This window comes from Streptomyces sp. NPDC052701 (assembly GCF_040678355.1).
Lineage (GTDB): Bacteria > Actinomycetota > Actinomycetes > Streptomycetales > Streptomycetaceae > Streptomyces.
The window spans coordinates 1-45634 of record NZ_JBFATO010000049.1 but is presented as its reverse complement, the minus strand read 5'-3'; the positions used below and the strand labels follow the sequence as shown (position 1 = coordinate 45634).

Below are 45634 nucleotides of genomic sequence, written 5' to 3'. Positions count from 1 at the left end.
CGGCACAGCGGGTAGGAGGCCACGGGCTGGCACCAGGGCGACGACGACGCCGATGCCCGCGGCCGTGGCCAGTGTCATGGCCGGGCCCCAGCCGATGTCGATGGCCGCGGCGCCGGCAAGTGCGGCCAGGACACCGCCGACGGAGAACGTGGCGTGGAAGGCCGACATGACGGGCCGCCGGTATGCCTTTTCCACCTGTACGGCGTGTGCGTTCATGCTGACGTCCAGGGTGCCGTTTCCGAATCCGAGGGCCAGCAGGGCTGCTCCGAGGGCCCACGGCTCTCGGGCGAGACCGGGCAATACCAGGGTCGCGCTGCACAGTACGCCGGCCAGGGGAACGACGGTGCGTGTGCCCAGCCGGTCGGACAGACGGCCACCGACCTGCATGCCGGCAAAGGCTCCGGCGCCCAGCAGCACGAGAAAGCCCCCCAGGGTCGCGTGACTGATGCCCACGTGTTCCTCGATGGCCGGGATCTGCACCACCCACATGCCCAGCAACGTGCCGTTGAGGATGAAATAGACGAATGTCGCAGCACGAGCCACGCGTGGCTTTCTCTCCATGCCGGACACTATAACGAACAACCAGCCTGATCGACACAGCCTTTTTCGAACACTGTTGTTGTTTGGAAGGGGTGGTGCTGAGTGACGGTACGAGCACCGCGGAACGCCACTGTCTGATCGTCCAGGCCGTCCAGGAGGCGGGAACGGCCACGGTCGCCGAGCTCACCGACCTGACGGGCGCCTCGGAGATGACCATCCGCCGCGATTTCGATCACCTGGCCGCGCAAGGTGTCCTCGAACGGTTCCGCGGCGGCGCCCGCACCCTGCTGCTACGGGGAGACGCCCCCCTTCGCGCTGCGCGCCCATGAAGCCGTCGACGCAAACGCCCGATCGCGGCCGAGGTGGCCTCACTCATCGCCGACGGCGAGACCGTCCCGCTGGACAGCGGCACGGCCTGCCTGGAAGTCGCACGCCTGCCGCGCGGACGGCAGGTCACCGTGATGCCTCTGTCGCTGCAGGCCATCAGCGTCCTCAGCGACACTCCCAAACCGACCTCACTCCTGGCTCCCGGGGGTCGACCCCGCGCCGGCGAGGGATCCCTCACCGGCCCCCTCACCCTCGCCTCCTTGTCGGCGCTGCGCTTCGACACCGCCGTCCTGGGCTGCTGCGGCCTGACCGCCGCCGACGGCATGACCGCCTACGACCTCGACGAAGCAGCAGTGAAGAAAGCGGTGATCTCCTCGGCGCGCCCCATCATCGCCGCCACCGATGGCACCAAACTCGGCCGGACCGCGCACGCCTACGTCGGCCCCTCCAGCCTCGTATACATCCTTGTCACCGACACCACCGCACCCAACGACGAGACCACCGCACTCGAGAACAGCGGCACCACTGTCAAGACCGTCTGAGGCACCTGAGGCTTCGCACCATCGACCCTGCACCCTGTCCGGTTTCGGCAGCTGTCCGGACACTGCCCGAAACCCTGAACGATCGCCGTCCGCAGTGGTGAACAGAACAGGTGTCCCTCCTGCATCAGGCACTGGCGTGGACCGACCTGCGCAGCCGCCTCGAGCCTGACGGGCGACGGCTCGCACGGTCACGCCCAGCTGGTGATCCGTCTGGGTTACGGGACGGCGGTCCCGCGTCACAGTCCCGCCTCCTCAGTCGGACAGCTCTACCTGAATTTCGATCTCGACGGGAGCGTTGAGGGGGAGGATCGTGACGCCGACCGCGCTACGGGCGTGGAGGCCTCTGTCTCCGAGGACTTCGCCGAGCAGTTCGCTGGCCCCGTTGACGACGCCGGGTTGGCCAGTGAAGTCCGGTGCGGAGGCGACGTATCCGACGACCTTGACGACGCGGGCGATGCGATCGAGGTCGCCGACCAGCTGCTTGACAGCGGCCAAGGCGTTCAAAACACAGGCGCGAGCGAGGTGCTTGGCCTGTTCTGGGGTGACCTCCGCACCGACTTTTCCGGTCAGTGGCAGCGCGCCGTCGACGAGAGGGAGCTGACCGGAGGTGTGGATGTGGCGGCCGGACTGGACAGCGGGGACGTACACGGCCAGCGGGGTGGCCACCTGGGGCAGAGACAGGCCCAGGCTATGGAGGTTCTTCTCCACGGTGCTCATGTATACGCCTTTCGGGTGAGGATGCGGTAGCCGACGCTGAGTGCGGCGAACCAGACGGCCCAGACGTACAGTGCCGTGCGGGTGTCGGCGTCCATGGCGATGAGGATTACGACGAAGAGGAGCGCGGCGATGGCGATCCAGTTGGTGACGGGGGCGCCTGGCATCCGGAAGTCGGTGGCGGGCAGGAGCCCGGCGCGGACCTTGCTGCGGTAGCGCAGGTGGGCGGTGAGGATCATGCTCCAGGTCCACAGACCTGCACAGGTGCCGACGGCCGTGATGTAGATGAATGCCTTGTCCGGGGAGACCACATTGACAATGACGCCGATACCCATAACCGAGGTGGACAGCGCCAGGGCGGCAAGCGGGAGCTGGCGTCCGCTGAGCTTCTTTATGGCGGCTGGAGCTTCTCCGTTCACTGCCAGGCCACGGAGCATCCGGCCGGTGGAGTAGATGCCCGAGTTGCAGGAGGACAGGGCTGCGGTCAGAACGACAAAATTCATAATGCCGGCAGCGCCGGGGATGCCGACCTTGGCGAAGACCTGCACGAAAGGGCTGACGCCGGGGGCGTACTCGGTCCAGGACAGGACGGACAGGACGACGACCAGCGCGCCGACGTAAAAGATGGCGATGCGGAGGGGCAAGGTATTGATCGCCTTGCGCAGAGTCTGCTTGGGGTTTTCCGCCTCGCCTGCGGTGACGCCGACAAGTTCGACGCCGAGGTAGGCGAAGATCACTCCCTGCATGGCTAGCAGTGACTGCCAGACGCCGTGGGGTGCGAAGCCGCCGTCTGCCCACAGGTGGGTGATGGAGGCGGTGTCTCCAGCGGCGGAGAACCCGAAGGTGATTACGCCGAAGCCGATCACAAGCATCGCAATGATCGCCACCACCTTGATTGCGGCAAACCAGAATTCCAACTCGCCGAAGAGCTTGACGGAGACGAGGTTGGCGATGAAGAGAATGGCAAGGGCAGCGGCAGCCGTGGTCCATACAGGTATCGAGGGCCACCAATAGGCGATGTAGTGGCCCGCGGCGGTCACTTCAGCCATGCAGGCGGAGACCCACACCGCCCAGTACGACCATCCGGTGACGAAGCCTGCGAACGGGCTGAGGAACTCGCGTGCGTAGTCGGGAAGCTGCCGGAAGTGGGGCGGTAGGTGAGCAGTTCGCCCAGGGCCCGCATGATGAAGAAGACAACAATTCCGGCCCCGGTGTAGCAGGCGATCAGGCTCGGGCCGATGGAGGCAATGCCGGCGCCGGCCCCGTAGAAGAGGCCGACGCCGATGGCTCCGCCGATCGCCATCATCTGGACCTGGCGGGCGCTGAGGCCGCGCTGGTAGCCCTCGTCGGACGCGCTGTGGGCGGCTGGACTGCCGCCGGAGTGCTGGTCAACCTGAGTGGTCATGGTGAGGCACCTTTCATCCCTGCCGAGCTCCGGGCGGGTCCGGTCGAGGACTCAGGAACAGAAGTCGGCGATGGTGGCGGTGAGGATGTCGGTGAGGCGATCCAACGAGGCGAGGTCGACGTATTCCGTGGCCGCGTGTGCGCCCTCGCCGTCAACGCCAAAGAGCAGGCAAGGGATGCCAGCCTGGTCGAGGAGGGCGCAGTCGGTCCAGAAGGGCTCGGCGCGCACTGTGGGCGGGTGGCCAAGAGCGTGTTCGGCGTGCCGGGTGAGGGTACGCACGATCGGGGCTTCGGGATCGGCTTCGAAGGGGGCGCGGTGCAGGCCGCGGATCAGTCGGTAACGGAAGTCGGGGACCGTTGCGGCGAGATGGTCGAGGACCTCGGTCAGCTCCCGCTCGACGCTGCTGGCACTCTCTCCGGGGACGGTGCGGCGCTCCAGGGTGATGCTGCAGTTTGCTGGGTAGGTGGAAGGTTCCTGACCGCCGTGTATGACCGAGGCGTGCACGGTGCCGGTGCCCAGGAGGGGGTGTGCCGGGCCCTGCGCCAGGCGCTGTCCGAGTTCTTCCAAAGCAACCAGGAAGTGCCCGGCCTTGGTGACGGCGTCAATGCCAAGGTCGGGCCGTGAACCGTGAGCGGCACGGCCCTCGATCTCTACATCGAACCAGGCGAAACCCTTGTGGGCGAGGGTGACTTCGAGGTGGCTGGGCTCGATGACGATTGCCGCGTCGGCGGTGAAGGACTCCAGCACTTCCGCAGTGCCGAAGCTGCCGTACTCCTCGTCGGCGACACAGGCGAGGATGACATCGCCGCGCAGCGGGCCGCGGGCGGTGGCACGGGTTGCGGCGACCATCATGGCCGCGATGCCGCCCTTCATGTCGAAGGCGCCGCGGCCATACATCTTTCCGCCATGGATCTGCGGGTCGAGTGGGTTGCCGTCGTAGTCGGCGAGGCTGACGGTGTCGAGGTGCCCGTTGAGCATGAGGGATTGACCACCGCCGGTCCCGCGGGCGATCGCGACGAGCGAGGGCCGACCAGGGCGCTTCTCCAGTCGGTGCACCTCAAAGCCGCGGGCGGCCAGCCAATCCCCGCAGAAGTCGGCGATGGCGGCCTCGCCGGCGCCGCCGAGCACGAGATCGGGGTTGACCGAATCGATGGAGATCAACCTGGCCAGCAGGCGGCCGGAGTCCGGGTCAAGGGGATCGGCGGTGGCCCCTGAGGTCGCGGGAAGCTCGGGAAGCATAGGGAACCTTTCGAAATTCTAGATTCTGGCCGGAACGGGACGGTGTGGCGCTCACGGACGTGGCGGTGCTTGCTGAGCACCGTGCCCCAGCCGCCTCAGATCGGTCTAGCGAAGGTTTCCGAGCAATAGCCATCGGATTTTCCGACTGATTTTCCTTGCACTACGCAAGGACTGCCGGTGGCGGTACTTGCAGTCAAGACCACGGCCAACAGGAGACAGTGGACAAGCCACCACCGACGATCAATGCGGCGAGGTAAGGGTGCTTGGGGACAGGGTGCCTTGCCGGGCATACGATCTCGTCGCAGCAATGGCGGTGGTCTCGAAGCCGATGAATCAGAATGGAAGAGGCCAAAACCGTGGACGGCGTGGTTCACCGCCCCGCCACTGGAGAAGTCGCCCCGTCTCGCGACGGCTCCGGGCGGACACAGGCCCAGCCTCGGAGGGCTGGAGAGTGAGGGTCGGTTGCCAAGGGCTGCTGCAAGCATCAGGACTTGTGCCCGCCCGGGCAGCGGCTGCGGCATCGCAGTGCTGTCGCAGCGCCTGGACGCCGCAAGGCATCAAGTAGGCCAAGCCCGGTTCGCAGGGGGCACGGTTCAGTAAATCCTGGATGCCCAGCGCGACTGTAAAGTGCCCCTTTGGTCCAAACAGTCTGCCGGGTGTCGGGCAAGGGCGTTGTTCACCACTCGGCCCCTTCCAAACCCGAGCGTTCGTCCATGACGACGGATTGCGGATTGGCGTCCGCTCCCTCGGTGCTCAACAGCACGACCACCGACGTCGCATCGAGCCCCAGTGCCGTACGCCGCTCTTGAGCGTCCGTGCCGGTGAGCACGGCGCGCAGACCGGCGAGCGTGGCGGCTCCGCAGGGACCTGAGGAGATCCCGAGGGCGGCAAGATCGCCAATCGCGCGGGCACTGTCGGCGTCAGTGACAGCAACCGCGGCGTCCAGGCCGCCGTACAGGTACGGCCAGGCGATACTCGAAGGCGTGCCGCAGTTCAGTCCGGCCATGGCGGTCTTTCCCGTGGCAACGCTTACGGGCTCACCGAGAGTGAGGCTTTCAAGGACGCAGGCCGCGGCCTCGGGTTCCACCGATAGCAGCGCCGGCGCCCGCTCGGAGGATCGGCTGCGGTAATGGGTTACGACGGCCTGAGCCAGTGACCCCACGCCAACAGGCACGGCGACAAGATCAGGCCCTTCAAGGAGTCCTGCGGCTCTCAGTTGGTCGTCGATTTCGGCGCAGAGGGTGGAATAGCCCTCGACGATCCATCCCGGGATTTGCTCATACCCCTGCCAGGCGGTGTCCTGGACCAGCACCGAGTCCTGCCCCGTGGCAGCCTCCGCAGCCAGGCGTACGGCCTCGTCATACGGCCCCGGGACTTCGGTGACCTTCGCCTCTTCGGCGACGATGGCGGCCACGGCTTGCGGATGTACGCCCCGCGGGACGAAGACGTGGGCCTGCTCTCCGAGCAGGCGTGCCGTGCGGGCCACCGCCCGCCCGTGGTTACCGTCGGTTGCGGTCACTAGGGTTACCGGACCCGCCGCTGTACCGCTTGAGACCCGCTCGGCGAGAATGCGGTGGATCGCCCATGATGCACCCAGTGCTTTGAACGCGGGCAGGCCCAAGCGGGACGATTCGTCCTTGATGAAGACCCGGCCGACCCTCAGCTCGGCGGCGATCGATGGAGCTTCAGTCAGGGGAGTGAGTGTGTAGTTGGGCAGCGCGGCGTGGAACTTGCGCACCTCGGCGGGTGCGGGACGGCACCGCCAGGTGCGGGCGCCGGACCGGATGAACCACGGCAGCTCAGAGGGGAAAGAAGGGTTCTCAGACACGCGATCAGGGTCCGATGTCCTCCCTCGATCGGTCCAGCGAAACTTTATTACCTATACTCATCGGAAAAACCGACGAATCCAGCTAGGCCTCTGATGTTTGACCTTCACCGGCTACGCCTCCTGCGCGAACTCAAGCACCGCGGCACTCTCGCTGCCGTGGCCGCCGCCCTGTCCTATGCGCCCTCCTCCGTCTCCCAACAACTCTCCCAGCTGGAGGCCGAAGTCGGTCTCCAGCTGTTGGAACCCGTAGGACGGCGGGTGCGGCTGACCGCGCAGGCCGAAATCCTCGTCGCCCACACCGAAGCGGTCCTGGAACGCTTGGAGCGCGCCGAGGCTGACATCGCTTCCTCCTTGACCGAGCTGACCGGCACCCTACGCATCGCTTCGTTCCAGACAGCCGCCCTGACTCTGGTCCCGAGCGCGCTCGGACTGCTGCGCGACCGCCACCCGCATTTGCGTGTCCACGTCACACACATGGAACCGGAGGAGGCGCTGTCAGCTCTCCAAGCCCGCGACTTCGACCTGATCCTCGCCGAGGAATACCCCGGCACCCGTAACCCACGGCCTGCTGGACTCGAACAGCAGGACCTGCTGGACGATCCACTGCACCTCGCCCTGCCTCGCCTCGCCGGTCCAGAGACCGACAACCCCATGGCGGCACTTCGCTCACTTGCAGACCACCCCTGGGTGATGGAACCTAAAGGCACACCAGCCCGGAACTGGGCTATGTCCCTGTGCCGGGATGCCGGCTTTGAACCCGACGTACGGTTCGAGACCACCGATCTCCTGCTCCACCAGCGTCTCGTGGAGCAGCAACTTGCCGCAGCCTTCCTCCCCGGTCTTGTCTGGAGCGGGCAGCCCTCGACGATTGGCCTGCGGCAACTTCCTCGCGGCCAGCGCACGCGTCGCGTCTTCACCGTCGTACGATCCGGCAGCGGTCAACACCCGGCCATCCTCGCGTGCCGGGACGCTCTGCATCGAGCGGTCACCCTGTGCTCACGGCAGACATCGGCGGAGCACACAAACTGATAGCGCCGCTTGCGAAGGGAGCGGCCTGTGATCCGACGCGCTGCCCGATGCGTTTCATCACGCCTGCTGGTCGGATAGTGGAGTGAGTGATCTTGTCAGGGAGCCAGGACCGGCTGTCCGCCTGCGCTTGGACGAGAAAAGAATGTCTGGCTGTGCACCGTGCGTCCGGATGGCTTTACCCATGTCACGCCCGTCTGGTTCGTCTGCTTACTGACCTTCAAAGCGTGGTGTCGGAGGGCTGACGGCTCATGATCCCTGCGGTATCCCGAGTACGTAAGGTATGCCCAGGGCGGTGGCTTGGCCGAGGAACGTCGGTTCTTGCGTGGGAAGTTGCGGTTGGAGGCGGCCGAGCGGTTCCGGCACGGCGACGAGAACACGGTGATCGCGCACGACCTGCGTGTCAGCGTCCGGTCGGTGCAGCGCCGGGGCAAGGCCTGGTCCCGCGGTGGGCCGAGGAGCCTGGCCTCGAAGGGGCCGGCATCACTGGCGCTGCTGAGCGAGGACCTGTTCGCCGTGCTGGAGCGTGAGCTGCTCAAGGGCCCGGTGGCGCACGGCTGGCCGGAGCAGGCCTGGACCCTGTCGCGGATCAAGACGCTGATCGGGCGCCGGTTCCACAAGAGCTACACCGTGCAAGGGGTGGCAGCCCTGCTCAAGCGGCATGGCTGGAGCTGCCCGGTCCCCGCCCGCCGCGCGATCGAGCGGGACGAGAACGTGGTGGCCGGCTGGGTGAAGGAGACCTGGCCGAGCGTGGAAGAACCGTGGCGGCGCTCGACGCCTGGCTCGTCTTCGAGGACGAAGCCCGGTTTCTCGATGGGCTCTGTCAAGATTTCCGTGAAACGGTAACGGAGAGTCATGCTGGGCTGGCATGCACGGACTGTGCTGCGCTGCGCCGGTGACGCGCCGGTCGGGGCAGCGGGACGCTGCGATGGTGTGAGGGGATGTTGCAGCAGTTCCTTCCATACCTGGCCGCGGTGCTGGTGGAGCAGGTGCAGGTGTTGGAGGACGAGGTACTGATCGTCGCGCGGCCCCGGGACGGCACGGCCGTGCCCTGCCCCGGCTGCGGTACGCCGACCCGGCGAGTCCATAGCCGCTACCGGCGGCGTCTGGCCGATGCTGCCCTGGGCGGGCGTCCGGTCGTCATCGACCTGTGTGTCCGGCGCTTGTTCTGCGATACCGCTCGCTGCGCTCGCCGAACCTTCGTCGAGCAAGTAGCGGGGTTGACCGTGAGATACGGGCGCCGCACGGCCGCCCTCGCCGAGATCGTGCAGGTGCTCGCTCTGGCACTGGCGGGGCGGGCCGGCGCCCGGCTCGCGGTCGTTCTTCGCGCGTGTCCGGCGGAACCAATGACTCGGTGATGCGGCATGCCCTGGACCCGGTATTCCGGTGGCTCGGCCAGGCCGTGACCATATTCAGTCCGGTCGACGGTGCTCCGGCCTCATCGCTCGCCCACGACCTGCTCGAACTGCTGCTGGCCGATCGCACGACCATGAGCGACAGGGAACTCGGCGATCTCTACGACCGGGCGCTCCAGGGAACGCGGCTGCTGATGGACATGCGCCACCCCCACCTGGTGTCGGCCGTGCACGCCCTTCTCACGGCCTTCGGCCAGGACAGGGGACGAGTCCCCGGCGACGCACACGACGACGTCCTGCAGTTTCTGGCACAGCTCATCCAGCTCATGTTCGGTGACAGCGAGAGGGCACAACCATTGCCGGTGACCGTCTTCGATGCACTGTCCCATGCGCTGGCATCCCACCGACCCTTGGTGCACGCCCTCATATCGGCGGAAGACCGGGCCCTGATTGCGCGCCACCACGATCCGGCCACCGGCCCGCCGGAGTGAGCAGGCGGGCCGACGGCCAGCGAGGCAGTCGGTTGGCGACCCCGGTTACTTCGCCCGCCCGAAGCCTACATTTGTCCCGGCTGGTTTCGCTGAGGCGTATGCGCTCTACGCACTTCGAGCGACAGGTGCATCGAACCTCAGCCCGTTTCAGTCGATTTGCTTCTACCTCAAGGCGCCCCGGTCATCCGGCTCCGGCCCCGCATGTGCCGGACGAGATCACATCCAGCCCGGGAGCGCGGCACACGAAACCAGGAACGACCATGAATAGCGCAGCGTCGGAGTACTGCTACTTCACCAGTAGGTGCGGGTCACCACCGAGGCCATCACCAGAGCGGCCGCCGGCTCCCTCGCCACTCCCCGGACGGTGCTCCTGGGCCACTACGACGCCGCAGGCCGCCTGCAATACACCGGCCGCAGCACCCGCTGCCGTCCACTGCGGGGACGCGGCGGCCCTCCTGCGGCACGGTGATCCGGCGTGAGTGGCGGGCCAGGACCTTGTCGGCGATGGAGTCGTTCAGACCGGCTGCGAGGGCGCGGTCGCGTGGTCACCGTGCGGTCCGCCGGCAAAGGGTGGTTCCGGTTGCTGCCGCAGCGCTCCACCGCCGAAGCGGTCCCCCTGCCGCCGCGGCTGCCCTGGTTCCCGCAGCACCGGAGGCGCGTGCGGGGGCGGCGCTTACTCTTCGCCGGTACGCGCCGCCCTCGCACTTCACTCCCCAGTCAGGCGCCGTCTGCCCAGGGCCGGGGCGCTCACACGCCCCCGACCCGGGCCCGGACCTCGCGGATTGATGGGACTGGACCTTCCCCGGTGAATCTCCGACTCAGGCCACCAGGAAGCTTTGTTTAAATCAACGCTCCGGCGGCTGCAAGCCGACAAAAAATCGCAATCCATCTGACTGCCACTGCAGGAAGCAGCTTTCTGGCCATGACGTGGACCCGAATCTCGGTATCCGGATTGCCTGAAGCCCTCCGGGCTTCAGGCAAAGGTCGGGATCGAACTCCACGGACCGCTCTCTTTCCAGCCAGCTCATCGGTGCAGGTCGATAAGGACTGGTTTTTGAGCATGACCCCCGGTAAAATCGTCGCGCATTCGTCATCGGCACTCGCCGCTATTGCAACACTTTCAGCACTGCCAGGGAGAGTCGCTTTGCGGTGAGCTGGGGATCCGCGCCGGGAAGGAGAAGATGACTGATGGTCATCCGAACGGCGATGTCCGCCGCCATGTCGATGAGCTCCTCGTCCCGTTCGGGGAAACGCTCCGCGAGCCATGCGCGCAGCAGGCCCTGAGCCGCTTCGAAGATCGGGTCCGCACGTGCGGTGAGGTAGGGCAGCAGGCTGTCGGAGCCCTCCCTGGCAGCCATGACGACAGCCCGTATGAGCGGGTTGCGGTCGGCCTCGGTGAGGACGAAGAAAACAGCCGCCTCCAGAGAGGCACGGGTGTCCGGGAACCCGGGGTAAAGGGCTTGGGCCACGCTTTCCAGGAACTCGCGTGTCTCCCTGACCACCAGGGCACGGCCGAGGCCCGCCCGGTTGCCGAACTCCTTGTAAACCGAAGGGCGGGACACCTCGGCCGCCGCGGCGACGGCCGACAGACTCACCTGGTCCCAGCCCGCGGCACACGCCAGATCGCGTGCGGCGTCCAGTACACGCTGTCGCATGTGCTTACGCCATGCGACGCGTGGCGGATCGGGTACCACCGCACGAGCGTCACGGCCCGCAGTCTCCGTCTTGTTCGTGTGTGCCGCCATGCCGCAAGTCTGGCAGAACCACCCGGGCCGCGGTGACGTGGACGTCTCCACGCCCGGGGCGTGAAAGGCCCGCCACCCGGGGGAGGGGCACCCGGGTGGCGGGAGGGCCGCCACCCGGGCGGGGGGTGCCCGGGTGGCGACGACCCGTCATCCGGGCGGGGGGTGTGCCCAGGTGACGGAGGTCAGGGGTGGGATGCGGGTCGTCAGGAGCGCTTGCGGCGCACCAGGAAGAAGATCGCTCCACCGAGTACCAGCGCCGCGGCGCCAATTCCGAGGGGTACTGTCACGCTGGCTCCGGTTTCGGCCAGCGGTTCGCTGTCACCGTTGGCCCGGGCATCGTTTCCGGTGCCCTGCCCCGTCTCGTCCGAGGGGTTCGTGTTCTGCCCGTCGGCGTCTCCGCCGGTCCCGGTGCCGGGGTTCCGGGAAGAGGTGTCGTCCTTGGTCTCCGCTGTGGGGCCGGCCCCGGGCGCCGTCGCTGTGGGATTGGTGCCGGGAGCCTTTCCGTCCGTGGTAAAGGCGTACGCTCCGCGGTCGGGCGCGTCGGCGGACCGGCGGGCGCCGGTGATGTCCGTGGTGACCTGGGCCATCGGCTTCGCGGAGCCGATGGCCGGAGAGCCCTTGCGTAGCCGGAAGGCGGCTTCGGCGTTGTCGCCGGGCTCAACGATCTTGGGGTCGGCGATGATGTCGTGCGGGCCCTTCACCTCGGGCGCCCGCCCGCCGTAGTAGACGTTGTAGTCGTAGGTGACGTCGACGTTCTTGTGCCGGGAGTTCGTGGCCTGGCCCGGACGGCCGTAGGCGACGTTGTTGAGGATCTTGACGTCCGTGCTGTCGTGGGCGTAGACGTTGGCGTAGCTCTCCATACGGGTGCTGCGGCCGTTGCGGTACGTCGTGTTGTACAGGATGTCCACGTGCTGGCTCTTGAAGGAGTGGATGCCCGAGCCGCCGTTGTTGTAGGACACGTTGTTGGCGACCAGGACCCGTCCCTGGTAGTCGGGACCGCTTTCTCCCGCCTTCGCCTTGTCCTTGAGGGTGTCGATGATGATGCCGTTACCGTCCGAGTAGCACTTGCAGCGCTCCCACTTCACCTTCGTCTCGTTGTCGTGGACGATGTTGTTGGTGACTCGGATCTTGTATGTCCTGCCGTCGCCCCGGTCGATGTCCTGCGCGGCCAGGATCGAGATGCCGCTGGTGGCGAAGACGGTGTACCACGAGGTTGAGTGGACGTGGTTGCGGTCGATCGTCATGTAGTCGGCGCCGCGTGAGCCTATTCCCAGGCCGGGACAGTGGTGGACGGTGTTGCCGATGATGTCGATGTGGTGCGGCCTGGCGCCGGATGACTTGTTCGGCTCGGCCCAGATGCAGTTGCCGTTGTACTTCCCGTGCTTGGTACTGGCGCCCCGCTCGGCCTCGGACAGGGAGATGTCGGCGCTGTTGCCCTTGACCTCCAGTCCGCGGATGACGATGTGCGAGGCCCCGCTGACGCGGATGCCGTTCCACGCGGCGACGGGGTTGATGACGGGGCGGTGCCCCGGATGCGCCTGGAAGGTGATGGGTGCTCCGGCCCGGCCGGAGCGGGAGATCACCATCACGTCCGTACCTCCCGGTCGCTCCCGGTAGGTGCCGTTCATGATGGAGACGGTGTCTCCGGGCGCAGTGCTGTCAGCAGCCTTCTGCAGGGTACGGAAGGCGTCCGCCGGCGACGTCCCCCGATTGCTGTCGGAGCCGCTGGGGCTGACGTAGAACGTACGGGAAGCGGCCTGCGCCGTCTGCGAACCGGTGAGCCCGAAGGGTATCGCTGATCCGAACAGTACTGCTGACACTGCGTATACGCCTGTGCGTTTCATTGCTGCCTTTTCTTTGCGGATGCTCGCGCGAACGTCGCTCCGCCCGGTCTTGAGGGATCGGCGGGGACACCGTTGGTACGCGCAAGACCTCACGAGCGACCGAGGGGGAGGGACACCGCTTCGCACACCTGTAGCTTGAGGGAACAGCACCGGAGGCTTCGCATCCGGCATGGGCAGGCCCCGTCAGGCCCCGGCTCGCGGATCGCGGAGTGTCGGCAGCCCCACGCGTCAGCGGCTGCCCGCCCGCGGCGTCACCCGCCCAAGTTCGTTTTACGGGGAGCGAGTTGCAGGAGTGACGTTGGCAGACTCGCGCTTCAGATGCAAGGCGGTACGAGTTGTCAACGTTCTGACGATCCATCAACTCAGGACAGGATTTCACGAGAATGACACCAGGGGGTTGCGCGTCGGCATCGTGGTATACCAGCATGCCGCCATGCCAAGCATCGAGTACGAAACATCGGGTGCCGCCTCTCCTCCCCCCGTCACGCTGCCCCCCTTGAGGCAGCCGGCCTCCCGCACGGACCGGGTGCGTGACGCGCTGCGGCAGGCGATCCTCGACGGGGCGCTGCCTCCCGGGCGGGCACTGGTGGAGCGTGAACTCGCCGAGATGTACGGCGTTTCGAAGACCCCGGTGCGTGAGGCGCTCAAGCAGTTGCAGTCGACCGGTCTGGTGGAGATCAACGCCTACCAGGGCGTGAGCGTCCGACAACCCGACGACAGACTGGTGCGGGAGCTGTACTCCGCCCGGTGCGCGGCCGAACCCGAAGCCGTGCGGCTGGCCGCCGAGCAGCGCGGAGCCGCGCCGTACCCCGCGGCGCGGCGTGCGCTCGACGAAGCGGCCGCACTGATCGGATCCGGCGAAACGCAAGGCCTGGGCATCGCGAACCGGCGCTTCCACCGGGAGCTGTACACCGCCTGCGACAACAGCTTCCTGTGCGGTTTCCTGGACCAGTTGCAGGACCTGACCGCGTTCGTGGCGGGCCTGGGCTGGCGGCTGCGGGCGACCTTCGAGGAGGAGGCCGCGGAGCACACGGCCATTCTGGAGGCCATGGAACAGGGCGACGCCGACCGGGCCGAACACCTGACCCGTGCCCACATCCGCAAGGCCCAGCGGACCCTGTCCAGCGCGCTCGGGGACGAACGGTGAGAACCGAGATCTTCGCCCACCCGCTGTCGTTCCGCCGCGCGTCCCGGGCGGAGGCCGAGCGGCTGCGGGCCTCGGGGGTGGACCGGGTGCGTCTGGCGTACGCCTACCACGGAGGACGCTGGCTGCTGACGACGAGCGACCCGGCGGCCGTGGTGGACTTCCCCGCCGGCCGCTGGTTCGCCCGGCACGACGACTGCGGCGACGACGGAAGCGGTCTGTCCCTGCCCGTGCTCGGTGACGAGGCGACGGAGGCGACCGCGGCCCTGGTGGCCTCCGGTGTCGCCGTGACCGGCTGGCTGGTGGGTCTGCACCAGTCGGGTCTGGCCACCGCCCGGCCCGACCTGGCCCTGCGCAACGCCTTCGGCCACCCCTATCGGCACGCCCTGTGCCCCGCCCAGCCGGAAGCGGTCCGCTACGCCCGGACCCTGGTCGCCGAGACGGCCGGGCAGCCAGGAGTGAGCGGCCTGGAACTGGAGGCGTTCGGCTACCTGGGCTGGCAGCACCAGAGCGCGCACGACAAGTGCGGGGCGGCGCTGCGGCCGGTGGACCGCTGGCTCCTTTCTCTCTGCTTCTGCTCGGCCTGCGCCACCCGGTTCGCCGGGGCCGGCATCGACGGTGACGAGACGGCCGCCAGGACGCGGGCCGCCGTACTCGCGCAGCTGGCCGATCCACGACCGGCGGGCGGCATCGCGGAGGACGCCGTCACCGCCCTGGGCCAGGACCTGCACGACGCGGTCCTCGCCGTGCGAGCCGAGGTGACCGGCGACCTCGTACGGGCGGCGGCCGAGGCCTCGGGAGAGCTGCCGCTCTCCGTGCGCGCCACCGACGACCCCTACGCGTGCGACGGCAAATCCTCAGGCGACCTGCACGCACTGGCCTCCGCAGCCGGCTCCCTCACGGTCACGAATCTGGCCGGGGACGCCTGCGCTCTGCGACGGGACATCGTCGCGGCCGGACGCACCGGAGCCCAGGTCACGGCCGGCTGGCACCTGGGCGCCGCTCAGACCCACACCGAGGAGGAGCTCCTGGACATCGCCCGGCAGGCCCGCTCGCACGGGGCCGGCTCCCTCGTCCTCTACGCCTATGATCTCGCCCCCGCACCACGGCTGGAGTGGCTGCGCCGCCTGCCGCGGGGCCCGGTGGCCGGTGACCCGGCCACGTACGACAGACAACACGACAGACAAACGGAGCCGGCAAGATGACCGGATACCTGATACGCCGCCTACTCCAGCTGATACCCGTCGTCCTGGTCGTCTCCATGGTGCTGTTCCTCCTGCTGCGCCTGATGCCCGGAGACCCCACCTTGGACATCCTGGGCCAGGAGGCCAGCGCCGAGGACCGGGCAGCACTGCGCACCGACCTCGGCCTGGACGCCCCTCTCTGGAGGCAGTTCACCGACTGGATCAGCGGCATCGTACGCGGAGACCTCGGCGCCTCCTGGCTCACCGGCGAGGAGATCGGCACCGTACTCGGCGAGCGGCTCGCCGCCACGGTCGAACTCGGCCTCATCGCACTGTTCTTCGCCCTCTTCATCGGCATACCCGCCGGCGTCCTCGCCGCGGTGAAGCGACGCACGCCCACCGACACCGCACTCAACTCCGCCGGTCTGCTGGCCCTGTCGGCACCGCACTTCTACCTGGCCGCGCTGCTCATCCTGGTCTTCGGTCTGTGGCTGAAGCTGCTGCCGCCCTCCGGGTACGTGCCGTTCACCGAGGACCCGGTGGAGAACCTGCGGCACATGGTGCTGCCGGCGGTCACCATCGGCTCCACCATCGCCGCCGTCACCATGCGCCAGACCCGCGCCGCCCTGCTGGCCGCGTTCAACGAGGACTACATCCGTACCGCGGAAGCCAGCGGCCTGTCCCGCCGTCGGATCGTCGGCGTCTACGCCCTGCGCAACGCCATCGTCCCCGTCGTGACCGTCGTGGCCCTGCAGATCGGCGCACTGATGAGCGCCACCGTGGTCACCGAGACCGTCTTCACCGTCCCCGGCATGGGCACCCTGATCGTCAACGGCATCTTCAGCCGGGACCTGCCCGTCGTCCAGGGCGCCGTCCTGATGGTCGTGGTCTTCGTCCTCCTGGTGAACCTGCTGGCCGACCTGATCTACGCGTGGCTCGACCCGCGCATCACGTACTGACAGGAGCGACGATGGCCACCGACACCCTCGCCCCGGCCTCGCGCCGCCCGGTCCTCGACCGGTTGCGCCACGACCGCCGCGCCCAACTCGCCCTGCCTGTCCTGTTGCTGCTGGTACTGGCGGCCGCCGCCCGGCCGTTCATGACCGAGCGCATGCGCGCCACCGACACGGACCGTCTCCTCACCGGCCCCAGCGCACAGCACCTGCTGGGCACCGACGAACTCGGCCGGGACATCCTGGCCCGCATCGTCGCCGGAGCACTCGTGACCGTCGAAGTCGCCACCGTCACCGTGGGCGCGGCCCTCGTGGTGGGAACCGTCCTCGGCCTTGTGGCCGGATACCGCGGCGGATGGCTGGACGCCGTCATCATGCGTGTCTCCGACGGGCTGCTCGCCTTCCCGCTGCTCGTACTCGCCCTCACCGTGGTCGCCGCCCTCGGCCCGGGCCTTCGCAACGCGCTCATCGCCATCGCCGTGGTGACCACCCCCCGCTTCGCCCGGGTCGTCCGCGGAGAGGTGCTGTCCCTGCGGACCCGTGAATGGGTCTCGGCCGCGCGCATCGTGGGCGTACCGCAGTCCGCCATCATGCGCCGCCACCTGCTGCCGCACCTGGCCGGCACCCTGCTGGTCTTCGCCGCGCTCCAGGTCTCCACCGCCATCATGGCCGAGGCCGCCCTCAGCTTCCTCGGCCTGAGCGTGCAGCCCCCGCAGCCCAGTTGGGGCGCCATGGTGGCCAGTGGAACCGACCATCTCAGCGCCAACTGGTCGCTGAGCGTCTTCCCCGGCCTGGCCATCCTCATCACGGTCGCCGCGTTCAACATGCTCGCCGACGCCCTGCGCGACGCGCTCGACGCGCACCGGCCGCAGCTGACGCCGCCTCGCTGACCCACTGAGCCGCGCCCTCACCGGCGCGCCGAGCGGCTTCCCTGCTCACCGGCACAAAGGCCACGCCCCGCTGCCCCACACAGCCGCAGCCTCCTTGCGGGCGGTCCCTCTCCGCTCCGCCTCCCCAGCACCCGCAATCCGCACAAGGAAGTGCTCTGCCATGCCCCTTTCCTCCGTCGGCCTGTCACGCCGCGCCGTCCTGGCCGGAGCCGCCGCCACCACCGCCCTCGGCCTCGCCGGATGCGGCGGCTCGGACTCGTCCGGTTCCTCCTCCGGCACCCTCACCGCGGGATTCGACAACGAGCCGGTCACCCTGGACCCGGCGCTGAGCGCCGCCATCTCCTCCGACCGCAACGTGCTGAACCTGTTCTTCGACGCGCTGCTCCGTCAGCGTCCGGACGGGACCTTCGAAGCGGCGCTCGCCACCCGGTGGGACGCCGACGACTCCGCGGTGACCCTCACCCTGCGCCGGGGCGTCGAGTTCCACGACGGGACGGCCTGCGACGCCGAGGCCGTGGTCTTCAACCTGCGCCGGGTGATGGACCCTGCCACCCGCTCCACCAAGGCCGCGGCGCTCGCCAACGTGGCCTCCGTCGAGGCGCCGGACGCCAGGACCGTCAGGATCGCGCTCAAGTCGCCCGACCCGCTCCTGCTCACCCACCTGGCACACGAGGCGGGGATGATCGCCTCCCCCGCCGCCCTGAAGAAGCACGGGGCGGACTTCGGACGCCGGCCCGTCGGCACCGGCCCCTTCACCTTCGCCCAGTGGCGGTCCAAGGTACAGCTGACCGCGAAGCGCAACGACGCCTACTGGGCGAAGGCCGCGGACGGCAGCAGCCTGCCGAAGCTGGACAAGGTCGTCCTGCGCTTCGTCACCGAGGCCAAGGTCCTGCGCGCCGAACTGTCCACCGGCGGCGTCCAGCTGGTACGCGCCCTGCCACCGGAGGAGTACAAGCAGCTCGGCGGCGACAAGCAGGTCGTCATCAAGGACGGAGGGGTGCGCCGCGCCTACTACGTCGCCCTCAACGTCACCAAGGGGCCGTTCAAGGACCCGAAGGTGCGAGCCGCGTTCGCCCGCGCCGTCGATCGCCGCGCGGTGGGCAAGGCGGCCGCCGGTGACGAGTACGACATCGCCCCGTCCTTCGCGACCTCCTCCGACTGGTTCTACGACGACTCCATCGCCCCGCTCCCCCACGACCCCGCCAAGGCGCGCAGCGCCCTGGCGGAGGCCGGATCGCGCGGTGAGGTCCCCATTACCGTCGTCGCCCGCCGCCGGGCTCCCGACCCCACCATCGCCGAACTCCTGCAGAGCCAGCTCACCGCCGCCGGTTTCGCCCCCAAGGCCGAAGTCCTCGAGTTCCAGACGCAACTGGACCGCATGAAGAACCGGGACTTCGACGCCGCACTCCTGGTGATCGACATACCGCGCCTGGACCCGTCGCTGGCGTTCGACCCGTACTTCACCAGCGACGGACCGAACAACTGGTCCGGGCTGGACGACCGCGTCCTCGACGCGCTGCTGGACGAGGCGGCCGGCACCGGCGACAGGCCGGCGCGCAAGCGCGCCTACGCCGATGCGCAGCGCCGCATCATCGACAACAACTACTGGGTCTTCCTGCACCAGGCCAAGTCGCCCCTCATCCACAGCAGCAGGCTCAAGGGCGTCCAGCTCGACGTCGACGGCCAGTGGCGGCTCGCCGAAGCCCGCCTGGACGGGTGAGGACCGGCCATGCCCCTTCTCGAGATCGAAGACCTGAGCGTCACCTTCAACGGCACCCCTCCCAGCCCTCCGGTGCGCGCCGTGGACAGCGTCGACCTGCGTCTGGAAGCCGGCGAGACCCTGGCCGTCGTCGGTGAGTCGGGCTCCGGCAAGACCGTCACCGCCCTGAGCCTGCTCGGGCTCAACCCGCCCGAGCCCGTGTGCACCACCACCGGTTCCCTCCGGCTGGACGGCACCGACCTGCGCACTCTGGACAGCAAACAGTGGCGGTCCGTACGGGGCCGTCGGGTGGCCATGGTCTTCCAGGACCCCGCCTCCGCGCTCAACCCGCTGCTCACCATCGGCACCCAGATCGCCGACGCGGTCCGCGCCCACGAGCGGCTCACCCGCGAACAGGCCCGGCGCCGCGCCGTCGAGGCCCTGGAGCAGGCCCGGATGCCGGATCCGGAGAGCAGGCTGCGGCAGTACCCGCACGAGCTGTCCGGCGGCATGCGGCAGCGCGCCGCCATCGCCCTGGCCATCGCGGCCCGCCCACGGCTGCTGATCGCCGACGAGCCGACGACCGCCCTGGACGTCGCCGTGCAGGCGGAGATCATGGCGATGCTCCGTTCCCTGTGCGTGGACCTCGGCATGGGGCTGATCCTGATCACCCACGACCTCGGTGTGGTCGCCGAACAGGCCGACCGGGTGGCGGTGATGTACGCCGGCCGCGTCGTCGAGAGCGGCCCGGCCGCACACGTCCTGAAGAGTCCGCGGATGCCCTACACCCAGGCGCTGCTCGCGGCCACCCCGCGGCTCGACGCGGCGGCGCGCACCCGTCTGGTGTCCATCGAGGGCCAGCCGCCCCGGCTCCGTGACCGGGCCCCCGGGTGCTCCTTCGCCCCCCGGTGCCCCGTCGCCGTGGCCGACTGCACGACCGGTGTCCCGCCGCTGGCCGTCTTCGACGGCGACCACGCCGCCGCCTGCCTGTTCGCCGACGCCCCGGTGGAGCTGCCCGCCCCGCAGCCGGCACCGGCGGCCGCGAGCGACCCCGGTCCGGCGGTCGCGGCCGCGGACGGGCGACCGCTCGTGGAGTTCGACGCGGTGGACCTGCGGTATCCGGTCCGCGGCGGGGTGCTGCGCCGGGTGACCGGCCACGTCCACGCCGTGCAGGAGGTCAGCCTGCGGGTCGAGGCGGGCGAGACGCTGGCGCTGGTGGGCGAGTCGGGCTCCGGCAAGACCAGCCTCACGAAACTGCTGCTCCGTCTGGAGCGCCCGTCCGGCGGAACCGTCCGCTACGACGGCATCGACGTGACGCGTCCCGGCCCGGCCGGCCTGCGGCGGCTCCAAAGGGAGGTGCAGGTGGTCTTCCAGAACCCGTACGCGAGCCTGGACCCCCGGCTGACCGTCCGGCAGATTCTCGCGGAACCGCTGAACGTGCACGGTCTCGACGCCGACGAGGACACCCTCACGAAACTCCTGCGGGACGTCGGGCTGGACTCCTTCGCCCTGGACCGCTTCCCCTCCGCCTTCTCCGGCGGGCAGCGCCAGCGCATCGCCATCGCCCGGGCCCTGGCCCTGCGTCCCCGGCTGATCGTCTGCGACGAGGCGGTCAGCGCCCTGGACGTGTCGATCCAGGCACAGGTGCTCAACCTGCTCGCCGACCTCCAGGCGGAGCACGGCATGGCCTATTTGTTCATCACCCACGACTTGGCCGTGGTCCGCTCGGTCGCGCACCGCATCGCGGTGATGCGCCACGGCCGGATCGTCGAGGAAGGGACGGCGGAGGAGATCTACGCCGCCCCCGCCCACGAGTACACCCGCGAACTGCTCGCCAGGGCGCCCGGTCGGCACGGCACCCCGGCTGGCACGCCCGCGCGGTCCTCGGCGGCCGGCGACGTCCGGCCGCCCTCCACCACACCGACCTCGCAGAACAAGGAACGGAGCCCACTGTGGCGAAGGTGACCAGGGTCGACCTGACCTCGATCAACACCCCCCGGCACAACAGCATCACCTGCGGCCACATCCTCGTCGAACTCCACACCGACGACGACTCGCTGGCCGGAGTCGGGGAGATGTCCGACCTCCAGCACCTGCCGCGTTTCCACTTCGACGTGCCGGAGCTGGAGGCCACCCTCAACGAGATCCTGGTGGGACTGGACGCCCTCCAGCTCACGGAGGTCGAACGACGCCTGGAGGCCAACTTCCCCCAGGCCGGGTACATCTACGACAAGAGCCGCGCCATCAAGTGCGGGGTCGACATCGCGTTCTGGGACCTGGCGGCCAAGCAGCTCGGGGTCCGGGTGTGCGACCTGCTGGGCGGCGCCGTCCGCGAGTCCGTCCCCATCGCATACCCGATCTTCCGCCAGCAGCACGAGGAGGACGTCGAGCGCAACCTCGCCATGGTGGAGCGGCGCGTCGCGGAGGGCTTCGAGTTCTTCCGGGTGTACGTCGGGCGCCGCCTGGATCTGGACGAGCGGTTCCTGCGCGCGGCCCGCGAACGCTTCGGCGACCGGATCACCATCAAGTCGCTCGACTTCTCCAACCTGCTGGACGCCAAAGCGGCCTGCAACTTCGCCGAGCGGGTCGCCGACGTGGGCTTCGACCTCGTGGAGGCGCCGGCCCCCAACCACGACGTCCGCGGGCTGGTGTACGCGCGCGACCGCCTGCCCGTACCGATCAGTGAGCACGTCTACGGCTTCCGGTGGGCGCTCGACCTGGTCGCCGCCGACGCGGTCGACGTGTTCAACGTCAGTGTCATCGCGATCGGCGGCATCACCCCGGCCCGGCGGATCTTCGCGATCGCCGAGGCGGCCGGGAAGTCGTGCTTGGTCGGAACCACGCAGGAACTGTCCGTCGGTACGGCCGCCGCGGCCCACGTCGCCATGGCGATGCCACCGGTCACCGTGCCCAGTGACCCCGTGGGGCCGTTGCTCTACACCCGGGACGTAGTAACCGAACCGGTGCGCTACACCGGTGGCCGGCTGCACGTGCCGTCGGGCCCCGGTCTGGGCATGCGGCTCGATCCGGAGCTGGTCAAGGCGTCGTCCGGTCCGCTCACCTGGGCCGCCACCAGCGCCGCTGCCGTCGTGGACCGTCAGCAGGCCGCACGGTGACGGGCCGCTTCGACGGGGAGCCCGCAGCGGACGGGCGGTTCGCCGGCCTGGTCGCCCTCGTCACGGGCGGAGCCCGCAACATCGGACTCGCCATCGCCGTCCGGCTGGCCGCCGAAGGCGCCGCCGTCGCCGTCAACGGCCCCGACGTACAGGAGGCGGAAGCGGCGGCGGCGGCGCTGCGGGACCGTGGGGCGCGTGCCGTCGCGTGCCCGGGGGATGTCTCCGACCCGGCGCAGGTCGAGGCCTGCGTCGCCCGTGCCGTCCAGGAACTGGGCGGACTGGACGTGCTGGTCAACAACGCCGCCACTCCGATGCTGGGCCGCGGTCACCTGCTCGACCTCGACCCCGCGGACTGGGACCGCAGCTTCGCCGTCAACGCCCGGGGCACTTTCCTGTGCACCGTCGCCGCGGCCCGGGTCATGCCGGCCGGCGCGGCGATCGTCAACATCTCCTCCGTCGGCGCGACCCGCGCCCACCGTTCGGCGGTCGCCTACGACGCCTCCAAGGGCGCTGTCGAAGCCACCACCAGGGCGACGGCCCTGGAGCTCGCTCCCCTGGGCATCCGCGTCAACGCCGTCGCGCCGGGCCCCGTGGTCAACGACCGCTTCGAGCTGCTGGACGCCGCCCAGAAACGCGCCCGTGCCCAGCCGGTGCCCCTCGGCCGCGTGGGCGACGGTTCCGACGTCGCCGCGGCCGTCGCCTTCCTGGCCTCGGCGGACGCCTCGTTCATCACCGGCCAGGTGCTCACCGTGGACGGCGGGCTGGCGGCCCAGATCAGACCGCCGGGCACCGACCCGGCCCTCGACTCCCCCGCCACCACCTCGGTGCACACCACCACCAACCAGCCCTAAGGACCCGCATCATGACCGAGACGCCCCAGGCGCCGCTGAATCCCGACGACCTGGCCGCTCTCCACGAGGCCAGCACCGCCACCATCACCACCCAGCTCTTCAAGCACGGCCTGCGCAACACCTTCCTCGCCGGACTCACCTGCGTGACCTCCGGTGCGCAGCGCATGATCGGCGAGGCGTTCACCCTTCGCTACATCCCGGCGCGCGAGGACATCGACACCCTCGACGTGTACGACGACTACGACCACCCGCAGCGCGCCGCCATCGAACAGGTCGGCCCCGGACAGGTCCTGGTCGTGGACTGCCGTGGCGAGGGCCGGGCGGCCTCCGCCGGCAACATCCTCCTCACCCGCCTCTCGGTACGCGGTGCCGCTGGGCTGGTCACCGACGGCACGCTGCGCGACATCGAGGAGATCGGGCGTCTCCCATTGCCCGTCTACGCCACCGGCTCGGCGGCGATGACCAACCTGGCCCTGCACCACGCCGTCGACCTCCAGGTCCCGATCGGCTGCGCCGGAGTCGCGGTCTACCCGGGCGATGTGCTGGTCGGCGACGCCGACGGCGTGGTCTGCATACCCCGCCACCTGGTTCCGGTCATCGCCCGCCAGGCCCGCGAGCAGGAGCGGCTGGAGGCATTCATCACCGAGCGTGTCGCCGCCGGCGCCCCACTGCGCGGCACCTACCCGGCGGACGCCGAAACCCTGCGCGCCTACGAAGAGAGCCGTCTCACCCCGTCCCTCAACGACTGATCCCTCCCCCCTCCCGCGGCGGGGCAGTCCCGCCGCGGGCCGGCCACCCGGCCGGACCAGCCTCCGAGGAAGAAGGCAGGAACCATGGTCAACCCCTCCCCCACGACATCCGGCAGATCTCTGGCGCTCCTGGTAGCGGGCGCGCTCGTCGGCGGCCTGATCTCCGCCGCCACCGCCGGACAGGCGTCCGCCGCCGACGTCACCGGTGACTTCGACACCACCGCACCCAGCACGACGCCCTCCGGCTGGTCGGTGACGGGCTCGGGCGGCGACGCCACCGTGCAGGACGTGCCCGGCACCGTCGACCGGAGCCTGCGTCTGCAGGACACCTCCACGAGCGCCCCGGTCACGGCGGGCACGAGCTTCGGCACCACGTCCTCGACCGTCGTCGCGGGTTTCAGGCTGCGCGCCGCGCAGACCTCGGCGACGATCGGCGTGCACCTCGACAGCGCGAGCGGGCACAGCGTCACCGTGGCCATGGGCGCGGGTGGGCGTTTGTACACCTACGACGCGGCCCGACGAGTCGACCTGGGCGCCTACGAGGCCGACCGCTGGTACGACATCAAAGTGGTGGCCCACCCGTCCACGGCGACCGCCGAGCTGTACATCGACGGCGAGCGCAAGGCCAAGCGCCTGGCGTTCCGGACCTCCGCCACGGCACTCAACAGCCTTCGGGCCGGCGTGTCCACTGCCGGTACGGGCACCGCCTGGGTCGACGACGTCCGCACCACCACCGAGAGCGCCCCCGGGGGATGGCGGTACCTCGGCTCGGTCGCCCCGCGCACCGCACGGCAGGTCGGCACCTCCAACCTGATCATCGGGGCCGAGACCCTGGACCGTGACTACGCCGACTACCAGGCGTTCGCGCCCTACCTGGGACGGCTCGGCGCGACCAGCGCCCGGCTCCAGGGCGGCTGGGCGAAGACGGAGAAGGCCAAGGGCGTCTACGACTGGACGTGGCTCGACCGGATCGTCGACGACGCCCACGGCCGGGGGGTCAAACCCTGGCTCCAGCTGTCCTACGGCAACGGCGCCTACCCCGGAGGAGGCGGCTCCGGCCTCGGCGGCAAGCTGCCCACCTCCGCCGAGGCCCTGGCCGCATGGGACGCCTGGGTGACCGCCATGGTGAAGCGGTACAAGAACCGGGTCACCGAGTGGGAGGTCTGGAACGAACCCAACCTCGCCGGCATCCCGGTGGCCGACTACACCGACTTCTTCGTGCGCACGGCCACCCGCATCCGCGCCGAACAGCCGGACGCCGTCATCTACGGCCAGGAAGCGGGCATCGACGTTCCCTACGCCCGGGACTTCCTCGTCCGGCTCGCCGAGAAGGGCAAGGCCGACCTGCTGGACGGCTTCACCTACCACCCGTACAACCCCAACCCCGACGACGCGTGGACCTACGGGCAGGTGGAGAAGCTGAGGGAACTGATCGCCCGATACGCGCCCGGTGCCGTCCTGCGGCAGGGCGAGAACGGCGCGCCCAGCAGGCCCGGCAGCTTCGGCGCCCTGGGCGACCTGGACTGGACGGAACTCAGCCAGACGAAGTGGGTCCTGCGCCGGGTGCTCAACGACCTGGGACGCGGCATCAGCACCAGCGTCTTCAGCATCTCCGACCTGCACTACCCCTCGAAGATCAACAGCAAGGGGCTGCTGCAGACCAACACCGACAAGAGCATCCGCTACGCCAAGCCCTCGTACTACGCGGTCCAGAACGTGGCGTCCCTCTTCGACAGCACGGTGGAGCCGCTGACCGGCTACACCTGGAGGGCCACGCCCGGCACTTCGCTCACCGTCCAGGCGTTCGCGAAGCGCGGCACCGGCCGCCAGATCGTCGGCGTCTGGTCCGGGGCGGCCAAGCCCAGCGAGGAGAACACCCGCAGGTCCACGGATCTGACGTTCACCGGCGGCAACTTCGAGGATCCGGTCTACGTGGACGTACGCACCGGGGCGGTCTTCGACGTCCCCGCCGCGAACTGGTCGGTCCAGGGCGACTCGCACACCTTCCGGGACGTGCCGGTGTACGACTCGCCGGTGCTCATCGCGGACCGTTCCGTCATCAAGTTCTAGTGCCCGGCCGGTCCCCGCCCCGGACGGGGCGGGGACCGGCCCAGGAGGCAACCGTGCACGCCGCTGTCAGAGCCGCGCTGAGGTCGATCGTCGGTACCGGGTACTACCGTGAGACGGACGGCGACCTCGTTCCCTTCTCCCGGGACGCGACTCCCCTCTTCACCGCCCGGCCCGACGCCGTCGTCTTCCCCGCCGACACGCAGGAGGTGTCGGCCGTCCTGCAACTCGCCACCCGGCACGGCATTCCGGTCGTACCGCGCGGAGCCGGCTCCAATCTGTGCGCCGCCACCGTCGCCCTGCGCGGCGGCGTCGTCCTGGCCCTCACCCGCCTCGACCGCATCCTGGAGATCGAACCGGCCGAGCTGCTCGCCCGGGTCCAGCCGGGCGTCACCAGCGCGGCGCTCTCCGACGCGGCCGCTCACCACGACCTCCTGTGGGCGCCCGACCCGGGCAGCCGCACCGTCGCGACGATCGGCGGCACCATCGCCACCAACGCGGGCGGACTGCGCGGCCTGAAGTACGGCGTCACCCGCGACTACGTCCTCGGCCTGGAGGCGGTCCTGCCCACGGGAGAGGTGGTCCGCACCGGCGGGCGCCTGCACAAGGACGTCGCCGGGTACGACCTCACCCGCCTGCTCACCGGCTCCGAGGGCACCCTCGCCGTGATCACCGAGGCGACCCTCGCGCTGCGGCCCGCGCCGCGGAGTTCGGGAACCGGGGTCGCCTACTTCCCCGACCTCGCCGCCGCGGGCCGTGCGGTCGCCGCGATCATCTCCGGCGGCGTACTGCCCGCCACCCTCGAGTTCCTCGACCGGCCCTGCATCGAGGCGGTGGAGGCCTTCGCCGGACTCGGCCTGCGCACCGACGCCGGGGCGCTGCTCCTCTTCGGCGACGACGGCGAGCCCGATGCCGTCGGGCGCGCTCTGGAGCGCATGAGCGAGGCCTGCACCGGCCAGGGGGCGCTCGAGGTCACCAGGGCGGCCCACGTCGCCGAGGCCGACGCGCTGCTCGCCGCCCGCCGGTGCGCCCTGCCCGCGCTGTCCCGGCTCGGCGCGCTGACCATCCTGGAGGACGCCACCGTCCCCCGCCCGCGCATCGCCGAGATGGTGGAGCGCATCGACGAGATCGCCGACCGGCACGACGTCACCATCGCGACCTTCGGGCACGCCGGCGACGGCAACCTCCACCCCACGTGCGTGGTCGGATCGCGCGAGGACACCGAGACCATCGCGCGGGCGGAACTCGCCTTCAAGGACATCTTCACCACCGCCATCGAGCTCGGCGGCACCATCACCGGCGAACACGGCGTCGGAAAGGCCAAGCTCCCGTACCTGTCCACGCAGCTCGGTCCCGACCAGGTCTCGCTGCTGCGCCGGGTCAAGAACGCCTTCGACCCGGCCGGAATCCTCAATCCCGGAAAGCTGGGTTCATGACCGACCCCGTCTTCGACCCCGACCTCCTGTCCCGGTGCATCTCCTGCGGCTTCTGCCTGCCCGCCTGCCCGACCTACGCCGAGACCGGGGACGAGGCATCGTCGCCCAGGGGCCGGATCACTCTCATGCGCGCCCTCCAGAACGGCGACCTGGACCCCTACGACCCCACGCTCAAGGAGCAGTCCTCGCAGTGCCTGGGCTGCCGCGCCTGCGAACCGGTGTGCCCGGCGGGAGTCGAGTACGGGCAACTCCTCGAACAGTGGCGCGACCACCAGTGGAAGGGCCGCAGACAGCCTCTGCTCGCACGGGTCCTGATGCTGGCCGCCCGTATGCGCCCGGTGTTCCGCCCGCTCGGCGCGCTGCGCAGGGTCCCCGGCGGCGGGCCCGCGGCCGGGGACCCGCCCGCCGCGTCACTCATGCTCGGATGCTTCGAACGGGTGCTGTTCCCCACGGTCAGCCGGGCCGCCCGACAACTCGCGCCCGAGCTGGCGGTCCCCGCCGGCCAGGGATGCTGCGGCGCCCTGCACGCCCACAACGGCGACACGGCGGCGGGCGAACGCCTCGCCCGACGGCTGGGAGACGACCTGCCCGGCACCATCGTCACCACGTCCGGAGGATGCGCCGCCCACGTGGCGTCGGTCCTCGGCTCCGAACGGGTGCGGGAACTGTCCGCCTACCTGACCGGCCGCGGCGCGAGGGGGGAGCTCAGGGTGGACGGGCGCCGGGCCAGAGTCGCACTGCAGGATTCCTGCCACCTGCGCAACGGGCTCGGCGTGTGGAAACAGCCCCGCGAACTGATCGGCCAGGTCGCCGACTACGTCGAACTGCCCTCCGCCGCCACCTGCTGCGGGGCAGCGGGCACCTACTCCCTGCTCCGGCCACGCGAATCCCGCCGCATCCTCGACGCCAAGATCCGTGAGATAGAAGCCGCCGGCGTCGACTACGTCGCCGCGGTCAACCCGGGCTGCCTGCGCCAACTGCGCACCGGCCTGCGTCGCGCCCGGTCCCGGGTGAAGGCCGTACACATCGCCGAACTGCTGGCGCGGGCGGCACAGCACCCGCCCGAGTGACACGAACCGCACACCAGGCCACAGCCTTCCGTCCCCTCACCGAGAGGTAGCACATGCCCACCCCCGCCCCGTCACCGGACGGCGCCTCGGCACACGCCCGCACGGCCGCCCGCGCCACGGCCCAGGCCCGCGCCGCCGCCCCGGCCCTCGCCGCGCTCCCCCTGCCCGCACGCGCCCGTCTCCTGCGCGGCCTGTCGCACGCGCTGGGAGAGAACGCCGTCCACCTGGCGGCCGTCGCCGAAGAGGAGACCCGGCTCGGGACCGAGCGCCTGCGCGGCGAAATACGGCGTACTCAGGCACAGTTGGAGATGTTCGCCGACGTCGTCGAGGCCGGAGCGTTCCTCGACGTCATGATCGACCCGCCCGACCCCGCCGCGCGGCCCGCACCGCGGCCCGACATCCGCCGTATGCTGGTGCCGCTCGGGCCGGTCGCGGTGTTCTCCGCCTCCAACTTCCCGTTCGCGTTCTCCGTACTGGGCGGTGACACCGCCAGCGCGCTCGCCGCGGGCTGCCCCGTGGTGGTCAAGGCACACGAGGGGCATCCCCGGCTCTCCGACCTGACCCGCGAACTGACCGCCGCAACGCTCCCGGCGGGTGTCCTGAGCGTCGTCCACGGCCGCGAGACGGGCCGGAGCCTGGTCACCGATCCCGTCATCCGAGCGGTCGGCTTCACCGGCTCCACGTCCGGCGGCCGGGCACTGTTCGGCCTCGCCAACAGCCGGCCCGACCCGATCCCCTTCTACGGCGAACTCGGCTCGCTCAATCCGGTGGTGGTCACACCGGCGGCCGGCGCGGCACGCGGGGCGGACATCGTCCGCGCGTACATCGCCTCGGTCACCCTGGGCCAGGGACAGTTCTGCACCAAACCCGGCCTGCTCTTCCTGCCGGCCGGCCACGGCCTGGAGGACCATCTGCGCCAGGGGATCGCGGCAGTCCAGCCGGGCCCCCTGCTCGGCGACTGGATCAGCACCGCCTACCGCGCCACCCTCGCGGAACTCGCCGCCCACCCCGCGGTGCGCCCCCTGCACCTCGCCGAGGAGCCGGACGATCCCAGGGCCGGCGCTCCCGCTCTCCTCACTACGTCGGCCGAGGAGGTACGAGCCTGTCCCGAACTGCTCCGGGAATGCTTCGGTCCCGCCTCACTGGTCATCACGTACACCTCGGCCGACGACCTGCTGGACACCCTGCACACCCTGCCGGGCGGTCTCACGGCGACCATCCACGGACAGGAGCGCGAGGACGAGCTTCTCGTCCGCCGGCTGTCGGCCGCGCTCAGCGCCGGGCGTCTTGTCTGGAACGGCTGGCCCACCGGCGTCGCCGTGACCGCCGCCATGCACCACGGCGGACCGTGGCCCGCGACGACGTCCCCCCTGCACACCAGCGTCGGCAGCAGAGCCGTCGCCCGCTGGATGCGGCCCGTGGCCTACCAGAACATGCCGGAGGAACTCCTTCCCGAGCCGCTCCAGCGCGCCAACCCGTGGAACGTCCCCCAGCAGGTGGACGGCGGTCCCTGACCGGGTGATCCGCACAGCAGCCGGTTGCGGCCGTCGCCCCGCGGCCGCACCGGTCCGCGCACCGGTCGGGTCAGTCTGCGCACCGATCGGGTCAGACGGAGGCGCGCGCCACGAACTCCGCCTTGACACGGACCGTCTTGTGCACCTTCCGGCCGCTCAGGCGCTCGGTGAGCAGCCGGGCGGCCGCCCGGCCGACCTCGGTCGCGGGATATCGGATGGTGGTCAGCTGGGGACGTACGAGAGAGGCGAACGAGGCGTCGTCGTGGCCGATCAGAGCCACGTCGCCCGGGATGTCGATGCCTAGCTCGTGCGCCTTGTCCAAGGCGCCGACGGCGATCACGTCATTGCCGCAGAAGACCGCGTCGGGACGGTAGCGGCGGCTCATGAGCTCGCCGAATCCGGCTGCTCCGGCTTCCCGCGTGTGCTCACCCCTGACCACCAGCTCGTGCGGCAGCGACATGCCGAACTGGAGGGCGAGGGCCCTCAGGTGTTCCAGACGGGGATCCCCGCCGGTGGCGTCCCGAGGCCCCGCGATCATGGCTATGCGCCGTCGTTGTGCCGCGGCCACCTGCTCCAGGGCGTGCCGGGTGGCCACTCGGGCGTCGGGCGTCACGAGATCGATCGGGCCGAAGGAGACGTCGGCACTGACGACGACGGGCATTCCGGCATCGGCGAGGGGCTTGAAGTCACGTGGCTTGAGCCGGAAGGGGGTGATGACGACCCCGGCGAAGCGCTGCTGCACCGCCTCCGCCAGAAGGGCCTGCTCCTCATCCCGGCGCGCGCGGGTGTTGCAGACGACGACGTGCAGCCCGAGGCCGCGCAGCTCCTCCTGAAGGGTCGCCGCCAGTTGTGCGAAGAAGGGGTTGGCGATGTCCGGCACGATCAGCGCGACCAGGCTCGACCGACCGGTTCGCAGGCTGCGCGCCGTGACGTTCACGGTGAAGGACAGTTCGGCGATGGCCGCTTCCACCGCGGCACGGGTCTCGGGAGCCACCGGCCGCTTGCCGGAGAGCACGTACGAGACCGTGGCGGACGACACCCCGGCCGCACGGGCGACATCGGCCATGGTGACCCGCTCTGGCACAGCACACGCTCCTTTCGGACGGCCACCCTACTTCACCTCGCACGCCATCGTGGAAGCGCTCTCACCGGGAGCCGTCCGACCGGACGCCGACAGCGCCATCCCAGGTCGTGGGCGTGCGGAGGCGGGAGGAGGAGCCGAGGAAGGGCCCAGGAAGGGGGCTTGCGGTCCCGGGGAGGACGGTCTCCCCGCCAGGGCCGGCCGTCCCCCTGCGCTACGCCGCCGGGGAGCGGTCCGCCGGGCCCGCTTCGAGGGCCCTTGCGCGCCCCGGACGCGGGACTGCCAGGTGCCCTCGGCCCGGCGTGGCCGATGTCGCCCTGCTGTCCCGGTTCCCTACGAGCTCTCCACCCGGCGCAGGCGCACCAGCGCGCTCGCGCAGTCACCCGGCGGCAGCTCGGGCAGCGGCAGGCCGAAGCCGGTCAGGGCCGCCCCGGACCACACCCGTCCGGTGTCCTCGTCCCGGTATCGGGCTCCCTCCTCCAGTCCGCGCAGTCGCAACGGCGGCTGCGCGGGTCCGAAGGCAGTGCTGGGCCGCCAGATCAGCACGACCACGCGGTCGCCGTCCTCACCGAGGTACTGGACGGCGGCCAAGGGACCCTGCGCAGGCGCCAGGAGGCGGTACTGCCGGCCCCGTTGCACCACGGGACGGATGTCCTTGTACACCCGGACCAGTTCCGCCGCCTCGGCGAGTTCGGCGTCCGTCCAGCGCGTGAGGTCCCCCCCGATGCCGAGGACGCCGGCCATGGCGCTGTGGAAGCGGAAACGCAGCGGAACCTCCCGCCCGGTCAGCGGATTGGGGCTGTCGGTGACCCAGGCCGACATGACGCCCGCCGGGTACACCTGGCTGAAGCCGTGCTGAATCGTCAGACGGTCCACCGCGTCGGTGTTGTCGGAGGTCCACACCTGATCGGTGCGGGCGAGGATGCCCGGATCGACGCGTCCGCCGCCACCGGCACAGGCTTCGATCCGCAGCCGCGGGAACTCCGCCCTCAGCCGGTCCAGCACCTTGTACAGCCCTCTGGCGTGCTCGACGTGCACCCGTCGCGCGTCCGGGCCCCCGCCGTGCGCGCCCGCTTCCGTGAACGACCGGTTGAAGTCCCACTTGAGGAAGTCCACCGTGTTCTCGGCCACCACCTGGCGCAGCCATCGCACGGCCCACTCGCTCACCTCCGGGCGGGAGAAGTCCAGCACGAGTTGGTGACGGAGCTCGGTGGCGGTGCGGCCGGGTACGTGCAGGACCCAGTCGGGATGCCGCCGGTGGAGGTCGCTGTCGGCGTTGACCATCTCCGGTTCCACCCAGAGGCCGAATGCCATGCCGAGGCGGTGCACCTCGTCGGCGAGCGGCCGCAGCCCGCGCGGGAAGCGCCGGGGGTGCGGCGTCCAGTCGCCGAGTCCGGACCGGTCGTCGTCCCGGCCGCGGAACCAGCCGTCGTCGAGCACGAACAGTTCGGCACCCAGGGAGGCGGCCCGCCGGGCGAGCGAGATCTGATTGTCCTCGTTCACCTCGAACGAGGTCGCCTCCCAGGAGTTGTACAGCACCGGCCGCAGCTCACCGGGGTGCGGCAGGACATGCATCCGGAGGTGGCGGTGGAACATCCTGCTCGCTTCCCCGAAGCCGTGGGCGGTGTGGAGCGCGAGACTGACCGGTGTGCGGTGCCGCCGGCCGGGCCCGAGGCGCAGCTCGACCCCGTCGTGGCCCTCGTTCGCCAGCACGCCGACCCGGCCGGCGGCGGTGCGCTGGACGGTCAGGCGCCAGCTCCCGCTCGCGGCGAGCGCGACGGCCCAGACCTCCCCTTGTTCCTCACCCGCGTCCCCGGCGTCCAGAGCGGCCCAGGGATTGGCGTGGTGTCCCGTGTGGCCGCGCCTGCTGCCCAGCGCCGTCTCGCCGACCGGCAGGTGCGACCGCTGCAGGCGGCCCTCGGCGGACCAGCCGCCGTGCACCGAGCTCAGCCGCCAGTCCGGCCGCTGCGGCATCGGCCAGTGGGCCGAGGCGTACCGGACCAGCAGGATGTCCCCGTCGTCCGCGGTGCCCGTGTGGACGAACTCCACCCACCGCTCCAGGACGTCCCCGCCGGCGGGGACGCGGTAGTGCAGGTGCCAGGCCAGCGGCCGGATGCGGTCCCGCAGGAGGATCACCACGTGGTCCGCCTCCATCAGGACCACGTCCTGGACCGTCGCCTCGACGGGACTGCTGCCGTCGGCGAAGCGCACCTCGAAGGCGGGCACGCCGAAGCGGGCGCCGCCGTCGGCCGGGTACTCCTCGGTTCCGTCCCAGCGCCCGGCGAAGCTGTTGTCGTGCTCGCCCCAGACCGGCAGCGCGACCGCGTCGGCCAGGGGAAGGGGAGCACCCCAGTGGACGTGCCGTACGGTCCCGGCCGCCCGGTCCACCCTGAAGACGTAGGTGCCGTGGGCGGCGCGCAGCAGCACGGTGCCACTGGCCTCGTGGATCTCCACACGGCCCGGTGCGCCGGGGGACGACGGGACCTCAGTGGCTCGCATGGTCGTCACGTGAGCGTTCCTCGCAGGTTCTCGCGGATGTGACAGGTCGGTCAGGCTGTGACGGTCGGGCGGTCCTCGCGGACGACGACCACTCCTCCGGGCGGCACCACCGCCCGCCCGCCGGTGACCTCGGCGGCCCCGAGACCCACTCCGGCGACGGGGACGGAGACCGCCTCCTGCGTGTGGTTGATCAGGAAGAGGTACGAGTGCCCTTCCCCGGCACGGCGCACCGCCTCCAGTCCGGGCGGCGCCTCGACGACGGGGGTGACCCGAGCCTGTTCACACACCGCACGGACCACCTCGCGCAGCGTCCGCGCGCAGAGGCGCCCGGCCGTGTACCAGCCCGTGCCCCGGCCGAAGGTGTGCCGGGTGACGGCCGGTCCGCCGCGGGCCGGACCGCCGTCGGCCGTGTCCGCGAAGCGCAGCACGGTGGTGCAGCCGCGAGGTTCGACGCGTTCCGCCCACTGCCGGACGTCCGTCCCGTCGTCGAGCCGGACGCGGTCGGCCGGCCGCAGGGGTAGATACTCGTCCACGACGAGTCCGAGCACCTGGCGCAGGGCCCCGGGGTGACCGCCCAGCCGTACCCGGTCGTAGTCGTCGACGACCCCGCTGAAACAGCCGACGGCGAGATGACCGCCCTGTTCCACGTAACCGGTGAGGTTGTCGGCGTCACTGTCGGACAGGAGGTAGAGGTTGGGGGCGACGACGGCCCGGTACGGCGTCAGGTCGGCGCCGGGAGGCACGAGGTCGCACGTGATGTTCATGGTCCACAGCGCCTCGTACCAGTCACGCACCACGTCCAGGTAACGGAGCTGGTCGGACGGACGGGCCCGCAGCTCCAGAGCCCACCAGTTGTGCCAGTCGAACAGCATCGCCACATCACCGCGCACGCGGGTGCCGGTCACGTCCTTCAGGCAGGCCAGCTCGGCTCCGAGCGCCTGGACCTCTTTCCAGATACGGCTGTCGGTCCCGGCGTGCGGCAGCATCGCGGAATGCCACTTCTCGGCGCCGGCGCGGGACTGCCGCCACTGGAAGAACATCAGTCCGTCCGCGCCCCGCGCGAGGTGGGTCAGGCTGTTGCGCCGCGTCTCCCCGGGCCGCTTGGCCACGTTGACCGGCTGCCAGTTGACGGCGGAGGTCGAGTGCTCCATGAGCAGCCAGGGCCGGCCCCCGGCCATGCCGCGGGCGAGGTCGGCGTTCAGCGCCAGGTCGATGTGGCCGTCGGGATCGGCGGCCGGAAGGTAGTGGTCGACCGAGACAAGGTCGCACTCGGCCGCGAAGGCGTGTCCGTCGACCTTCTTCTCCAGGGTGCCCATGACGTTGGTGGTGACCGGTACGTGCGGGGCGATCCGGCGCAGTACGGCGGTTTCGGCGCGGTGCCGGGCGAGCAGCGCGTCGGAGGAGAAGCGGTGGTAGTCCAGTTCCTGTCCCGGGTTGCCGAACGCCGTGGTGTCCCGGGGCGGGTCGATCTCGTCCCAGTCGCCGTAGCGCTGGCTCCAGAAGTCGGTGCCCCAGGCGTCGTTGAGCGCGTCGAGGGTCTTGTAGCGTTCCCGCAGCCAGGAGCGGAAGGCGTCCGCGCTGATGTCGCAGTAGCACAGGGCGTTGTGGTTGCCCCACTCGTTGTGGACGTGCCACATGGCGAGGGCGGGATGGTCGCCGTAGCGGGCCGCCAGCGCCGTGACCAGGGCGTCCGCGGCTTCGGCGTAGGCGGGGCTGCTGGGGCAGAAGACCTGCCTGCTGCCGTGGGCCAGGCGGGTGCCCGAGGCGGTGACCGGGCGGACGTCGGGGTGCTGCCGCGTGAACCACGGGGGCGGGGCCGCGGTGGGGGTGGCGAGGTCCACCGCGACGCCGTTCCCGTGCAGCAGGTCGAGCACCTCGTCGAGCAGGCTCCAGTCGTACGTGCCGGGCCGCGGTTGAATGCGGGACCAGGAGAACACTCCGACGGTGACGAGATTGACGCCCGCTTCCCGCATGAGGCGCACGTCTTCGTGCCAGACCTCCCGTGGCCACTGCTCCGGATTGTAGTCGCCGCCGTAGGCGATCCCGCCCAGTGCGCGGGTCACGTCGGTGAGGGAGTGGTTCACGATTTCACGGCTCCAGCGGCGAGTCCGGCGCGCCAGTAGCGCTGCAGGAGGAGGAAGGTGAGCACGATGGGCACGACCGAGATCAGGGCGCCCACGATGGTGAGGGTCTGCAGTTCGGGAAGGCGGCTGGTCTGCGACTGCCAGGTGAACAGGCCGAGGGTGACCGGGTAGAGGCCTTCGTCCTGCAGCATCACCAGCGGCAGCAGGAAGTTGTTCCAGATCACGACGAACTGGAACAGGAAGACGGTCACCAGCGCCGGCGCCATCAGACGCAGCGCGATGGTGCGGAAGATGCGGAACTCGCCCGCTCCGTCCATGCGGGCGGCCTCCATCACCTCGTCCGGGACGGACGCGGCGGCGAAGATGCGGGAGAGGTACACGCCGAACGGGCTGACGATGCTGGGCAGGAACACCGACCAGAACGTGTTGGTGGCGTCGACTTCGGCGAACAGCAGGAACAGCGGCAGCGCGAGTGCGGTCGCCGGTACGAGGACACCGCCGAGGACGACGGAGAAGACCGCCTCGCGTCCGCGGAAGGCGTACTTGGCCAGGGCGTAGCCGGCCGCCGCGGCCAGGAGGGTGGCGACGGCCGCCCCCGCCCCCGCGTACAGCAGGCTGTTGAGCAGCCAGCGGGCGAAAACGCCGTCCTGCTGGTCGAAGAGCGCGGACAGGTTGTCGCCGAAGTGCCATTCGGCCGGCAGGAGTCCCGGGGTGGTGACGAGGTCGCTCTGGCTCTTGGTCGCCGAGATCAGCAGCCAGTAGACCGGCAGCAGCATGTAGCAGGCGACCACGACCATGAAGGCCACGGCGACCGCGGTCGACACACCTGTGCGCGGCCGGCGTGCCGGTGCGGCGGAGGAGGCGTGCGCCCCTTCGGTGCGGGTGAGAAGGCTCATCCCTGCCTCCTGGTGGTGAAGCGCAGGAACGCGAACGACAGCAGGAAGGTCACCACGGCGAGGATGACCGACAGGGCGGCCGCTTCGCTGTAGTTGTCTCCGGAGGCGAGCGAGTAGGCGGCGAGGTTGGGCGTGTAGGTGCTCGTCACGCTCGTGGAGATGGAGCGGAAGACCTGCGGCTCGGTGAAGAGCTGGAAGGTGCCGATGATGGAGAACACCCCGGTGAGGACGAGGGCCGGACGGATGATGGGGATCTTGATGCGCAGGGCGATGGTCCAGCCGCTCGCCCCGTCCACCCGGGCCGCCTCGGCGATGTCACCGGGGACGGCCTGCAAGGCGGCGTACAGGATCAGCATGTTGTAGCCGGTGTAGGTCCAGGTCACGACGTTGCCGATGGACCACAGGATCGCGTGGGGACCGAGCAGGTCGACGTGCGCGCCCGCGGACTCCAGCAGGTCCACGACGGGTGAGAGCCGCGGGTCGTACAGGAAGGCCCACATCAGGGCGGCCACGACGCCCGGGATGCCGTACGGCACGAAGTAGACCAGCCGGAAGAACCGCTTGGCGCGGGCCACCGCCGAGTCCAGCAGCAGGGCGAGGACCAGGGCCAGCAGCAGCATCACGGGGATCTGGACGAGGGCGAACCCGGCGACGCGCAGCACGCTCTCGGCGAAGTAGGGCTCCTTGACGACCTGGGCGTACTGGTCGAACCCGGCGAAGACCGACTGGGTCCGGCCGAAGGTGCCGCCCGTGCGTTCGGTCTTGTGCAGGCTCTGCCAGAACGCGTAGCCGACCGGTACGAGGGTGAACAGGACGAACGGGATGAGGAAGGGAGTGAGGAAGGCGTAGGGGGCGAGGGTGCGGCGTGGACGGCGGTGTGCCGGGGCCGGGGTGGTGGTGGGTGTCACGAGCAGCCTTTGCGTTGCTGTCCCCTGCCGCGTGGGCGGCAGGGACTGGCAGGAGGGGGCCGGTCAGCCGCTCACGTCGAGCGACTGCTTGCGCAGGGATTCGGCGCTCTGCGAACCGGTCTTCTCGAGTACGTCACCGAGAGTGCTCTTGCCGCCGATGACACCGGCCGTGCCGTCGCTGAGGTAGCGGTATGTGTCGGTCATGGTCGGCCCCCACGTGAAGCCGGTGTCCACGTTCGCGGAGGCCCGGGCGAAGACGTCGAAGATCTTCTGCTTGCCGTAGAAGTCGACCGGCTGCTTGAGCGCGGGCAGGTCGAGGCCGGCCTTCGCCGCCGGGTAGAGACCGCCCTCGCGGTTGAGAATCTCCAGTGCCTCGGGGTCACTGTTCAGCCAGAGCGCGAACTTGGCCGCCTCCGCCGGGTGCTCGGTCTTGCCCAGCACCGCCGTCGTGGAGCCACCCCAGTTGCCGGCCTGCTGCTCCCCCGCCTGCCACTGCGGCATCGGAGCCACCGCCCACTTGCCGTCGGTCGACTTGGCGTTGTCGCGGATGGTGCTGTAACCCCAGGCGGCGCTGATCCAGGTGACCACCTCGCCGGAGTTCCACGCCTTGTACAGCGCGGGTGAAAAGCCCTGCAGGTCGGTGGCGACGAGCTTGTCGTCGATCATCTTCTGCCAGTAGTCGGCGACCTGGCGGCTCTCGGGCCGGTCGACGGTGATCTTCCAGGTGTCACCGTCCCGCTCGAACATGGTGGCCTTGTTCTGCCACAGCAGACCGGTGAACCAGTTGGGGTCGGTCTGGGAGAAGTGGGTGATGTACTTGCCCTCCTTCTTGAGCGTGCGGGCCTGCTCCGCGTACTCGTCCCAGGTGGCGGGGGCCTTGAGCCCGAGCTTGTCGTAGACGTCCTTGCGGTAGAACAGGGCCATCGGGCCGGTGTCCTGGGGAACGGCCCAGACGCCGTCCTTGCCGCCGGCCCCGAACTCCACCTGGGACCAGGTCCAGTCGACGAACTTCTCCCCCGCCTCGCTCACCCCGGGACAGGACGCGATGTCACGCAAGCCTTCCTTGAGCCGGAAGCTGGCCAGGGAGTCGTACTCGATCTGCCCCAGGTCCGGAGCCTTGCCGGCCTTGAGCGCGTTGGAGAGGTTCTGGTAAGTGCCGGCGTTGCCCGCCGGAGTCGTCTTCAGCTTGACCTGGATGTCCGGGTTCTTCTGGTTCCACAGGTCGACGGCCTTCTGCATGCCCGGAACCCAGGACCAATAGTCCAGTGTGACCTTGCCCGAGGAGAGCTTGCAGGACGCGCCGTCGGCGTCGCCGCCACCCCCGCCTCCACCGCAGGCGGTCACCGCGGTGAGGGCCAGGGCCGCTCCGCCGATCACGCCGTGTCTGACCAGTGATATGCGATCACGCATTGCCATGGGGTGCTCCTTGCGCCGAGGTCCGCTCCGACGAAGCGGTGGGCAAACGAGACAACAAGAATTCACAGAAGTCAACAACTTCGGAGCGACTCATCAACTCCGAGCCCTCTTCGTAATCTTTTAGAAACATTACCGAGTGTAATGAAAACACCTTTGACCTGGTGCTTTTTCTCGCAAGGCGGAAGAGATCATCACTTCCCCCATCACGCGGAATCGATTACGCGCTGGAGGGATCCCCCGGGGACAATTAGGTATATAAGGGTTGTTGCCGCATCTGCAGCTGGGACGTGCCATCCGACGAATGCGCAGGGGGTCACCTCGGGAACGGGCACACACCGCACGGGACCTGTGCGGTCCGTCCCCTCAGGCACGGAGAGCGTGCAGGGGGCCGTCCTCGGCGCAGGAGCCGGCAGGCCGGCCTCATGAGGACTATGTGCGATGCAGTAGGCGGTACTTCGCAGGCGGCACAGCGTTGGCAGCGGTGAAACGGGAGTAGAAGCGGCTCTGTGATCCGAACCCGGCGGCGGTGGCGACCTCCGCGATGGGCATCTCCGTGGTCATCAGAAGGCGCCGTGCCTCGGCCATCCTGCACTCGGCCAGGTAGGCGTGCAGGGTGGTGCCGATGACGTCCTTGAACAGACGCATCGCGTAACGCGGGTGCAGGGGGACCGCGGCCGCCACCTGCTCGACTGTGAGTGGCTCACGGAAGTGCACCGTCATGAAGTGCGCCATCTGGGCGGCGCGCTCGACGGCAACGTCCCGTGCGGGGGCGTGCGCTCCATGGCTCTCGTGCGCCGCAGCCAGGGCAAACCTGCGCAGCCGTGCTTCGATCTCCAGCAGGGCGATGCGGCGCAGTTCCTCGTCGGGGTACGAGAGGTCTTCGGACCACCGGTTGAACAGCGCCTGGTCGGCGTCCGGTTGTTCCGGAGTCCTCTCCGACAGGGGCAGTCCCTGCAGCAAGGTCTTCATGAGCGGGCCGGGCATGCGCCAGCGCAGGAAGATGCTACGCGGCACGGTCAACCAGCGCATCGTGCTGTTCGGCGTCGCGGCGATGAGTTGATGCGGGATGGCAGCCCAGAAGGCGGCGATCCCGCCGCGCCGCAGCACGGTCCTGCGCCCCCGGAACAGGTACACCAGCTCGCTGTCGCCCGCGAAGTTGATCTCTATGTCGTCGTGCCGGTGCGCGTGTCTCATGACCGCGGTCTGCCCCTGCCAGCAGGCGAGGCCGAAGAAGTCGCTTCGAGGTTCGTGTGACTGCAGCAAGTGATGATCCAGGAAGGAGCGGCGACTACGAGGGAGGAACGCACTGTTCGAAGGTGGTTCCGTGAAGTCACACGAGCCTGCCAGCAGGATCCACCGATGTCGACAGCAGGAGCACCGCCCATGGACCGCTTCGCCGGGAACGCAGCGTCCCCGTTTCACCTGACGCCCGAGCAGGTCGCCTTCTTCGACGAGAACGGCTACCTCGTTCTGCGCGACCGTATACCGAAGGACATGCTGCGCCGCCTGACGGAGGCCGCCGAGCGCTGGATCGCATCCGGAGACCGGCCGTCGCGGGACGGTGAGGACTACCACTTCGCCGATCGTCCCAGCGGCCGCGTCCTGTTCCGGGTCGACTACCTGCACAGCAAGGGCGAGGCCGCCTCCCTGGAACTGCTCGGCTCTCCTGAAGTGCTCGGCATCGCGGAGACCCTGGCCGGGCCGAACTTCGTGCCCACCTACGAATCGCTGGTGTTCAAGAACGAGGGCGACGGCGCTCCCATCCCGTGGCACCAGGACGCCGTACATCCCCGCACCCACCGCATCTTCAACATCGATGTCTACCTCGACGCCTCGCGGGCCAGCGAGGGCGCTTTGCGTGTCGTACCCGGCTCGCAGTACCGGAAGGCGGACGTGTGCGCGCTCACCTCACAGCACGGCTGGGACATCCCCGGCACCGTGACGGTGGAAATGGAACCAGGTGACGTGCTCATCCACGACGTCATGCTCGTGCACGGCTCCGAACCCGTCCAGGGCAACCAGCTGCGGCGCACCCTGTACTACGAGTTCCGCGCAGCAGAACAGATACTGGGCCAAGGCCCGTGGGACGAGGCCTGGGTCGACGCACGCCTGCGCCTGCTGCCTCTCGCCCTGCAGCAGTACCGGGCCACTCACCCCGACCAGGCCGGCTTCGCGTGGAACATCGAACCATCCCTGCGGCCCCAAGCCCTGGGAGACCGCGAAACGGAACTGCGGTTGGTCCACGAAGTCCACACCCCAGGGTCCTACTGCAGCGCGGGAGATGTTCCCGAACAGCCTAGGTGACCCCCAGCCGGCAGCCGGGCCGGCACCGCTGGACCATCGAACGCACCATGGCCTGGCTCGCCGGACACCGACGCCTCCACCGCCGCTACGAAGGCAACTCGACTCCGTGCACCACACCCTGCTGGGTCTGCGAAGCTACTGCCTCACGGCCGCTGCACACCACTCGTACCGTCCAGACGCCGGGCCCGTCCGACAACTCGATCGCCTTCAGCATCGGTCCTACCGCCCTCCCTCTGGCGCGCAACTCGCCCGAAGAACAAGCGATGCTCGCCAGGGCTGTCTCGTCCCATTCTCCGGTCGGCACTGCAGGCTCCCCGCCCCAGATCTCCACCGTTAGGGATGCAGTGTGGGTTACCCGGCACTGTAAAAGTCAAGGCGTCCAGGGTGAGCAGTGAGGAAGGTGCCGATCTCGAAACCCTCGGGGAACAACACAGGAACCTGTGTGTCGTCGAAGTCCTGCAAGGCCCACCCGTTGTAGTCCACATTTATCAAATGCTCCCGGCGCCTGATCAGGCTGGCCACGTCGCCCACCCCTTGTCGCCGCCTGGTGCGCAGGGCTCCATCATCGTCGATCTTCGGCGGCGAAATCACCGCGGAACCGGCCTTTGCGCGGCTCAGGCGGCGGAAGCTACGTGGGCATGTCATGCCGGCCCGAGGAGTACTCGATGGGACTGACTCCACACAAAGCAGCCAAGGACGCCTCGGAGTTCAGCCGCTCGGAATTGTCTCCCATGGTGATCAGCAAGGTGACGGCGCTGCCCGGGCCGATGCCCACGGGTACGAGCAGCTGAGGGGGCGTATCGTTCGACGAGCCGGGTCAGGCGCTGATTCAGCCCATCGATCTGTTCTGTGGACTGCTCGATGCGCTGGACCAGCAGGCTCAGGGTGATGCGGGTGACCTGGGCCACGGCGACCTCATCGCCCTCGCCGTCTTCGCCGTCGAGCGGGCTGAGGCGCGCGCAGGTGCGGGACAGTTCGTGGTTACCCAGGGCGGACAGCCGCTCCCGCAGGGCCGGGTCGGCTATGACCAGGACAGCTTTAGAGATCGTTTTCTCCCGTCGTTTCATCCCGGAATATGTGGTTGGCGTGGCTTTGCGGGGCGCGATCGCGCAAAGCCATACCAATCGAAGATATACGGATAAAAAACGGGAGAAAACGACCTCTTAAAGCTCGTAACACGATCTTTTTGAAGCGGCCCGGTTGGGCTTGACCGGTCTGGTGGTTGGGCCGTTCGTGATGTTGTGAGTACTCGGCCATGGACCGTGGACGACGACTTGTGGGCGCTGATCGAGCCGTTACCGCCGCCCTGGCCCGAGCGGCCCGAGCGGTCGCCGGGGCCACGGCCGGTGGACGACCGACTGTGTCTGCAGGGCATCCTGTACGTCCTCTACAACGACATAGTCTGGCAACTGCTGCCGCTAGATTTGGGGTTCGGCTCCGGGCAGACCTGCTGGCGCCGCCTGGAACGGTGGCAGCAGGCCGGCGCCTTTGACCGGTTGCACCGGATTCTGCCAGCCGAACTGAACGCGGCCGGGGAATTCGACTGGTCACGGGCCTGCGTGGATGGCTCACACATCCGCGCGAAAAAAGGAGGTGCCGACACCGGTCCGTCGCCGGTCGACCGGCGCAAGACGGGCAGCAAACACCACCTGATCTGCGCGGACGCGGCACCCCGCTCAAGGCCATCACCACCGCGGCCAATGTCAACGACGTCACCCAGACCCTCGCCCTGGTCGACGGCATCCCGCCCGTCGCCGGCCGCCCTGGCCGTCCGCGCAGGCGTCCCGAAGCCCTGCTCGGCGACAAGGGACACGATTCCAACCCCAACCGCGACGAACTCCGCAAGCGCCGGATCCTGCCCGTCATCTCCCGCAAGGGTGCCCCGAACATTCAGGGCATGGGCAAACTCCGCTATGTCGTGGAGCAGACCTTCGCCTTGCTCCATCACTTCAAACGCCTCGCCGTCCGCTGGGAACGCCGCACCGAACTCCACGACGCCTTCGTCTCCCTGGACTGCAGCCTCATCTGCTGGAGGCGACTGAAAAAGCCCCGATCATGATCGGATCACGAGCTCTTGGCTACAACTCACGCCACTCACCCCGAGGGCCGGCAGCCCGCGTATGGGTGAAGTCATGCACCAGCTCCCACGCCCGATCGACATCCAGGACAAAATCGCCCGTGAACGTGGCGAGGTCGTCCATGATCGGGACTTCGACCTCGGCACCCGAGGACACAGTGCCGTCTCCTGCGAGCAGAGACATCCGCTCGGGGCACTCGTCAAATAGACGACCGCGTGATCATCCCGGAAGGCCAGGACCAGCGTCGGGAACTCCCTGTTCGGCAGCCGAACCTCGACGTACCCCTGGCCAAGAGAACGCAGGTCGTTGAAGCGGTCTGACAGACCCTTCACCTCTGAAAGTCTCTCAACCGGATGGAACGGTCCCGATTCCGGCGATGTCGCCGCCCACATCACGCTCATCCAGCCACTCTTCCCACACAGGTCATCGCCTACGATCCAGGGCCACGCTCCCACGCTCCACCACGACACGACTACTGAACTGGGGCGCATGATCGTGTTACGAGCTCTTAGCGTGCAGGGCAGGGTTGGCCCGTGCCACTCTGCCTGGCCGAGAAGACGAGGCGATTGCCGCAGCGCCCAGCCGCTGTATGCCCCCGGGTAGCCATCAGGCAAAGCAAGATCCGGGCCATTCACGGGCCGACGGCTCCAACAAGCTGTTCATGGTCAGCATGTGCGCAGGTCGGCGATGAGTTGCCGCTGTACCACCAGCAGACGAAGAACCTTCTGGTGTCGTACTCGCCGAAGAAGCTGGGCTTCTTCTAGGCACCGGGAAAAGGGCACCTGATCAGGGCTGACGCCCGGCAGGTGCCCTTCACGGGCGTTGCCTGGACCGTAAGGCGAAATGTGCCCTCACTTCCGGTCCATCCCACCCGTGTCCCACCTCCGGCCCGCTGTTCCGGGGCGTTTCCGGCCCGTGCGGTCACTGACGCCGGCGATCCGGCATGCCTCGGCGTTGCCGTAGCCCTGCTGCATGAGCCGGGAGTGCGCCGCCCGCTCCCGGCTCAGCTCCACAGGTCCCTGAGCTGTCCGGACCCTGCGGACCTCGAAATCCATCGCCCTCCTTGAACTGGGGTGTTGCAACGACTCCTAGGTGGTGCGGAAGGGGACGTCTCCTCCAGGAACATGTTCCGCCTGCCTGGCCTGCGAGACGTCGGGCGCGGCATCGCCCTTGCCCCGGTGTGGCCGCTGACCTCACAGGAGCCGGGCCGGAACCCGACCTCGTGGGCAGAGCCGATTCGGGGTTCGGATTCAGGAGCGGGCCGCCGCCGGAGCGCTTCCGCGGCCACCCGCCGAACACGTGTGACTGAGCGCTTCGGTCGGCCAGTTGGGAAAGGGGGGCCGCCTGCACCGCCTGCACCGCCGGCCTCACTGTCAACGCTCTGTGTCATGATGCGGATGCGTCCCAGGGGAGCGGGCCGCGGTGTACCGATTGCCAGGGGGTTGGGTATGGGCGCGGGTACGGAGCCGGACGGCTCGTCCAGGTCCGACGAGGAGTGGGAGCGGTTTCTGCGCGAGTCGGTGGCGGGTGCCGCCGACGCACCCAAGGAGCCGTCGGCACGGGCCCGCGAGGTGGCGAAGCGGCTGCGCGCGGAGCCCGGCCGCGGTCCGGAGGGCTGGCGCAGCTACACGCCCGCGCGGCCCAAGCGGCGCACGGGCTGGTACGTGGTCGGGCTGCTGGCCTCGCTGGTGCTGCTGGTGGTGGCGCTCGCGCCGGGGCGGATGGTGGATCTGTTCGCCGGCGACGCCTCCGACTCCCCGCCGCTGGCGGCCGAGACCGCCCGCCCGACCCAGGCACCACCGGCGGAGGCGGCCCAACGTCCCACCAGGGACAAGCCGTTCCGCGGCTCGCCGGCGGCGAGATGGGCGAGCGGAGCGGCGGGGATCACCGTGCCCAAGGCCGGGGCGGTCGGCTGGATGAGCGCAGCCGAGGTCGAGCGGGCCCTCGCCCGCAGCCGGGACTTCCTCGTCATGTCCGGCCTGGACCGCGGGGTGCTGCGGGGCGAGCGCCCCGAGAAGGCGATCGCACTGATCAACCCGCACCAGAAGGACGTCCAAGACCTTCTGAAAACCGCTTTCCGGGCCCCGAGCGAGAAGAACGACCCCCTCCTCCTCTTCAGTCGCTTCCAGCCCTCCCGCACCCACCTGGTCGGCGACGTCGTGAAGACCCGGGGCTTGCTCACCTACCGGGAGGGTGAGCGCGGCGCGCTCCAGGTGACCGCCGACGTCACCTTCGTCTACCCGGTCACCCGCGCGGACGCGGGGAGCGACGACGAGATCGTGCGCACGATCGTCCGGCGCGAGCTGGTTCTGAGCTGGGACGACCCTGACAAGGTGATCACCGAGCCGGGCACGTTCTCGATCGTCTCGTACAAATACGACGTGACCAACGGCGGCTGCGGCGCCTCCACGGGCTACTTCACCCCGCCCTTCGGCACGGACCGCCGGGCGGACGGGGCCGGCACGGAGGTCGACCCCTACGACCGCAGCACACCGGTCGGGCAGGGCGGGCCCTCCGGGGGCGAGTGCGGCAGGGCGAAGCGGTCCTAGTCTTCTGAGTCAGGAATTCTGTTCAGATGTGTAGGGTTGCGGGGTGGCGCGTACTGGGCGGCCGAAGGCCGAGTTGATCCTGTCGGATGC

At 69.5% G+C, this 45634-nt stretch carries 34 protein-coding genes and 3 pseudogenes; 22 read left to right on the top strand and 15 right to left on the bottom strand.

The genetic code is table 11. From position 1 onward, the window contains the following. The coding region (locus AB0L29_RS33150; protein WP_365832650.1) for an MFS transporter at positions 1-561 on the bottom strand (561 nt) is incomplete at its 3' end. A gap of 71 nt (positions 562-632) precedes the next feature. Between AB0L29_RS33150 and AB0L29_RS33145 the strand changes: the two are divergent. Continuing rightward, positions 633-1409: pseudogene (locus AB0L29_RS33145) on the top strand (DeoR/GlpR family DNA-binding transcription regulator). Between the two features lie 252 nt (positions 1410-1661). Here the strand turns inward: AB0L29_RS33145 and AB0L29_RS33140 are convergent. From AB0L29_RS33140 to AB0L29_RS33125, 4 genes and pseudogenes are all read right to left on the bottom strand, one after another. Further along, positions 1662-2126 (bottom strand): RidA family protein, encoded by a 465-nt coding sequence (locus AB0L29_RS33140; RefSeq protein WP_365832648.1) that lies wholly within the window; start codon positions 2124-2126, stop codon positions 1662-1664. Further along, positions 2123-3528 (bottom strand): annotated as a pseudogene (locus AB0L29_RS33135) (amino acid permease). Before AB0L29_RS33135 ends, AB0L29_RS33140 begins: the two are co-directional and overlap by 4 nt. A 51-nt stretch (positions 3529-3579) precedes the next feature. Continuing rightward, on the bottom strand, positions 3580-4767 hold the full coding sequence (locus AB0L29_RS33130; protein ID WP_365832646.1) for an ArgE/DapE family deacylase: 1188 nt from the start codon (positions 4765-4767) through the stop codon (positions 3580-3582). Between the two features lie 676 nt (positions 4768-5443). After that, positions 5444-6595, bottom strand: coding sequence for a diaminopropionate ammonia-lyase (locus AB0L29_RS33125; protein WP_365832644.1), 1152 nt, complete (start codon positions 6593-6595; stop codon positions 5444-5446). 93 nt (positions 6596-6688) lie between these two features. Here AB0L29_RS33125 and AB0L29_RS33120 point away from each other — a divergent pair, with 93 nt between their 5' ends. The 4 genes from AB0L29_RS33120 to AB0L29_RS33105 all read left to right on the top strand — a co-directional run bounded on the left by AB0L29_RS33120 (position 6689) and on the right by AB0L29_RS33105 (position 9467). Continuing rightward, entirely contained in the window at positions 6689-7624 is a 936-nt protein-coding gene (locus AB0L29_RS33120) for a LysR substrate-binding domain-containing protein (protein ID WP_365832642.1), read from the top strand. A gap of 318 nt (positions 7625-7942) precedes the next feature. Then, entirely contained in the window at positions 7943-8467 is a 525-nt protein-coding gene (locus AB0L29_RS33115) for a winged helix-turn-helix domain-containing protein (protein WP_365832640.1), read from the top strand. Positions 8468-8562: 95 nt separating this feature from the next. Then, entirely contained in the window at positions 8563-8979 is a 417-nt protein-coding gene (locus AB0L29_RS33110; protein WP_365832638.1) for a transposase family protein, read from the top strand. After that, a complete protein-coding gene (locus AB0L29_RS33105) occupies positions 8952-9467 on the top strand; it encodes a hypothetical protein (protein ID WP_365832636.1) in 516 nt (171 codons plus the stop codon). The genes AB0L29_RS33110 and AB0L29_RS33105 overlap by 28 nt, the downstream gene beginning before the upstream one ends. A gap of 1106 nt (positions 9468-10573) precedes the next feature. Here the strand turns inward: AB0L29_RS33105 and AB0L29_RS33100 are convergent. Further along, a complete protein-coding gene (locus AB0L29_RS33100) occupies positions 10574-11212 on the bottom strand; it encodes a TetR family transcriptional regulator (protein ID WP_365832634.1) in 639 nt (212 codons plus the stop codon). Between the two features lie 203 nt (positions 11213-11415). Beyond that, positions 11416-12840: a choice-of-anchor Q domain-containing protein gene (locus tag AB0L29_RS33095; protein ID WP_365832632.1), complete on the bottom strand. Its 1425-nt coding sequence runs from the start codon at positions 12838-12840 to the stop codon at positions 11416-11418. Between the two features lie 649 nt (positions 12841-13489). Between AB0L29_RS33095 and AB0L29_RS33090 the strand changes: the two genes are divergently transcribed. The 13 genes from AB0L29_RS33090 to AB0L29_RS33030 all read left to right on the top strand — a co-directional run bounded on the left by AB0L29_RS33090 (position 13490) and on the right by AB0L29_RS33030 (position 29729). Beyond that, positions 13490-14203 (top strand): GntR family transcriptional regulator, encoded by a 714-nt coding sequence (locus AB0L29_RS33090; RefSeq protein WP_365832630.1) that lies wholly within the window; start codon positions 13490-13492, stop codon positions 14201-14203. Beyond that, entirely contained in the window at positions 14200-15405 is a 1206-nt protein-coding gene (locus AB0L29_RS33085) for a hypothetical protein (protein WP_365832628.1), read from the top strand. Before AB0L29_RS33090 ends, AB0L29_RS33085 begins: the two co-directional genes overlap by 4 nt. Then, positions 15402-16343 carry an ABC transporter permease gene (locus tag AB0L29_RS33080; protein WP_365832626.1) on the top strand — a complete coding sequence of 314 codons (942 nt, stop codon included), beginning with the start codon at positions 15402-15404 and terminating at the stop codon, positions 16341-16343. The genes AB0L29_RS33085 and AB0L29_RS33080 overlap by 4 nt, the downstream gene beginning before the upstream one ends. An 11-nt stretch (positions 16344-16354) precedes the next feature. Then, positions 16355-17227, top strand: a complete 873-nt coding sequence (locus tag AB0L29_RS33075) for an ABC transporter permease (RefSeq protein ID WP_365832623.1) — start codon at positions 16355-16357, stop codon at positions 17225-17227. Positions 17228-17387: 160 nt separating this feature from the next. After that, positions 17388-18947 carry an ABC transporter substrate-binding protein gene (locus tag AB0L29_RS33070; RefSeq protein WP_365832621.1) on the top strand — a complete coding sequence of 520 codons (1560 nt, stop codon included), beginning with the start codon at positions 17388-17390 and terminating at the stop codon, positions 18945-18947. 9 nt (positions 18948-18956) lie between these two features. Beyond that, positions 18957-20891, top strand: a complete 1935-nt coding sequence (locus AB0L29_RS33065) for an ABC transporter ATP-binding protein (protein ID WP_365832619.1) — start codon at positions 18957-18959, stop codon at positions 20889-20891. Then, on the top strand, positions 20879-22042 hold the full coding sequence (locus tag AB0L29_RS33060; RefSeq protein WP_365832617.1) for an enolase C-terminal domain-like protein: 1164 nt from the start codon (positions 20879-20881) through the stop codon (positions 22040-22042). Before AB0L29_RS33065 ends, AB0L29_RS33060 begins: the two co-directional genes overlap by 13 nt. After that, complete coding sequence (locus AB0L29_RS33055) at positions 22039-22893, top strand: SDR family oxidoreductase (protein ID WP_365832615.1); 855 nt, start codon at positions 22039-22041, stop codon at positions 22891-22893. Before AB0L29_RS33060 ends, AB0L29_RS33055 begins: the two co-directional genes overlap by 4 nt. An 11-nt stretch (positions 22894-22904) precedes the next feature. Further along, positions 22905-23642 carry a ribonuclease activity regulator RraA gene (locus AB0L29_RS33050; RefSeq protein WP_365832613.1) on the top strand — a complete coding sequence of 246 codons (738 nt, stop codon included), beginning with the start codon at positions 22905-22907 and terminating at the stop codon, positions 23640-23642. Between the two features lie 84 nt (positions 23643-23726). Then, complete coding sequence (locus AB0L29_RS33045) at positions 23727-25712, top strand: hypothetical protein (protein ID WP_365832611.1); 1986 nt, start codon at positions 23727-23729, stop codon at positions 25710-25712. A gap of 53 nt (positions 25713-25765) precedes the next feature. After that, entirely contained in the window at positions 25766-27145 is a 1380-nt protein-coding gene (locus AB0L29_RS33040) for an FAD-linked oxidase C-terminal domain-containing protein (protein WP_365832609.1), read from the top strand. After that, positions 27142-28215: a (Fe-S)-binding protein gene (locus AB0L29_RS33035; RefSeq protein WP_365832607.1), complete on the top strand. Its 1074-nt coding sequence runs from the start codon at positions 27142-27144 to the stop codon at positions 28213-28215. The genes AB0L29_RS33040 and AB0L29_RS33035 overlap by 4 nt, the downstream gene beginning before the upstream one ends. A gap of 53 nt (positions 28216-28268) precedes the next feature. Beyond that, positions 28269-29729 (top strand): aldehyde dehydrogenase (NADP(+)), encoded by a 1461-nt coding sequence (locus tag AB0L29_RS33030; protein WP_365832604.1) that lies wholly within the window; start codon positions 28269-28271, stop codon positions 29727-29729. A 91-nt stretch (positions 29730-29820) separates the two neighbouring features. On the opposite strand, the gene AB0L29_RS33025 is transcribed toward AB0L29_RS33030, so the two are convergent. The 7 genes from AB0L29_RS33025 to AB0L29_RS32995 all read right to left on the bottom strand — a co-directional run bounded on the left by AB0L29_RS33025 (position 29821) and on the right by AB0L29_RS32995 (position 39807). After that, complete coding sequence (locus tag AB0L29_RS33025) at positions 29821-30813, bottom strand: LacI family DNA-binding transcriptional regulator (protein ID WP_365832602.1); 993 nt, start codon at positions 30811-30813, stop codon at positions 29821-29823. 330 nt (positions 30814-31143) lie between these two features. Then, positions 31144-33309 carry an alpha-galactosidase gene (locus AB0L29_RS33020; RefSeq protein WP_365832652.1) on the bottom strand — a complete coding sequence of 722 codons (2166 nt, stop codon included), beginning with the start codon at positions 33307-33309 and terminating at the stop codon, positions 31144-31146. A 50-nt stretch (positions 33310-33359) separates the two neighbouring features. Next, on the bottom strand, positions 33360-35393 hold the full coding sequence (locus AB0L29_RS33015) for a beta-galactosidase (RefSeq protein ID WP_365832600.1): 2034 nt from the start codon (positions 35391-35393) through the stop codon (positions 33360-33362). Beyond that, entirely contained in the window at positions 35390-36289 is a 900-nt protein-coding gene (locus AB0L29_RS33010; protein WP_365832598.1) for a carbohydrate ABC transporter permease, read from the bottom strand. Before AB0L29_RS33010 ends, AB0L29_RS33015 begins: the two co-directional genes overlap by 4 nt. Continuing rightward, complete coding sequence (locus AB0L29_RS33005) at positions 36286-37197, bottom strand: sugar ABC transporter permease (RefSeq protein WP_365832596.1); 912 nt, start codon at positions 37195-37197, stop codon at positions 36286-36288. The genes AB0L29_RS33010 and AB0L29_RS33005 overlap by 4 nt, the downstream gene beginning before the upstream one ends. Before the next feature lie 63 nt (positions 37198-37260). Continuing rightward, the gene (locus tag AB0L29_RS33000) at positions 37261-38613 is read right to left on the bottom strand and encodes a sugar ABC transporter substrate-binding protein (RefSeq protein ID WP_365832594.1); all 1353 of its coding nucleotides are present in this window, start codon (positions 38611-38613) and stop codon (positions 37261-37263) included. 429 nt (positions 38614-39042) lie between these two features. Next, the gene (locus tag AB0L29_RS32995) at positions 39043-39807 is read right to left on the bottom strand and encodes a helix-turn-helix domain-containing protein (protein WP_365832592.1); all 765 of its coding nucleotides are present in this window, start codon (positions 39805-39807) and stop codon (positions 39043-39045) included. A 165-nt stretch (positions 39808-39972) separates the two neighbouring features. On the opposite strand from AB0L29_RS32995, the gene AB0L29_RS32990 reads away from it, so the two are divergent. Both AB0L29_RS32990 and AB0L29_RS32985 read left to right on the top strand, forming a co-directional pair. After that, positions 39973-40917, top strand: coding sequence for a phytanoyl-CoA dioxygenase family protein (locus AB0L29_RS32990; RefSeq protein WP_365832590.1), 945 nt, complete (start codon positions 39973-39975; stop codon positions 40915-40917). A gap of 5 nt (positions 40918-40922) precedes the next feature. Then, positions 40923-41009, top strand: a pseudogene (locus AB0L29_RS32985) (IS5/IS1182 family transposase); the annotation flags it as partial. 536 nt (positions 41010-41545) lie between these two features. Here the strand turns inward: AB0L29_RS32985 and AB0L29_RS32980 are convergent. After that, complete coding sequence (locus tag AB0L29_RS32980; RefSeq protein ID WP_365832588.1) at positions 41546-41650, bottom strand: transposase; 105 nt, start codon at positions 41648-41650, stop codon at positions 41546-41548. Positions 41651-42158: 508 nt separating this feature from the next. Here AB0L29_RS32980 and AB0L29_RS32975 point away from each other — a divergent pair. Continuing rightward, positions 42159-42976 (top strand): IS5 family transposase gene (locus AB0L29_RS32975; protein ID WP_365832586.1). Its coding sequence is split into 2 segments (ribosomal slippage): positions 42159-42576 and positions 42576-42976, totalling 819 coding nucleotides; the frame shifts between segments, so codons are not numbered across the junction. A gap of 1467 nt (positions 42977-44443) precedes the next feature. Further along, positions 44444-45544 (top strand): hypothetical protein, encoded by a 1101-nt coding sequence (locus tag AB0L29_RS32970; protein WP_365832584.1) that lies wholly within the window; start codon positions 44444-44446, stop codon positions 45542-45544. The last annotated feature ends 90 nt before the right edge of the window (positions 45545-45634 follow it).

Coding starts and splice junctions, on each gene's coding strand:
- AB0L29_RS33140 (WP_365832648.1), bottom strand. CDS start 2,126: ATGAGCACCGTGGAGAAGAACCTCCATAGCCTGGGCCTGTCTCTGCCC.
- AB0L29_RS33130 (WP_365832646.1), bottom strand. CDS start 4,767: ATGCTTCCCGAGCTTCCCGCGACCTCAGGGGCCACCGCCGATCCCCTT.
- AB0L29_RS33120 (WP_365832642.1), top strand. CDS start 6,689: ATGTTTGACCTTCACCGGCTACGCCTCCTGCGCGAACTCAAGCACCGC.
- AB0L29_RS33110 (WP_365832638.1), top strand. CDS start 8,563: ATGTTGCAGCAGTTCCTTCCATACCTGGCCGCGGTGCTGGTGGAGCAG.
- AB0L29_RS33100 (WP_365832634.1), bottom strand. CDS start 11,212: ATGGCGGCACACACGAACAAGACGGAGACTGCGGGCCGTGACGCTCGT.
- AB0L29_RS33095 (WP_365832632.1), bottom strand. CDS start 12,840: ATGAACGGCACCTACCGGGAGCGACCGGGAGGTACGGACGTGATGGTG.
- AB0L29_RS33090 (WP_365832630.1), top strand. CDS start 13,490: ATGCCAAGCATCGAGTACGAAACATCGGGTGCCGCCTCTCCTCCCCCC.
- AB0L29_RS33080 (WP_365832626.1), top strand. CDS start 15,402: ATGACCGGATACCTGATACGCCGCCTACTCCAGCTGATACCCGTCGTC.
- AB0L29_RS33075 (WP_365832623.1), top strand. CDS start 16,355: ATGGCCACCGACACCCTCGCCCCGGCCTCGCGCCGCCCGGTCCTCGAC.
- AB0L29_RS33070 (WP_365832621.1), top strand. CDS start 17,388: ATGCCCCTTTCCTCCGTCGGCCTGTCACGCCGCGCCGTCCTGGCCGGA.
- AB0L29_RS33065 (WP_365832619.1), top strand. CDS start 18,957: ATGCCCCTTCTCGAGATCGAAGACCTGAGCGTCACCTTCAACGGCACC.
- AB0L29_RS33050 (WP_365832613.1), top strand. CDS start 22,905: ATGACCGAGACGCCCCAGGCGCCGCTGAATCCCGACGACCTGGCCGCT.
- AB0L29_RS33045 (WP_365832611.1), top strand. CDS start 23,727: ATGGTCAACCCCTCCCCCACGACATCCGGCAGATCTCTGGCGCTCCTG.
- AB0L29_RS33035 (WP_365832607.1), top strand. CDS start 27,142: ATGACCGACCCCGTCTTCGACCCCGACCTCCTGTCCCGGTGCATCTCC.
- AB0L29_RS33030 (WP_365832604.1), top strand. CDS start 28,269: ATGCCCACCCCCGCCCCGTCACCGGACGGCGCCTCGGCACACGCCCGC.
- AB0L29_RS33020 (WP_365832652.1), bottom strand. CDS start 33,309: ATGCGAGCCACTGAGGTCCCGTCGTCCCCCGGCGCACCGGGCCGTGTG.
- AB0L29_RS33010 (WP_365832598.1), bottom strand. CDS start 36,289: ATGAGCCTTCTCACCCGCACCGAAGGGGCGCACGCCTCCTCCGCCGCA.
- AB0L29_RS33000 (WP_365832594.1), bottom strand. CDS start 38,613: ATGGCAATGCGTGATCGCATATCACTGGTCAGACACGGCGTGATCGGC.
- AB0L29_RS32995 (WP_365832592.1), bottom strand. CDS start 39,807: ATGAGACACGCGCACCGGCACGACGACATAGAGATCAACTTCGCGGGC.
- AB0L29_RS32990 (WP_365832590.1), top strand. CDS start 39,973: ATGTCGACAGCAGGAGCACCGCCCATGGACCGCTTCGCCGGGAACGCA.
- AB0L29_RS32980 (WP_365832588.1), bottom strand. CDS start 41,650: ATGGGAGACAATTCCGAGCGGCTGAACTCCGAGGCGTCCTTGGCTGCT.
- AB0L29_RS32970 (WP_365832584.1), top strand. CDS start 44,444: ATGGGCGCGGGTACGGAGCCGGACGGCTCGTCCAGGTCCGACGAGGAG.